The 56,560-nt window shown below is 66.6% G+C and carries 51 protein-coding genes (2 of these 51 cut by a window edge); 24 read left to right on the top strand and 27 right to left on the bottom strand.

All coding sequences use genetic code 11. From position 1 onward, the window contains the following. Positions 1 to 16, bottom strand: the 5' end (the start) of a protein-coding gene (locus A6M56_RS01000) for a collagen-like triple helix repeat-containing protein (RefSeq protein WP_102079419.1). 1,337 nt of this gene lie to the left of the window's left edge; the window shows 16 of its 1,353 coding nt (coding positions 1-16); it begins with the start codon at positions 14 to 16; the stop codon falls past the left edge of the window. A 443-nt stretch (positions 17 to 459) separates the two neighbouring features. Between A6M56_RS01000 and A6M56_RS01005 the strand changes: the two genes are divergently transcribed. The 17 genes from A6M56_RS01005 to A6M56_RS01085 all read left to right on the top strand — a co-directional run bounded on the left by A6M56_RS01005 (position 460) and on the right by A6M56_RS01085 (position 19,458). Further along, complete coding sequence (locus tag A6M56_RS01005) at positions 460 to 1,587, top strand: collagen-like triple helix repeat-containing protein (RefSeq protein ID WP_102079418.1); 1,128 nt, start codon at positions 460 to 462, stop codon at positions 1,585 to 1,587. A gap of 464 nt (positions 1,588 to 2,051) precedes the next feature. Further along, positions 2,052 to 2,237 (top strand): Flp family type IVb pilin, encoded by a 186-nt coding sequence (locus A6M56_RS01010; protein ID WP_063394364.1) that lies wholly within the window; start codon positions 2,052 to 2,054, stop codon positions 2,235 to 2,237. 97 nt (positions 2,238 to 2,334) lie between these two features. Beyond that, the gene (locus A6M56_RS01015) at positions 2,335 to 2,772 is read left to right on the top strand and encodes an A24 family peptidase (protein ID WP_240480084.1); all 438 of its coding nucleotides are present in this window, start codon (positions 2,335 to 2,337) and stop codon (positions 2,770 to 2,772) included. Between the two features lie 98 nt (positions 2,773 to 2,870). Further along, positions 2,871 to 3,365: a TadE/TadG family type IV pilus assembly protein gene (locus A6M56_RS01020; RefSeq protein ID WP_045220021.1), complete on the top strand. Its 495-nt coding sequence runs from the start codon at positions 2,871 to 2,873 to the stop codon at positions 3,363 to 3,365. 49 nt (positions 3,366 to 3,414) lie between these two features. Further along, entirely contained in the window at positions 3,415 to 4,338 is a 924-nt protein-coding gene (gene cpaB / locus A6M56_RS01025; protein WP_045220023.1) for a Flp pilus assembly protein CpaB, read from the top strand. Next, complete coding sequence (locus tag A6M56_RS01030) at positions 4,331 to 5,695, top strand: type II and III secretion system protein family protein (RefSeq protein ID WP_102079416.1); 1,365 nt, start codon at positions 4,331 to 4,333, stop codon at positions 5,693 to 5,695. The genes cpaB and A6M56_RS01030 overlap by 8 nt, the downstream gene beginning before the upstream one ends. Positions 5,696 to 5,710: 15 nt before the next feature. Continuing rightward, positions 5,711 to 7,039, top strand: a complete 1,329-nt coding sequence (locus A6M56_RS01035) for a CpaE/TadZ family protein (protein WP_045220028.1) — start codon at positions 5,711 to 5,713, stop codon at positions 7,037 to 7,039. Beyond that, positions 7,036 to 8,409 (top strand): TadA family conjugal transfer-associated ATPase, encoded by a 1,374-nt coding sequence (locus A6M56_RS01040; RefSeq protein WP_102079414.1) that lies wholly within the window; start codon positions 7,036 to 7,038, stop codon positions 8,407 to 8,409. Before A6M56_RS01035 ends, A6M56_RS01040 begins: the two co-directional genes overlap by 4 nt. Further along, entirely contained in the window at positions 8,402 to 9,325 is a 924-nt protein-coding gene (locus tag A6M56_RS01045; RefSeq protein WP_102079413.1) for a type II secretion system F family protein, read from the top strand. Before A6M56_RS01040 ends, A6M56_RS01045 begins: the two co-directional genes overlap by 8 nt. Before the next feature lie 8 nt (positions 9,326 to 9,333). Beyond that, positions 9,334 to 10,332, top strand: coding sequence for a type II secretion system F family protein (locus tag A6M56_RS01050; RefSeq protein WP_286757631.1), 999 nt, complete (start codon positions 9,334 to 9,336; stop codon positions 10,330 to 10,332). Positions 10,333 to 10,378: 46 nt separating this feature from the next. Continuing rightward, complete coding sequence (locus A6M56_RS01055) at positions 10,379 to 11,236, top strand: tetratricopeptide repeat protein (protein ID WP_102079412.1); 858 nt, start codon at positions 10,379 to 10,381, stop codon at positions 11,234 to 11,236. Continuing rightward, the gene (locus tag A6M56_RS01060; protein WP_045220038.1) at positions 11,233 to 11,565 is read left to right on the top strand and encodes a DUF3613 domain-containing protein; all 333 of its coding nucleotides are present in this window, start codon (positions 11,233 to 11,235) and stop codon (positions 11,563 to 11,565) included. The genes A6M56_RS01055 and A6M56_RS01060 overlap by 4 nt, the downstream gene beginning before the upstream one ends. Positions 11,566 to 11,576: 11 nt before the next feature. Then, a complete protein-coding gene (locus tag A6M56_RS01065) occupies positions 11,577 to 13,301 on the top strand; it encodes a TadG family pilus assembly protein (protein WP_240480036.1) in 1,725 nt (574 codons plus the stop codon). Positions 13,302 to 13,316: 15 nt separating this feature from the next. Continuing rightward, positions 13,317 to 14,714: a sigma 54-interacting transcriptional regulator gene (locus A6M56_RS01070; protein ID WP_102079411.1), complete on the top strand. Its 1,398-nt coding sequence runs from the start codon at positions 13,317 to 13,319 to the stop codon at positions 14,712 to 14,714. A gap of 107 nt (positions 14,715 to 14,821) precedes the next feature. Beyond that, positions 14,822 to 15,607 (top strand): DUF2968 domain-containing protein, encoded by a 786-nt coding sequence (locus A6M56_RS01075; protein WP_045220041.1) that lies wholly within the window; start codon positions 14,822 to 14,824, stop codon positions 15,605 to 15,607. A gap of 156 nt (positions 15,608 to 15,763) precedes the next feature. After that, positions 15,764 to 19,012: a bifunctional cytochrome P450/NADPH--P450 reductase gene (locus A6M56_RS01080; RefSeq protein ID WP_102079410.1), complete on the top strand. Its 3,249-nt coding sequence runs from the start codon at positions 15,764 to 15,766 to the stop codon at positions 19,010 to 19,012. A gap of 158 nt (positions 19,013 to 19,170) precedes the next feature. Further along, entirely contained in the window at positions 19,171 to 19,458 is a 288-nt protein-coding gene (locus A6M56_RS01085) for a hypothetical protein (protein WP_045220043.1), read from the top strand. Between the two features lie 39 nt (positions 19,459 to 19,497). Here A6M56_RS01085 and A6M56_RS01090 read toward each other — a convergent pair whose 3' ends face one another. From A6M56_RS01090 to A6M56_RS01100, 3 genes are all read right to left on the bottom strand, one after another. Further along, on the bottom strand, positions 19,498 to 20,652 hold the full coding sequence (locus A6M56_RS01090; protein WP_102079409.1) for a Gfo/Idh/MocA family protein: 1,155 nt from the start codon (positions 20,650 to 20,652) through the stop codon (positions 19,498 to 19,500). Positions 20,653 to 20,800: 148 nt separating this feature from the next. Next, a complete protein-coding gene (locus A6M56_RS01095) occupies positions 20,801 to 21,145 on the bottom strand; it encodes an antibiotic biosynthesis monooxygenase family protein (protein ID WP_102079408.1) in 345 nt (114 codons plus the stop codon). 33 nt (positions 21,146 to 21,178) lie between these two features. Next, positions 21,179 to 22,309: a cytochrome P450 gene (locus A6M56_RS01100; protein WP_102079407.1), complete on the bottom strand. Its 1,131-nt coding sequence runs from the start codon at positions 22,307 to 22,309 to the stop codon at positions 21,179 to 21,181. 107 nt (positions 22,310 to 22,416) lie between these two features. Here A6M56_RS01100 and A6M56_RS01105 point away from each other — a divergent pair, with 107 nt between their 5' ends. Then, positions 22,417 to 23,133, top strand: coding sequence for an ArsR/SmtB family transcription factor (locus A6M56_RS01105; protein WP_045220055.1), 717 nt, complete (start codon positions 22,417 to 22,419; stop codon positions 23,131 to 23,133). A 34-nt stretch (positions 23,134 to 23,167) separates the two neighbouring features. On the opposite strand, the gene speG is transcribed toward A6M56_RS01105, so the two are convergent. From speG to A6M56_RS01120, 3 genes are read right to left on the bottom strand one after another with little or no spacing between them, the layout of a single operon-like run. After that, positions 23,168 to 23,710 (bottom strand): spermidine N1-acetyltransferase, encoded by a 543-nt coding sequence (gene speG, locus A6M56_RS01110; RefSeq protein ID WP_045220057.1) that lies wholly within the window; start codon positions 23,708 to 23,710, stop codon positions 23,168 to 23,170. 55 nt (positions 23,711 to 23,765) lie between these two features. Continuing rightward, positions 23,766 to 24,908 carry a PepSY-associated TM helix domain-containing protein gene (locus A6M56_RS01115; protein WP_102079406.1) on the bottom strand — a complete coding sequence of 381 codons (1,143 nt, stop codon included), beginning with the start codon at positions 24,906 to 24,908 and terminating at the stop codon, positions 23,766 to 23,768. Positions 24,909 to 24,929: 21 nt separating this feature from the next. Next, positions 24,930 to 27,068, bottom strand: a complete 2,139-nt coding sequence (locus A6M56_RS01120) for a TonB-dependent receptor (RefSeq protein WP_102079405.1) — start codon at positions 27,066 to 27,068, stop codon at positions 24,930 to 24,932. 270 nt (positions 27,069 to 27,338) lie between these two features. On the opposite strand from A6M56_RS01120, the gene A6M56_RS01125 reads away from it, so the two are divergent. Both A6M56_RS01125 and A6M56_RS01130 read left to right on the top strand, forming a co-directional pair. After that, complete coding sequence (locus A6M56_RS01125; RefSeq protein WP_102079404.1) at positions 27,339 to 28,436, top strand: oxidoreductase; 1,098 nt, start codon at positions 27,339 to 27,341, stop codon at positions 28,434 to 28,436. Next, positions 28,433 to 30,529 (top strand): cation:proton antiporter, encoded by a 2,097-nt coding sequence (locus A6M56_RS01130; protein WP_102079403.1) that lies wholly within the window; start codon positions 28,433 to 28,435, stop codon positions 30,527 to 30,529. The genes A6M56_RS01125 and A6M56_RS01130 overlap by 4 nt, the downstream gene beginning before the upstream one ends. A 66-nt stretch (positions 30,530 to 30,595) precedes the next feature. Here the strand turns inward: A6M56_RS01130 and A6M56_RS01135 are convergent, their stop codons facing one another. The 4 genes from A6M56_RS01135 to A6M56_RS01150 form a co-directional block, all read right to left on the bottom strand. After that, positions 30,596 to 31,858 carry a DUF3734 domain-containing protein gene (locus tag A6M56_RS01135; protein ID WP_045220065.1) on the bottom strand — a complete coding sequence of 421 codons (1,263 nt, stop codon included), beginning with the start codon at positions 31,856 to 31,858 and terminating at the stop codon, positions 30,596 to 30,598. A gap of 32 nt (positions 31,859 to 31,890) precedes the next feature. Next, complete coding sequence (locus A6M56_RS01140) at positions 31,891 to 32,676, bottom strand: 3-hydroxybutyrate dehydrogenase (protein ID WP_045220069.1); 786 nt, start codon at positions 32,674 to 32,676, stop codon at positions 31,891 to 31,893. A gap of 47 nt (positions 32,677 to 32,723) precedes the next feature. Further along, positions 32,724 to 33,467 (bottom strand): acetoacetate decarboxylase, encoded by a 744-nt coding sequence (locus tag A6M56_RS01145; protein WP_102079402.1) that lies wholly within the window; start codon positions 33,465 to 33,467, stop codon positions 32,724 to 32,726. A gap of 194 nt (positions 33,468 to 33,661) precedes the next feature. Continuing rightward, positions 33,662 to 35,065 carry an aminotransferase-like domain-containing protein gene (locus A6M56_RS01150; RefSeq protein WP_102079472.1) on the bottom strand — a complete coding sequence of 468 codons (1,404 nt, stop codon included), beginning with the start codon at positions 35,063 to 35,065 and terminating at the stop codon, positions 33,662 to 33,664. 154 nt (positions 35,066 to 35,219) lie between these two features. Here A6M56_RS01150 and aptA point away from each other — a divergent pair, with 154 nt between their 5' ends. Both aptA and A6M56_RS01160 read left to right on the top strand, forming a co-directional pair. Further along, on the top strand, positions 35,220 to 36,557 hold the full coding sequence (gene aptA, locus A6M56_RS01155) for an omega-aminotransferase AptA (RefSeq protein WP_102079401.1): 1,338 nt from the start codon (positions 35,220 to 35,222) through the stop codon (positions 36,555 to 36,557). Position 36,558: 1 nt separating this feature from the next. Then, positions 36,559 to 38,082: a CoA-acylating methylmalonate-semialdehyde dehydrogenase gene (locus A6M56_RS01160; protein WP_286757633.1), complete on the top strand. Its 1,524-nt coding sequence runs from the start codon at positions 36,559 to 36,561 to the stop codon at positions 38,080 to 38,082. A 75-nt stretch (positions 38,083 to 38,157) separates the two neighbouring features. Here the strand turns inward: A6M56_RS01160 and A6M56_RS01165 are convergent, their stop codons facing one another. Both A6M56_RS01165 and A6M56_RS01170 read right to left on the bottom strand, forming a co-directional pair. Further along, positions 38,158 to 38,364, bottom strand: a complete 207-nt coding sequence (locus A6M56_RS01165) for a cold-shock protein (RefSeq protein WP_045220075.1) — start codon at positions 38,362 to 38,364, stop codon at positions 38,158 to 38,160. Between the two features lie 209 nt (positions 38,365 to 38,573). Next, a complete protein-coding gene (locus A6M56_RS01170) occupies positions 38,574 to 38,777 on the bottom strand; it encodes a cold-shock protein (protein WP_045220077.1) in 204 nt (67 codons plus the stop codon). A gap of 331 nt (positions 38,778 to 39,108) precedes the next feature. On the opposite strand from A6M56_RS01170, the gene A6M56_RS01175 reads away from it, so the two are divergent. Next, entirely contained in the window at positions 39,109 to 41,004 is a 1,896-nt protein-coding gene (locus A6M56_RS01175) for a potassium transporter Kup (protein ID WP_062739562.1), read from the top strand. An 8-nt stretch (positions 41,005 to 41,012) separates the two neighbouring features. Here A6M56_RS01175 and fdhD read toward each other — a convergent pair whose 3' ends face one another. The 9 genes from fdhD to A6M56_RS01220 all read right to left on the bottom strand — a co-directional run bounded on the left by fdhD (position 41,013) and on the right by A6M56_RS01220 (position 53,216). Continuing rightward, on the bottom strand, positions 41,013 to 41,828 hold the full coding sequence (gene fdhD, locus A6M56_RS01180; RefSeq protein ID WP_045220080.1) for a formate dehydrogenase accessory sulfurtransferase FdhD: 816 nt from the start codon (positions 41,826 to 41,828) through the stop codon (positions 41,013 to 41,015). Continuing rightward, positions 41,825 to 42,070, bottom strand: a complete 246-nt coding sequence (locus A6M56_RS01185; RefSeq protein ID WP_045220082.1) for a hypothetical protein — start codon at positions 42,068 to 42,070, stop codon at positions 41,825 to 41,827. Before A6M56_RS01185 ends, fdhD begins: the two co-directional genes overlap by 4 nt. Beyond that, on the bottom strand, positions 42,070 to 44,409 hold the full coding sequence (locus tag A6M56_RS01190; RefSeq protein WP_102079399.1) for an FdhF/YdeP family oxidoreductase: 2,340 nt from the start codon (positions 44,407 to 44,409) through the stop codon (positions 42,070 to 42,072). Before A6M56_RS01190 ends, A6M56_RS01185 begins: the two co-directional genes overlap by 1 nt. Positions 44,410 to 44,440: 31 nt before the next feature. Beyond that, positions 44,441 to 46,096 (bottom strand): OFA family MFS transporter, encoded by a 1,656-nt coding sequence (locus tag A6M56_RS01195; protein ID WP_045220085.1) that lies wholly within the window; start codon positions 46,094 to 46,096, stop codon positions 44,441 to 44,443. A gap of 367 nt (positions 46,097 to 46,463) precedes the next feature. Further along, on the bottom strand, positions 46,464 to 46,964 hold the full coding sequence (locus A6M56_RS01200) for an Hpt domain-containing protein (RefSeq protein WP_286757635.1): 501 nt from the start codon (positions 46,962 to 46,964) through the stop codon (positions 46,464 to 46,466). 65 nt (positions 46,965 to 47,029) lie between these two features. Next, positions 47,030 to 50,125 (bottom strand): efflux RND transporter permease subunit, encoded by a 3,096-nt coding sequence (locus tag A6M56_RS01205; protein ID WP_104610702.1) that lies wholly within the window; start codon positions 50,123 to 50,125, stop codon positions 47,030 to 47,032. A gap of 2 nt (positions 50,126 to 50,127) precedes the next feature. Beyond that, positions 50,128 to 51,291 (bottom strand): efflux RND transporter periplasmic adaptor subunit, encoded by a 1,164-nt coding sequence (locus A6M56_RS01210; protein WP_045220089.1) that lies wholly within the window; start codon positions 51,289 to 51,291, stop codon positions 50,128 to 50,130. A 4-nt stretch (positions 51,292 to 51,295) separates the two neighbouring features. Then, the gene (locus A6M56_RS01215; RefSeq protein ID WP_102079471.1) at positions 51,296 to 52,549 is read right to left on the bottom strand and encodes a TolC family protein; all 1,254 of its coding nucleotides are present in this window, start codon (positions 52,547 to 52,549) and stop codon (positions 51,296 to 51,298) included. A gap of 277 nt (positions 52,550 to 52,826) precedes the next feature. After that, positions 52,827 to 53,216, bottom strand: coding sequence for a MerR family transcriptional regulator (locus A6M56_RS01220; RefSeq protein ID WP_045220091.1), 390 nt, complete (start codon positions 53,214 to 53,216; stop codon positions 52,827 to 52,829). An 89-nt stretch (positions 53,217 to 53,305) separates the two neighbouring features. Here A6M56_RS01220 and A6M56_RS01225 point away from each other — a divergent pair, with 89 nt between their 5' ends. After that, positions 53,306 to 53,728 carry a hypothetical protein gene (locus tag A6M56_RS01225; RefSeq protein ID WP_102079396.1) on the top strand — a complete coding sequence of 141 codons (423 nt, stop codon included), beginning with the start codon at positions 53,306 to 53,308 and terminating at the stop codon, positions 53,726 to 53,728. Here the strand turns inward: A6M56_RS01225 and A6M56_RS01230 are convergent. The 5 genes in view from A6M56_RS01230 to A6M56_RS01250 are tightly spaced (at most 60 nt apart) and all read right to left on the bottom strand, a layout consistent with a single transcriptional unit that may run on beyond the window. Next, a complete protein-coding gene (locus A6M56_RS01230) occupies positions 53,725 to 54,141 on the bottom strand; it encodes a BON domain-containing protein (protein WP_102079395.1) in 417 nt (138 codons plus the stop codon). The genes A6M56_RS01225 and A6M56_RS01230 overlap by 4 nt on opposite strands. 60 nt (positions 54,142 to 54,201) lie before the next feature. Continuing rightward, entirely contained in the window at positions 54,202 to 54,672 is a 471-nt protein-coding gene (locus A6M56_RS01235) for a DoxX family protein (protein ID WP_102079394.1), read from the bottom strand. Beyond that, positions 54,669 to 55,427 carry an HvfC/BufC N-terminal domain-containing protein gene (locus A6M56_RS01240; protein WP_102079393.1) on the bottom strand — a complete coding sequence of 253 codons (759 nt, stop codon included), beginning with the start codon at positions 55,425 to 55,427 and terminating at the stop codon, positions 54,669 to 54,671. Before A6M56_RS01240 ends, A6M56_RS01235 begins: the two co-directional genes overlap by 4 nt. Next, on the bottom strand, positions 55,414 to 56,283 hold the full coding sequence (bufB, locus tag A6M56_RS01245) for an MNIO family bufferin maturase (RefSeq protein ID WP_286757638.1): 870 nt from the start codon (positions 56,281 to 56,283) through the stop codon (positions 55,414 to 55,416). The genes A6M56_RS01240 and bufB overlap by 14 nt, the downstream gene beginning before the upstream one ends. Before the next feature lie 22 nt (positions 56,284 to 56,305). Beyond that, positions 56,306 to 56,560 carry the 3' portion of a BufA1 family periplasmic bufferin-type metallophore gene (locus A6M56_RS01250; RefSeq protein ID WP_027679010.1) on the bottom strand. It continues 12 nt past the right edge of the window, so only the last 255 of its 267 coding nucleotides appear in the window; its start codon lies beyond the right edge, outside the window — the gene reads right to left on this strand; it ends in the stop codon at positions 56,306 to 56,308.

The following is a 56,560-nucleotide window of genomic DNA, read 5'->3' on the forward strand; positions in this document are numbered from 1 at the left end:
TGATGTTCTTGTTCATGATGGTTCTCCCGTTTTGAAAATCCGCTTTTTACGGCTGGAAAATGGTCCCAATGTGCTGATGGGTGGGCGGACTCTGCAAACGGTGTGCCATGCGGCGATTATTACGCAATCCGTAATCGCTTATGTGTATTTGGCAGCTTTGATCGGGAAATCGAGCGAAATGAGGTGCGCGCGATTCAAAAACGGCGGTTATGTCCGTGTCCAGCATGTTCCGTGTCACGTTACGTCGTAACGTCCGGAACACGATTTTCGGGCCCGTAACGGGGGCACTCCGTATTCGGGTAATCGCCAGGGTGTGGCCCGCAAAGCGCGCAACAGAGCCATTGCCGGAAAATCGAAGCTCTCCTCCACCGTATTGGCATGGTGTTTGCAGAAATCGGCCCGCAGTGCGCAGTACCGAGCTCAGACATCAGAAACATCATTCCAAGAAGGGGACGGACCATGACTCAGATTCGCTACTCCATCCGCGTTGCGCCGCTGGCCTGCGCTGTTGCCGCGCTCGTGCTGGCGGCTTGTTCTTCGGGAGGCTCGGGCTCGGGAAGCTCGCCCAACCCCAGCCCGAACGATATGACGGGCGTCACGCCCGTCGGCAAGGTCGCCAACGGCACGGGCAACACCGTGATCGCCACGGGCCAGGCCGTCAGCGGGCTGGGCACGACCTTGCAGAACGCCAATCTTCCGGGCCTTTCCGACCAAGCCAAGGCTGGCCTGGGCGGTACGGTTTCGCATACCGGCGGCGCCGTGACCGCGCTCGGCGAGGGCCTGCGTGATGGCGTGGGCAAGATGGGCCAGAACCCCAATCCGGTCGGCACCACGGTCGCCAGCACGGGCAACGTGGTGACCGAACTGGGCCAGGCAACCGTCAGCGCCGGGTCGCTGGTGCAAGGGCTGGGCCAGGGCTCGGGAGCCCCGCTGGCACCGATCACCCAGCCGGTGGGCGGCGGTGTGCAGCAGATCGGCCAAGCGCTCATCGGTGGCGGCACGCTGCTGGGCAGCGCGCTGTCGTCGGGGGCTGTGCAGCAGGTCACGCAGCAAGTCAGCTCGGCCATCGTGCCCGTCACCACGCAGATCACCAACGCCACGCAGGCCGGCGGCGATGCCACGGGCCTGGGCGGTCCGTTCAGCTCCTTGCTGGGCACGATCGGCGGCGGCGTGGCCGGAGCCGGCAACACCATCACCGGGACGGGCGTGCCGGTGGTCTCGAGTCTGGGCCCGGTTGTCACGTCGGTGGGGACCACCGTGGCGGCGATTGGCGGTGTGGCCACCGCGGGCAATTCCGGCGGCGGGAGCAACCCGCTGGGCGGGCTGCTGGGCGGTGTAGGCGGATCGGGCGGCACCAATCCGCTGGCGCCGGTCACGGGGCTGCTTGGCGGCGGATCGGGCGGTTCCAACCCGCTCGCGCCCGTCACCGGCCTGCTGGGTGGCGCCTCGGGTGGCAGCAACCCCTTGGCACCGGTTACCAATCTGCTGAGCGGCGCAACCAGCGCGGCCGGCGGTACATCGGGCAGCGGCAATCCGCTGGCCCCTGTTACGAACTTGCTGGGCGGCGTAGGCAGCCCGGCGCACTGAGCAGTACCTGTCTGTGCTCTTGAAGGTGCGCGGGCGTGTTCCCGTCGCTCGCGCATCCTTTTTTTTGCCCAAGACAGTATGGGGAGCGTTCCAATCCACCGCAGAATGCAGGGATAACCCACCCATATAATGGGGGTAATCTGCGGCGCATTAAGGGATTTCCATTAGGTATCAAGGAGTTGGCGCGCCTTCAATACAATTTAATAGAGCGTTAACTCTAAATTGTGACAAGTACCTCAACTGAGTTATTTCGTTTGGACCCTCGCAAGCCTATAAAAGCGTTACGGAACGTTACGTGACAGGCGTGACATCCACAGAACAGCGTCAATAAAAACAGGCGGTGAGGGCGGGACATAACACGCAGGCCAGCATCGATGGTTTTTACGCTGCCAATAGTGAGAACACCCTTGATACGGCTTGATAAGAAACATCAAGAGGGCGAGTGCACAGCAGGAGAGAGATCCATGAAAGACGCCATTCTGAAGTTCATCCGCGATGAGCAAGGCGCGACCGCAATCGAATACGGCTTGCTGGCGGGGCTGATCGCTGCGGCGATCGTCACTTCCCTTGGGCAGCTCGGCACGAGCCTTTCGGGGGTTTTCGATTGGATCAAGGGCAAGTTGCCCAGCACGGGGGCAGCGGGCGGTTGACCGCCACAGCATGCCGCAGCTTGCAAACACCGCAGGCTGGGCCGCCGTCGCAATCTTCTCGGCTTTTGCCATCTGGTTTGATCTGCGCGCCCGCCGGGTGCCGAACTGGCTCGTGCTTGCGGGCCTGGCGCTGGCGGCTGCGCTGATCGGGCTGGGGCCGGTGCGTGCGCTGGCCGTGGATTGGCGGGACGCGCTGCTGGGCGGAGCCATCGGTTTCGCGGTCTATCTGCCGCTGTATGCCATGCGCTGGATGGGCGCGGGGGACGTCAAGTTCTTCGCGGTGGCCGGGCTGATGTGCGGCTGGCATGGGCTGCTGCCGGTGTGGGTGGTCGGCAGCGTGCTTGCCGGGTTGCACGCGCTGCTGATCCTCATGGCGCGCCGGGTCGATGCGGCGAGCCCGGCTGCGTGGCTGCTCATGCGGGCGTGCCCGCCTCTGGCGCGCTGGGACGGCGCGCAGGCCGGCCGGCGCGGCATCCCGTATGCGGCGTACATGGCCGTCGGATTGTTATGCCTGCCGTGGTGGACGTATCGCTGAACACCGCGGGAAGGCGGCGCGGGAGGCGCCCCAAAAAGTACAGACAGGATTCACCAAGAGTCGCGCGAAAGCGGCCATCGCATAGAGGGGAATCGGCCATGCCGATCAAGCAACGGGAACAGGCGCGCGAGCGGGCGCGCCGGGGCGGCGGGCGTCGCCCGCATTGCCGAAGAGACCGCACTGGCGCAGTCTCCATCGAATTTGCCGTGGTGCTTCCGTTGTTGCTCACGCTGATGCTGGGCATCACGTACTACGGGCTCATCTTTGCCATGCAGCAGGTGCTGACGCTCGCCGCAGAAGAAGGAGCCCGCGCCGCGCTGCGCTATCAGCCTTCGAACCCCCAGCGCGTGGCCGCGGCCTATACCGCTGCCAATGCCGCGCTGCCGTCCTTCATCAGCGCGCAGGTCAAGACCAACCAGAGCGCCACGCCGCTGGTCACGTGTCCGACCATGGCGAGCATGCAATGCCTGAACGTGGTGCTCACGCTGCCGGTGACGACGGGCGCCAGCCCGCTGCTGCCCGCCATTCCGCTGCTGCCGGTGCCCGATGCGCTCACGGGTTCGGCCGTGGTGCAGCTCGTTCCGAATACGTAGGCGCCATGGCCCCCACCGCCCCCCTCGACCGTATCGACAGACCGCTCCGATGACCAGCAAACATCTCCAGATCTTCGCCGCCGCGCTCTTGGTGCTGGCCGCCGTCCTGGGTGCCGTGGCCTGGCGCAGTGCACACAAGCCGCCTGCGCCCGTCAGCGTGCGCGAGAACGGCAAGACGCTGTATCCGGTGGTCGTGACCACCAAGCCGCTCGAGGCCGGCAAGCCCATTGCCGCCAATGCCGTGGCCGTGGAGATGCTGCCCATCAATCCGGCGGACGGGTTCTCCGACGTGGGCAAGGTGATCGGCCGCGAACCGATCGTCGCGCTGGGCATGGGCGTGCCTTTGATCGGCTCGCAACTGTCGTCGGGGCTGGCGCTGCAGGTCACACCCGGGCAGCGCGCGGTGGCCATCACGGTGGATGAGGTGATCGGCGTGGGCAACCGCGTGGAGCCGGGCGACTACGTCGATGTCTTCCTCGTCATGCGCCGCGACGGCCAGGAGATCGACGGCAGCCGCGCCAAGCTGCTGTTGCCGCATCTGCGCGTGCTGGCCTTCGGCGCGGTGGCAGTCAACGAGCCCCCGCAGAAAGTGCAGGACGGCGGCGCGATGTCGCGCAAGGTGGAACCCGCCAAGACGGCCGTGCTGTCCGTGCCGGTGGAGGCCGTCAGCCAGCTCGCGATGGCGCATCAGTCCGGCCGGCTGCTGCTGGCGCTGCGCAATCCCGCCGATGATGCCGAGCCCACCGTCAAGCCGCAGGATGCAGCGGTGCTGGCGGCCGCCAACCGCAACCCGATGGACGTCGCACAGACCGGCGTATCGATCAGCAACCTGACCGGCGAGCCGCGCCGCCTGGCCGCTGCCCCCATGCCGGCGCTGCCGCTCGCGGCCGCGGTGCGCAGCGCCACCGTGCGCACCAGCACAGGCGGTGTCGAGATCATCCGCGCAGGAAAACGTGAGGAGCAACATGACTGAAGCCGTCGTGGTTCGCGGTTGGATGGGCGCGGTTGTGTTCGGCTGCGCGGTGCTGGCATCGACCGCATTTGCCGAAACGGCGCCCGCCGGGCAGACGTTGCATCTGCTGGCCGGCAGCCAGCGCGAGATCCGCCTCGGCAAGCCGCTCGAGCGCATTGCGATCGGCAATCCGGACATTGCCGACGCCCTGCTGCTCAAGGGGCGAGGGGCCGCAAGCAGCCTGCTCATCGTCGCCAAGAAGCCCGGCGCCGCCAGCGTGATGGTCTGGGCGCAGGGCGGGGCCGCCATCACGTACAACGTGCAGGTGGATGCCGCGGAGCCCGTGGCGGGCGACCCGAGCGTCAGCGTGCAGGGCAATACGGCTGTCGTGTCGGGCCAGCCGAAAGACGTGTATGGGCTCGCCCGGGCCCACCGCGCCGGTGCCGCGGCCACGGGCGCGGAAAAGGCCAAGGGCGGCAATGTGGTCGACACCACGTCTCTGGGCATTCCGGGGACGGTGCAGGTCGACGTGCGCGTGGTCGAGTTCAGCAAGACGGTGCTCAAGGAGGCGGGCTTCACCTTTGGCCGCAAGCGCGGCGGGTTCGATTTCCGCACGTTTGCGCCGTCTTCGCTGACCAAGTACACCGTCGACGCCAACGGCCTGTCGACCGAATCGACCATGCCGATCAGTTCGGCGTTCAACCTGCTCCTGTCGTGGGGAAGCAAGGGCATCTTTACGGACCTGAGCCTGCTCGAGTCCAACGGCATGGCGCGCGTGCTGGCCGAACCGAGCCTGGTGGCACTGTCGGGGCAGAGCGCGAACTTCCTGGCCGGCGGCGAGATCCCGATCCCGGTGCCGCAGGCGCTCGGCACCACCACCATCGAATACAAGCCGTTCGGCATCGGGCTCACGGTGTCGCCGACCATCCTGTCGGAAAATCGCATCGCCCTCAAAGTCGCCCCGGAGGCGAGCGACCTCGACTTCAGCCGCGGCATCACGCTCAATGGCGCCACCGTGCCGGCCATCGTCACGCGGCGCGCCGACACCGTGGTCGAGCTGGGCGACGGCGAGAGCTTCGTCATCGGCGGGCTGGTGAGCCGCTCGACGCTGTCGAACCTCGACAAGGTGCCGTTCCTGGGCGATCTGCCCGTCATCGGCACCTTCTTCAAGCGCCTGAACTACAACCAGGAGGAGCGCGAGCTGGTGATCGTCGTCACGCCGCACCTCGTCAAGCCGATGGCCCGCAATGCGCCCATCGACAAGATGCTGCCGGGCCAGTCCAACGGGCAGGACCGCGACGGCGCGGGCGCGCCGGTGTGGCGGCCGTTTGCGCTCGGCATTGCCGATCCGGCCACCATGCCGGGTTTCTCGCGGTAAAGGGCAGGGGCGGGCATGGATTACTTTCTCCTGCATGGCGGCACCTACGGCGCCCAGGGCGACGCGCAATCGGCAGCGGCCCACCGCTGGCTGGCGGGCGCCATCCGCGAGCTCGGCGTGCTGGTGGCGCAGACCAGCGGGCCCGACGGCTTTCTCGAGCAGATTGCCGCCGTCAATCCCGAAGTGGTGTTCGTGCGCTTCGCCTCTTCACCGGACTCCGCGGCCGCGCCCGAGCAGGACCAGAAGCTCGGCGAAGGCACCGACGCCATCAGCGAGGCCACGCAGCTGGTGGCGCAACTGACGCAGCTGTATCCGGGGCTGCCGCTGGTGGCCGTCGGCTCGGCCAGCGACGGGCGCGCGATGCTGGCCGCGTTGCGCGCAGGCGTGAAGGACTTCATCGACGTGGACGGCGCCCCGGCCGAGGCAGTGCGTGTGGTGCGCCGCCTGCTGGCCGAGCGCGCGTCCGCCGAGCCCACGAGGCGCGGGCGAGTGCTGGCCATCCTCGGGGCGCGCCCGGGCGTGGGGACGACCACACTGGCGACGAACCTCGCCACGCTCGTGCGGCGCACGTCGGCCAGCGACGTGATGCTGCTCGACCTCGGCCAGCCGCTGCGCGATGGCGCGCTGTACCTGAACGTGCATGCGCATTTCCATTTTGTTGAGGCGGTGCGCAACCTGCGCCGCTTTGACCAGGTGTTCGTGCAGACGGCGCTGTCGCGTCACCCGAGCGGGCTCGCCGTGCTGCCGCTGCCGGTCTCGCTGGCGGAGATGCGCGACATCTCGTTTTCGGAGGCGCTCGGGCTGCTGAACCGGCTGCGCACCTTCTTCGACCTGCAGGTCGTGGACCTGGGCGGCTTCAGCAACATTGATTTCATCGCGCAGCTCGTCAAGGCGGCCGATGACGTGATGCTGGTGGCCGAGCAGAGCGTGGGCGCGATCGTCTCGGCGGCGGAGCTGATGCAGGAGCTCAAGAAGCGCGAGATCGACCGCGACCACCTGCACCTGACCATCTCGAAATTCGACACACGCCTGTCGTTGGATGCGGCGCAGATTGCCGAGCGGCTGGAGATTCCCTCGGTGCTGACCGTGCCCAACCGGCGCGAGGCCCTGGTGATTGCGTCCAACCAGGGCGCGACGCTGGCCGAGAGCCACCCGGGCGATGCGTATGTGCGCGCCCTCGCGGGCATCGCGCAAACGCTGGGCTACGCCGAGCAGGGCGAACGCGCCACGGGCGTGCAGAACTGGGTGACCGGGCTCGGCGCGCGCCTGGGCAGCCGCTTCCGGCGCAAAGCGGCAGAGGCCACTGAACTGGATATCGGTACCACCGGACGGAACGCGACATGACACAACCCATCGAGTTCTCCAACCAGACGGACGCCGGCCACGGCGCGTTTACCGTCTCGCAGGCGTTCCAGGACATCAAGGAAGCCGCGCACGAGCATCTGCTCACGCGCATCGAAGAGCTCGGTGCCGAGTTCGGGCGCTGGTCGCGCACCGCCATCCAGCGCTTTGTCGATCTGGAGGTGGAGGGCTTCACCCGCGTGCGCCGCATTCCCGTCAACGAGACGGAAGTGCGCCAGATTGCAGAGGCGCTCACCAAGGAGCTGGCCGGCTTCGGCCCGATCGAGGATCTGCTTGCCGACCCGGCCGTGGAAGACATTCTCGTGAACGGGCATCTGGATGTGTACGTGTCGCGGCACGGCGTGCTCGAGCGCATTCCGGTGCGCTTTGCCGACAACAACCACCTGCTGCGCATCGTGCGCCGCATCCTCGCCCCGATCGGTCGGCGGCTCGACGAATCGAACCCGATGGTCGACGCGCGCCTGCCCGACGGCGGCCGCATCAACGTGGTCATTCCGCCGCTGGCGCTCGAAGGGCCCGTGGTGTCGATCCGCAAGTTCCGCAAGGATCCGCTCAAGCCCGATGACCTGCTCGGCCTGGGCACCATGAGCCCCGAGATCGGCGCGCTGCTGGAGGCCGCCGTGCAGGCACGCTGCAACATTCTCGTGAGCGGCGGGACGAGTTCGGGCAAGACATCGCTGCTCAATGCGATGGCGTATCACATTCCGACCTCGGAGCGCGTCATCACCATCGAAGACACGGCCGAGCTGTCGCTCAACCACCCGCACGTGGTGCGTCTGGAGAGCCGGCCCGGCGGTTTTGAGGGCACCGGCGCGGTGACGATCCGCGAATTGCTGCGCAACAGCCTGCGCATGCGCCCGGACCGCATCATCGTGGGCGAAGTGCGCGGCGGCGAAGTGCTCGAAATGCTGCAGGCCATGAGCACCGGGCACGATGGCTCGATGGGCACCATCCACGCCAGCAGCCCGCGCGAGTGCCTGTACCGGCTCGAGATGCTCGCGGGCTTCGCAGGCTTCCAGGGCAGCGAAATCAGCTTGCGCCGGCAGATCACCAACGCAATCGACTTCATCGTGCAGATCGGGCGGCTGTCCAACGGCAAGCGGCGCATCCTGTCGATTACCGAAGTGACGGGACTGGGCGACAACATCATCTCCACACAGGAGCTGTACCGCTACGAGCCCTATGTCGGCCCCGACGGTGAGGAGATCGACCGCTGGACCGCGCTCGGCCTGCAGCCGCATTCGCCCAAGCTGGCGCGCCTGCGCAACGGTGGCCTGGAAGGCGGCGCGATGGGCGGCATGGGTGGCGGGATGGGGGGCGGATTCGGCGGCGGAGGCCGGTTCCATGTCTGAGGCGCTCTGGTTCGGCTGCTTGGCGCTGGCCTTCGTGGGCGGCGCGCTGACGCTGTGGTCCGAGGCTGCGCGCCGCCGCGAACGCGAGGCGTCGCGCGCGTTCGTGCGCGTGCAGACCGAGCAGATCAACGCCCGCTATCAGTCGAATGCCGAAGCCGTGCCGGCCAGCGTGCCGGATTCGCTGCACCGCGCCTGGAACGATGCGCTGCGCCGCGCAGACATCGAGCCTACCCGGCGCTTCTACATGCTGCTGATTGGGCCGGCGCTGGTGTTCGCGCTCGTTGCTTGGGCGGCATCGGGCGTACTTTCGGCCGTGATGGCGCTCGCGCTGTACGCGCTCATCGCCGTGTTCTGGTTCTGGAACCGCACGCGGCGCATCAATGAGCGGCTGTTACAGCAGTTGCCGGGATTCCTCGACGGCGTGGTAAGGCTGATGAGCATCGGCAGCGCTGTGCCGGCCGCCTTCCAGGCCGCCAGCGCCAACACCGAGCCGCCGCTGCGCAACTGCCTCGTTTCCACCACGCAGATGCAGCGGGCCGGCAAGGATCTGGATGCCGCCGTGCTGGCGGTCGGTCAGCAGTACCGCGTGACCGAACTGGTGCTGCTCGCCTCCGTGCTGCGGCTGTCGCTGCGCTATGGCGGTCGCGCCGACATCGTGATGGAGCGCACCGCGGCCTTCATGCGCGACCGGCAGCAGGCCCAGCGCGAACTGCTCGCGCTGTCGGCCGAGACGCGCCTGTCGGCCTGGATCCTGGGTCTGCTGCCCGTGGTGGTGGGCGGCCTGATCGTCATGTTCAACGCGAACTACGTGATGTCGATGTGGCGCGATCCCGTGGGTCAGATGCTGATCATGGCGGCGTTCGGGCTCGAGGTCATCGGAGGACTGGCGTTGGCGAAGCTGGCCAAGTCGGTCTAGGAGCAGGCATGGATGACGTGTTTCTCACCATGAGCCTGACCGCCGCGGCGGCGGGGTTGCTGTTGCTGGGCGGCATCGCGGTTCGCGCCGTGCTGATGCGCCAGCGCAGCGTGCGCAAGCTTGATTCAGCGTTGTCCAATGTACGGGCGGCAGCAGCAGGCGCGGCACCCGCGCCGGCGGCCCCGGCTGTGCCGGCAGCGCCTGCCACCAAGGTACCGGCGCACGGCGTGCGCGAGGCGCGCCAACTGCAGCAGCAGATCGCCAGGGTCGGCCAGCGCTGGATCGACACGCCGCTGGGCCAGCGCATCCTCACTGAGGAAGACAGCAAGCTGCTGGAGGAATGCGGCTTTTACGGCGAACACGCGCGCACCGTGTTCGGCGGTCTGCGCATCGTGCTGCCGCCGCTACTGGCCATAGTGGGCTTCGTGCTGGCCGCAACGGGGGGCAAGGCGCTGCTCTGGGCGTTCATGGGTTTCGCCATCGGGTACCTCGCGCCCAAGTGGTACCTCAAGCATCGCTCGCAGGACCGCCGGCGGCGCGTCGACGAAGAGATGCCGGTGATGGTGGACATGCTGCGCCTGCTGCAGGGGGTGGGGCTGTCGATCGATCAGAGCCTGCAGGTCATCGCCAATGAATTTCCCGGGATGCTGCCCGTGCTGGCCGGCGAGTTTGGCCGGGCCAACCAGCAGTTCGCCTCGGGCCGCCCGCGCGAGCAGACGCTGCTGCGCATCGCCCGCCTGTTCGACAACGAAGACCTGAAGGGGCTGATCACGCTGCTCACGCAGGTGGACCGCTTTGGCGGCGCGGTGCAGGAGCCGCTGCGGCAGTTCGGCCTGCGCCTGCAGGAAAACCGCCGCGCGCGCATGAAAGAGCGCATCGGCAAGCTGACCGTCAAGATGACCGCGGTGATGGTCATGACGCTGCTGCCGGCGCTGCTCATCATCACCGCCGGCCCAGGGTTCATGGGCGTGATGCGCAGCCTGAAACACGTCGCAGGAGGAGGTTGAGGTGAGGACAACCCAGATCGCCGCACGCGCCCGGCGTGCATGGCCGATGGCGGCACTGCTGGTGCTGGCAGGCTGCGGCTCGATGGCTGCGTCGGACATGAGCCGCCGTACCGACACCGATATCGAGATGGCCCGCCAGCGCCAGGGCGAAGAGAAGGCCGAGATCAGCAGCCCGGTCACGTATCAGGCGCTGATCCGCAAGATGCAGGAGCAGGGCCTGTATTACGCATCGCTGGCGCACATCGATGCCTATGAGCAGCGCTACGGACGCGTGCCCGAGATGCAGCTGCTGCGCGCCGATGCCCTGCGCGAGACCGACCAGGCCGCCGCGGCTGAAGCGGCTTACCGTGCCGTCATCGCCGCGACGTCGGCCATGGGCGCCGGCACGCAGGGCGCCATGTTGAATGCGGGCGCGTGGCGGGGGCTTGGCATCACCGCCGGCCGCCGCGGCAACTTTGCCGACGCCGCGCGCTTCCTGCAGGTGGCCGCGCAGGCCAATCCCACCGACGCCAGCACCGTGAGCGACTACGGCTACGCGCTGATGCGCGCCGGCGAAGTCGAGCAGGCCCGGGTGCCCCTCATGCAGGCCCAGCAGATGGCCGGATCGAGCGCGAAGATTGCCGGCAACCTCGTGATCTGGCTGACGGTGAATGACCGCAAGCAGGAAGCCGCATCGCTGGCGGCGCACACACAGTTGAGCACGGCCGCACGCAAGGCCATCGACGACGATGCCATGCAGGTGATGCGTGCCTGGCGCGATCGGCGCATCGCCCGCGAGACTGCTCCGGCGGCACCGGTGGCCCCGCGTGCCGTGGCCACGCTGCAGCCGGCCGCTCGCCCATCCAACCATCCGCTTGCGCTGCAGCGCGGGCGCCTGCTCGACACCCTGGAGGTTGCGCAATGATCGATCGGATGCTTCTGGCCGCAGGCGTCGCGGCATGGCTTGCCGCGGGGCCGGTGGCTGCGCAGGGGTTCAGCGGCTCGGCACAGCCGGGGGCCGAGCCCGAGGCGCCCAAGGTCGGTCACCACGTGGCCGACGCGACGCGCGCATTGCTCAAGGCCCAGCGCGAGGGGACGTATGCCGGAGAACCGGCTCCGCTGCGCGGTGATGTGGCGGTGCTGGGGTATCAGCGTTATCTCGATTCATTCACCCAGCCCATGCCGGGGCTCACGCAGACGCAGTCCGGCACGCGCGCTTCCACGGTGAACTTCGTCCAGCAATCCGGCCGCTGACCGAGCGCATCGTGAACCGGCCCGCCATCCGCCCCTCGCGTATCGTCACGCTGCGCCGCCTGCATGGCGCCATCAGTGTGATGACGGCCGCCTTTGTGGCCACGATCGGGCTGGCGGTGCTCGTGTCGATCGATATCGGCAACCTGTTCTATTCGCAGCGGGCGCTGCAGCGGGCGGCCGATCTGGCGGCCATGGCGGCAGCGCAGCGCCTGGATGTTCCCAATGCCGCGCAACTCGCCGTGCAGCAGAACGGGCTGACGGTGGACGGCAACAACGTCAAGCTGACGGCGGCGCCCGGCGTCTGGGATGCCACCACCGGGACCGCGCCGACCTACTTCACGGCGCAGTCGGCTGTGGACGGCAACACCAATGCGGTGCAGGTGACGGTGTCGCAGAACGTGCCGTACTTCTTCACCATCGGGCAGCGCACGCTGCAGGCGACGGCCATTGCCAAGAACACGTCCATCGTGGCGTTCTCGCTTGGCTCGGGGCTGGCGTCGCTTGACAACGGTCTGCTCAACCGGCTGCTCGGCTATCTGCTGCACACCAACCTGAATCTGGACGCGGCTTCCTACCAGGGGCTTGCCACGACGAATATCCGGCTGGGCGACCTGGCGGTGGCGCTCGGCGCGGGGTCGATGCAGGAGCTGCTCGCACTGTCGCCGAGCCTCGGGACGTTGTTCAACGCCATGGTGTCGGTGGCCTCGCAGTCGGGGCTGGCCGGGCTGTCGGTGGGCGGTGCCGGGGCCAGCAACGCGCTGTCGTTCGGCAGCGACCTCAACGTGCCGATCAACATTGGCGACGGCGGCGCATCTTCGCCGGGCCTGCTGCAGGTGCTGGCGCTGGCCGGTAACGAAAAGGCTGCACTTGACGCCACGGTCAATGTGCTGGACCTGCTGACGACCGCTGCGCAGATTGCCAACAGCAAGTCGGCCGTGAATGTGAGCCCCGTTACGCTGAACCTCCTCGGGCTCGGCTCCGTCAAGCTGTCATTGAAGATCATCGAGCCGCCGGTCATCGCCGTCGGGCCGCCGGGCCAGTTCCTGTCGGGGCCGAATGCGGGGCAGTGGAAAACGCAGGCGCGCACGGCGCAGGTGCGGTTGGGGTTGGACGTGAATGCCAATCTGCTTCTCGCCGGCCTCGACTTGCCGATCGGCTTACAGGTTGCAGCAGCACAGGCGCACGCAAAATCGACCAGTTGCACGATCCCTCGCAAGAATTCGACCGCGACCATCTCGGTCCAGCCTCAGCCCGTGTCGTTATGCATTGCAGCGGGTGCAGCCAGCGCGGTGAATGGCGCCATGAATTGCGCAACGGCGCCGTTTGCGCCTTTGGTGGATCTAGGGCCCTTGGGAGCCGTGACCATCAAGGCCAATGTGTCGCCGACCGCCAATTCCAACTGGAGCGACGAAACGATTGCAGCAAGCCAGATCGGCTTGAATCCCCAAACGGATACGGGTGGCAAGTCTCCACCGCGCGTTGCGACGCCGGCGGTCTTCAGTTCCATCTTGAACAGCAATCTGAATCAACTTCAGCTGAACGCGACGCTTCCGCTCGTGGGCACCATTCCGCTCGGGGACGCCGGCAAGCTGATTCTTGCGCCCGTTGTGGCGGCCATCGGCCAGACACTCGACACCGGACTCTCACCTTTGCTCGGCGCCCTCGGCATCCAGCTCGGCTACGCCGACATCAAACTCCTCTCGCTCGGCTGCGACGCCGTCGAGCTCGTCTACTGACAGGGAAGCGACGACATGAAAACCGATCGCTGGGCGTACGAAGCGCTTGAGATCTTCGTCTGGGAAGGCCGCCACGACATTGCAGATCGCGTGGCACGATTCATGGCGCCGTTCGGCGCCGAGGTGATCCGTGCCGGCGGCATCGATTTCCAGCCGGCCGAGCCGCGCCTGAAGCCCAGCGTGGCGATCATCAGCGCGTCGGTGGTCGAAAGCGGCGGCTTTACCGTGCTCGACTGGCAGGCCGCGCAGGGCATGCCCGTGATCTGGGTGGCCGCCGATACGCAGCACGATCCGAGCCGTTTCCCGCCCGAATACACACACGTGCTGGGGCCGGACTTTGGCGCGACCGAGCTGCGCGCGCAGATCGGCAAGGTGCTGCCCGCGCTGTCGTCCTCGCAGGACGAGGCGCGCGACCAGAGCGATCTCGTGGCCGCATCGCCCGCCATGCAGGGGCTGCTGGAGCAGGTCGATACGTTTGCCGACTGCGACAGCAACGTCATGCTCTACGGCGAAACCGGTGCAGGCAAGGAGCGCATCGCGCGCCTGCTGCACGACAAGAACAGCGTGTACGGCAAGGGCCCGTTTGTGGCGGTCAACTGCGGCGCGATTCCCGACGGGCTGTTCGAATCGCAGTTCTTCGGCCATGCCAAGGGCGCGTTCACCGGGGCCATGTACGCACACCGGGGTTACTTCGAGCAGGCCAACGGCGGGACGCTGTTCCTGGATGAACTCGGCGACCTGCCGCTGTATCAGCAGGTGAAGCTGCTGCGCGTGCTGGAAGACAGCGAGTGCACGCGGCTGGGCTCCACCGTGCCGGTCAAGCTGGACTTCCGCCTGGTGGCCGCCACCAACAAGAACCTGCGCGAGATGGTGGCCACCGGCAAGTTCCGGGCCGACCTGTATTTCCGCCTCGCCGTGATCGAGTTGCGCATCCCGAGCCTGGAACAGCGCGGCGCGGAAGACAAGGTCGCGCTGCTGCTGTCTTTCCTGCGGCACCTGCTGGGCGACAAGGTGTACGACAGCATCCCCCCGGTGCCCGAGTGGGTGCGGGCGTCCGTCGGCCGCGCCTACTTTGCGGGCAACGTGCGCGAGCTGCGCAACCTCGCCGAGCGCATCGGCATCACCCTGCGCCAGTTCGGCCGCTGGGACGAAGCGCGCATCCTGCCGCTGTTTGCCGGCCTGCAGCGCGACGCCTTCGAGCGGGAGGCCGGCAATGGCTCCTACGGGGAGCGGAGCAACGGCGGCAATGGCGGCGAAGAAGAGCGCCGCCGCATCCTTGCCGCGCTGGATGCCAACAACTGGCGCCGCCAGGACACCGCCGCCACGCTCGGCATCAGCCGCAAGGTGCTGTGGGAAAAGATGCGCAAATACCAGATTGCCGACGGCGAAACCGAGCTGCGCGAGCTGGAGTGACGCCAAACAACACCCCCACGGCCCTGGGGCGGGCCCGCGTGCCACTCGGGCGGCGGATCGCGTATAGTTTTCGGCTGCAACACCTGCGCAGAATCCACAGTGTCGAGATGAGAACAACAAAACAGTCAGGGAAAGCGCCGCAACAGGCGTTCCAGAGGGGATTGGCCGTTGCCGCCGCGGTGGCGATCATGGGCGGCACAGCCGCCTGCACATCGGCCGTGGCACAGAGCCCGGCTGCACCGCCCACCGCCATTGCACCGATTGCCGGCACGCCCGTGCCTGCATTGACAGCCACGGTGGGCCAGCCGGCCGCGCCGGCGGCCGCCAGTGCACCGGCCGCGTCGAACGGCAAGGCCCCGGCTGAAGCGTCGGCCGCCGGCGGTGCCGTGCACGAGTTGCAGCAGCGCATGCAGGCCCGCGAGCTGTCGGAGCTGCGCACGACTTACAACGGTGCCTATGGCGCGAGCCTGCTGTTTGCCCAGAGCGACCTGACGTACTACGTGACGCTGTTTCAGCAGAAAGACCTCTGGCGCGTCGTCAAGACCACCAACGAGGCCTTTGCGGAGCGCCTGTACAACGACTTCGCCAAGCAGACGCGTGCCATGGCCGACCTGGAGCTGCAGCGGATCCGTCTCGAGGCCCAGAAGGAGCGCGCCGAACGCCAGATCGCCGCGCAGGAAGAACGGCTGCGCGGCCTGCGCACCGATCTCGACATCCAGCGCCAGCAGCAGGCCCAGGCACTGGAGCGCCAGAAGGTCGCCCGCACCGAGGCCGATGCGCTGGACGCCGAACGCCGCGCCGCGCGCGCCCGTGTCGAGGCGTTGCAGCGCCAGATTCGCGAGCTGGAGGCGCAGGTCAATGCGCCGTTCAATTCGCAGCAGCGGCGTCGCTGAGCGCGACTGCATGAAACGCGACATCGGGCGGCCCACGGGTCGCCCGATGCACTTTTAGGGGGCGATTTCCAAACACGGCGACAGTGTTTGCCGTCGCTCGCAAGCGGCGCGTACATTGGCTAGGGCTCCTAACCCCATTCCCGCCGTCGACCACGCATGCGCTCTGCCTCCGAGTTGCCCGCCAACGTGTCGGCCATGGTTGACCCCAAGGCCGAGCCCATCCCGCAGCCCAAGGGGCTGCCCTGGCTGGGCAATCTGCTGCAACTGCCCAAGGACCGCCTTGCCCAGACGCTGCTGGAAACCAGCCGGCACTTTCCGCAAGGGCTCTACCAGCTCGACTTTGCCGGCCGCCGCGTGCCCTTCGTCTACGCCGCCGACCTGGTGGCCGAGCTCAGTGACGAAACGCGCTTTCGCAAGCTGATCGGCCCGCCGCTGTCGTTCCTGCGTGCCGGGGCTGGCGACGGGCTCTTCACCGCACACCACGACGAGCCCAACTGGGGCAAGGCGCACCGCATCCTGCTGCCGGCATTCAGCCAGCGCGCGATGAAGGGCTACTTTGACGTGATGCTCGAGGTGGCCAACGCACTGGCTGATAAATGGGCGCGCCAGGGCCCCGGGGCGGACATCGCCGTGGCCGACGACATGACGCGGCTCACGCTCGACACCATCTCGCTGGCGGGCTTCGGATACCGCTTCGACTCGTTCAATACGCCGGAGCTGCATCCGTTCCTGGCGGCGATGGTGGGCGTGCTGTCCGAAGCCATGGGCAAGCTCACGCGCCTGCCGCTCAAAGACCGGTTCATGCGCGAGCATCATCGCCGCTTTGCGCAGGACGTGGCTGCCATGCACGCGCTGGTGGACGAGGTCATCCGCGCGCGTCGCCATGCGCCGGACGGTGCCGCCGCCGCGAGCGACCTGCTGGGTCTGATGCTCAACGCCCGCGACCCGGTGACCGACGAGCCGCTGGACGACACGAACATCCGCTTCCAGGTCATCACGTTCCTGATCGCGGGGCACGAAACGACCAGCGGCCTGCTCACCTTCGCGCTGTACATGCTGCTGCGCAATCCGGCCGTGCTGGCGCAGGCGTATGCCGAAGTCGACCGCGTGCTGCCTGGCGACACGGTGCCGCAGTATGCGCATCTGGCGCGGCTCGACGTGCTCGAGCGCGTGCTCAAGGAAACGCTGCGCCTGTGGCCCACCGCCCCGAGTTTTGCCGTGGCGCCGTATGAAGACACGCGCATCGGCGGCCGCTACGTCATCCGCAAGGACCAACGCGTGGTGACGCTGCTGCTGGGGCTGCATCGCGACCCTGCGGTATGGGCGCGTCCTGAAGTGTTCGACATCGACCGCTTCTTGCCTGAGAACGAGGCCCGCCTGCACCCGCACGCATACAAGCCGTTCGGCAACGGCGAGCGCGCCTGCATCGGCCGCCAGTTTGCGCTGACCGAAGCAAAGCTGGCGCTCGCGGTGATCCTGCAGCGCTTCGCGTTGTCCGACCCCTACGATTACGGCTTCCGGATCAAGGAGACGTTGACCCTCAAGCCAGACGGCTTCCGCCTGCGTGCGCGGCGGCGCAATGCGCACGAGCGGCTGTCGGTGGCGATGCCCGCGCGCGTCGATGCTGCCAAGCAGCCCGATGCCGAGGCCGCGCTGGCCGGCGGCGGTGAACCGATGCATGTGCTGTACGGCGGCAGCCTCGGTACATGCCAGGACATTGCCGAGCAGCTTGCCGCCACGGCGTCGCGCGCGGGCTTTGATGCCAAGGTCGCGCCGCTGGACACGATTGCCGATGCGCTGCCGCAGCACGGCACGCTCATCGTCGTGGCCGCGACGTATAACGGCCGGGCGCCGGACAGCGCCCGCACCCTCGAAGCCAGGCTCGACGCGAGCGGCGCGCGCGTGCCGCAGGCCAGCGCATTGCGCTACGCCGTGCTGGGCTGCGGCAACTCGCAATGGCCTGCGTTCCAGGCGTTTCCGAAGCGGGTGGAAGCCATGCTGGCGGCATCCGGCGCGCAAGCCATCGTGCCGCGCGGCGAGGCCGACGGCAACGCCGGTTTCGATGCCGCGGTCGATGCGTGGATACGCGGCCTATGGAGCGCACTCGGTGCCCGACAGGCGCACGCAGAGGGTGCGTCCGTCAGCGTCCGGTATGTCGCACCGGACGCCGTTCGCGCGGCCACGCTGCCGCCCACGGCACGACCCGTGACAGTGCTCGGCAACGATGAACTGGTCAGCGACCCGACGGGCTTGTGGGATTTCACGCAGGAAGCGCCTCGCGGGCCCACGCGGCACATCACCGTGCGTCTGCCGGACGGCCAGACCTATGCCACGGGCGATCACCTCGCCATCTACCCGCGCAATGCCGATGACCGCGTCGACGCCGCCATCGCGCGACTCGGCCTGGAGGCCGATGCACTGGTCACGCTCACCGCGCGCCATGCGCATGTCCGGCATCTGCCGCTGGAGCAGCCCGTGTCGGTGCGCCAGCTGCTGCGCGACTTCGTCGAGCTGCAGGACACCGCCACGGTGCGCGATATCGCAGCGCTGCACGCGGCCACGCGCTGTCCGGTCACGCGCGGGCAGCTTGCCGTGTGGCTCGAGGGCGATGAGGCGGCGCGGCGCTTCGATCAGGACGTGCAGGCCGCGCACGTGAGCGTGCTCGATTTGCTGATCCGCTTTCCGGCGATCGAGCTGTCGCTGGAGGCGTTCCTGGCCCGGCTTGGCGCAATGCGGCCACGGTTCTATTCGATCGCTTCGTCGGCGCGTGTGTCGCCGCAGGTGGTGTCATTGACGGTCGGCATGGTGTCGGGCCCGGCGTGGTCCGGTGCGGGCATGTATCGCGGCACGGCCTCCAACTATCTGATGCAGCTGCGGCCCGGTGCGGAGATCGCCGCCGCCGTGCGCACGCCCAACCCGCCGTTCGCCCCCGAGGCGGATGCGAGCACGCCGATGGTGCTGATCGGCGCCGGCACGGGCATCGCGCCGTTTCGCGGCTTTCTCGAAGAGCGCGCCGCCCGGCAGGCCGCAGGGCACGCTGTGGCGACGTCGCTGCTGTGCTTCGGCTGCCGCCATCCCGAGCACGACTTCCTGTACCGCGACACGCTGCGTGCTTGGCAGGACGCAGGCGTGGTGCGCGTCTTTCCCGCATATTCGTGCGTGCCCGGTCATCCGCATCGCTTCGTACAGCATGCACTGTGGGATGCGCGTGACGCCGTGTGGGCGGCATTCGATGCCGGGGCCACGCTGTACGTCTGCGGCGACGGGCGGGCCATGGCGCCGGCCGTGCGCGACACGCTCATCCGCATGCATCAGGCGCGCCATGGCAGCGATCTTGCAACGGCATCCGATTGGCTCGCGGCGCAGATGCAGGCCGGACGGTATCGGCAAGACGTCTTCAACTGATGCGCCTGATGGTGTCGCGCTGCCGCATCACCGCGCCGGGCGTGGGCGGGCGCGGCAAGGGCCCATGTTACGATTCGCCACTCGGAGCACAGCGCTTTTGGCTTGGCGACGCACAGTCTGACGCGTCCGGCGCAGCGGCTCCGCGAGGAGAAATGACAATGCGACGCCGAATCAAAGCGTCCTGGATGGCGATCTTGGTCTTTACCCTGCTGGGTATCGGCTACTTGTGGATGTACCGTTTCGAGCCGCTGCTCTCGGGCGAGGCCGGCAGCGATGTGTTCGTGTGGGACCGCTGGACCCACCGCGTCTGCGCGCTGACCGACAGCGGCGAGGCCACGGAACTGCGCTGCGACAACGCCATGGAAACCGACGGCTCCGGCAGCAACAACTCCGACGTTTCCACGCGCCTGCGCATGCGCGACGCCATGCAGCGCATCAAGCTGTAACCCCCACGCCCGCTGTTCGTTGCGGGCGTTTTCTTTTCCTTATCCTTTGCTCGGCTCGGCCGCATCCACGAGTTCCGGTGCCGGAACGGGCGGCAGCTTGCGCACCTGCGACGCCTCCATGCGGCGCTGGCGCTGGAAAGGCCCCAGGTTTTGCGGCTGGCCCGATTCCAGCGCACGCTCGATGGCGGCGAGCACGCGCACGTCTGCCAGGCCTTCCTCGCCGTTGGGTTCGGGCTCGCGGTTGTTCAGAATGCAATCGGAGAAGTACTGCAGCTCGCCGCCAAACTGGTCGGTCGATTCGAACACCTGTTCCTGCGTGCTGCCGTCGAGCGTCAGGTGGTGCCGCAAGCCCACGCCAAACGTGAAGCCTGGTGAGACCTCCAGATCGCCCTTGGTGCCGAGAATCCGGTACTGATCGATGTTCGCGCCGCTGTAGCAGACCACGAACTGCGCGATGCGGTGGTCGGCAAAGCGCAGCGTCACGCTGACGGTGTCGTCGAAGTTGAAGGGAAGGTCGGGGTCGCGCACACCGCAGGCCGAGACTTCAACCGGCTCCTCGCCAAAAAGGTTGCGTACCGCGTTGATGGGGTAGACGCCCATGTCCGACACCGGCCCGGCCCAGTAGCCGTGGCTCGCGCGATGGTTGGACGGCGCGACGGACTGGCTGAACATGGCCGAGAATGCGCGGATGCGCCCCAGCTTGCCCGAGCGCACCAGCTCGATGGCGGCCAGCGTGGCGGGCTCGAAGTGCAGGCGATACGCGATCATCAGCTTGGCATTGCCGCTGCGGGCCGCGTCGATCATCGCTTCGCAATCGGCCTCGCTCGTGGCCATGGGCTTCTCGAGCAGGACGTGGATGCCGCGCTGCAAGGCGGGCAGCGCGTATTGCCGGTGCATGTCGTTGGGCAGGGCGAGGTAGATGGCGTCCACCTCGCCGGCGCTGAGCAGTTGCTCGTAGTCGGCATAGCCGTGCACGTGCTTGATGCCGTAGCGCTTGGCCAGCGCGGTGGCCTTGGCCGAGTCGCCCGTGACCAGCGCGGTGACGACGGAGTTGCCGCTTTGCGCCACGCCAGGCAGGAAAGCCGCCTGCGAAATCCAGCCGGCGCCGACCACGGCATACCGCACCGGGCTCTGCACGGTCCGTGGTGGAGCGACTTGCGGTTCACGCTCAGCCTCGTGAAAAGGGGTAGACATGACAATTCCTTTGCAATCGTTGCGCATGCAGGCGAGCGGCCCCTGCGATACGGCAGCAGGGCGCGCAGCGGCATGCTGTCTCTGAACGACATAGCAAAGTCGATGCCCGGCAAGGGCAAATGGCGTCACATCGCCCGCGGGAGCCTGCTCAGGTGTGCGCCGCGCGGCTGTCTGCGGGCGCCTCGTCGCGTTCGGTCATGCCATAGTCGCGCACCACGTGGGCGATGCGCAGGCGGTAGTCGGCAAAGGCGCGCTCGCGGCCGGCGTGCTGGGCCTGACGGTGTTGCTCGAGGTTGCGCCACGCACGGATGGCCTCTTCATCGCGAAAGAACGACAGCGACAGCATCTTGTCGGGGTTCGCAATGCTCTGGAAGCGCTCCACCGAGATGAAGCCGTCCACCTGCTCCAGCAGCGGCTTCAGATGCGCGGCAAGGTTCAGGTAAGCATCACGCTGGCCCGGCGCAGGTACGACTTCAAAGATGACGGCGATCATGGCGAGTCCTTTGTTGGAGGAGTGATCCGCATCTCAGGCGCTGAACACCGGGATGCGGGCGTTGGGCGAGGCGCGATAGGTCACCTCGCCGGGATTGCCAAGCCACCGATCGATGCCCGGCAGGCCGAGCAGGTGCCGCACCGTTTCGCGCGCGATGATGGTGGCCAGCGTTTCGGCGGGGCAGCGGTGTACGCCGGCGCCGAACGTCCACAGGCGCGGTGCGGGGCGGTCGATATCGAAACGCAGCGGCGCCGGGTTCACGGCGGCGTCCACGTTGGCGGCGGCCAGCAGCACGAGAATCCGTTGGCCGGCCTGCACGTGCTGGCCCAGCAACTGGACGTCGCGCTGGACAAAGCGGCGCGTGTTCTGCACCGGTGCGTCATGACGCAGCACTTCCCGCACGAACGGTTCAACGGCACCGGGCTGGGCGCGCAGCCGTGTGCGCAAGGCCGCATGGCGCGACAGCGCGACGATGCAGTTGCCGAGCAGCCCCGCGCAGGCGTCATAGGTCTGCGCAAGCAGGGCAGCGAGGTTGTCGACCTCGGCATCATCATTGCCGGCAACGAGCGGCGAGCCTTCGAAGCGGCCATGCAGGCGCCGGACGGCCGCGTCGGCCTGGGCGACAGAAGCGGCATCTGGGGCAGGGCCCAGTGCTGCGAGATAGGCAGCGATGTCGGCGTGGCATGCCGGCGCATCGGCAGCATCGCCGAGCAGAGTCTGCGCCATCGTGGCGAGCGGCACGCGAAAGTGCGCGTCCCCAGCCAGGGCGGCATCGAGCTGCGCCGTATCAGGCAGCGCGGCATAGGCCTGGCGGCGCGCGCGCGCTGCCAGTGCCGAGGTGTCCAGCTTGCCGAGCACGGCCATCACGATGGCCTTGCGCATGCCGTGCTCGGGGCCGTCGATCTGGCGCACGAGCCGGCCGAAGAATGCGCCTGCGGGCGAGGCAGCCACCGCGTTTGGCACGGGTTCATCGGCGGGCCGTACGCGGCAGGCATCGCTGCCGAGCACGGTGTCCACCGCCTTGGCGCTGGCGGCGACCCACCAGCCCAGCGCGGCATCGAAGAAGAACGCACGCGTGGCGGCAAGCTGCGCGTAATAGGGCGCGGGATCGGCATGCGTGACGGCTTGCAGCGCGTCGATGGGTGGGGCGATGGCAATGTCCATGGCGAGGCAGCGTGCAGTCGGACAGCAGGGGCGGGAGTAAGATGGCTCCCATTGTCTGAACCGGCCGCGTGCCTGTCACGCGCCAACAGTTTGGTCTGCATCGAACCATGACCGCATCGTCCACCGCCGCATTGGCGGCCACGCAACCCGATATCGGCCGGCTAGCGGCCACCATCGGTGACCCGACCCGCATCCGCATGCTGCTGTTGTTGATGGAGGGCCGCTCGCTGACCGCCAAGGAACTCGCCTACGGAGCCGGCGTGGAACCCGCGACGGCCAGTGCGCACCTGAGGCGGCTGGAGGCGGACGCGCTCATCACGTCCCTCGCGAGCGGGCGCTACAAGTACTTCGGGCTGCGCTCGCCTGCCGTGGCAGAGCTGATCGAATCGCTGCTGGTCGTGGCGCCGGAAAAGCCGGCCGACCCACGCCGCTCGACCGTCCCCGAGAACCTGCGTGCCGCACGGCTGTGCTACGACCATCTGGCGGGAGAACTGGGTACGGACGTGTCTGCGCGGCTGCTCGCGCGCGGCTGGATCGTGCAGCAAGACGACACCCATGCCGAATACGACGTCACGCCGGCTGGAGCGCACGCATTTGCCGCCATCGGCATCGACGTGGCTGCACTGCGCGCGGGGCGCCGTCGCCTTGCTTACGGTTGCATGGACTGGAGCGAGCGCCGGCCGCATCTGGCCGGTGCACTCGGAGCCGCTGTGGCCGAGCGCTGCATTGCGCTGGGTTGGCTCGCGCGCCAGAAGCATTCGCGCGCGCTTGCAGTGACCGAGGCTGGGCAGCGCGAGCTGCCAGCCTGGCTGACGACGGCCTAGCCCCTCGGCCAGGCCGCCGTGGTGTGGGCGGGCGTCAGTTGCGCGCAGCCTGCGAGGCCACGTAGTCGCGCTGGAATGCGCACATGCGCAGCGCGTTGTGATACACGCCGTTGCTGAAGAACTCTTCGACGAGTTCGCCCTCGCGGTGAAAGCCGCATTTCTCGTAGATGTGGATCGCCTTTTCGTTCTTCACGTCCACCACGAGATACAGCTTGTGCAGGTTCAGCACCATGAAGGCGTAGTCGATGGCCAGGCGCGTTGCCGTGGAGGCATAACCGCGGCCCTGCCAGCCCGGCGCGATGATGATCTGGAATTCGCCGCGGCGGTGGATGTAGTTCAGTTCCATCAGCTCGACCAGCCCGACCGCCTCGCCGGCATCGTTTTCGCAGATGAAGCGGCGCTCGCGCTGGTCGTGCACGTGGCGGTCGTACAGTTGCGAGAGTTCGGTGAATGTTTCGTACGGCTCTTCGAACCAGTAACGCATGATCTTTGCGTCGTTGTTGAGCTCGTGTACGAAGCGCAGGTCATTGCGCTCCAGCGGGCGCAGGCAAAGGTTGCGGGATTTCTCGATCACCATGGTCTTGTCCTTGTTGTGTTGAGGCGCTTGGCATCGCGTCTACGCCCCTACGTTGTCAGCAAGGACGTGTCGCTGCAGATGCCTGTCTGCGCTGCGGTTGGGCGCGTCGGCGCCGATCCAGATAGAGCCACCACCCCGTTGCCGCAAACACCGGCAGCATCAATGCTCCGATGCACACTAGCACGATGCCGATCGGCCCGAAGTAGCGTCCATTATGGAGCGGCAACATGCCCGCCAGCAGGCGTTGCATCGGCGGCTTGTCGGCGAAGGATTCGTTGCGGATGACGGCGCCGGTGCCGGCGTCTAGCGTCAAGCGGTTGAAGGCCCGGTCATGCGGAGCATCGGCGGGCAGCCAGTTGATATCGACCTTGCCGCTGCGGGCATCGTCGATACGCAGGGTGGCGGTTCCATAGTTCGATGCGTTGGCAAGGAAAGCGTTCCACGTGCGCTCAATTGCCGCAGTTTCGAGCGGCTGTCGCGGGCCTTCCATCGGTTTCGCCTTGACCGTGACGGGCATGCCGGCCAGGTGCTGCAACGCGTCGCGGTACCAGTCATACGTCCAATACAGCCCACTGAACGCGGCCAGCAGATACAGCGGCAACACCAGCGTGCCGACGACGGTGTGCACATCCCACCAGCGGATGCGCCCCGCGCGGCTCCACCGGATCATGAGCCAGCTTCGCCAGTTCGCGACGCGTTTCGGCCACCGCAGATAGAGGCCGGACAACGCCATCACGACCAGCGCGATGGTGCTCGCCCCGACAATCTGCTTGCCCACTTCGTCCGCCAGCAGCGTGCGGTGCAGCAGCTTGACGGTGGCAAAGAAGCGCTGGCCGCGCGCCTCGGGAAGCAACGTGCCGGTGCCGGCATCGATGTAGCGCAGTTCCCCGCGGCTGCTGCCGCCGCGCTTGCCGGGCGGCCAGGCATACCAGACGCGCCACGGCTCGGTGGGGTCGGATGCGGCGGTGATGAACGTGACGGGGCGCTGCGGCATGGCTGCGCGCGCCTGTGCGGCCACCTGCGGCAGCGTCGGGGCGGAGCCGCTGCGCGCGGGCAGGGTGAGCACGCCGGGATTGAGGGCGCGCAGGAGTTCGTCTTCGTACGCCATCAGCGCGCCGGTGGCGCCGACGATGGCCAGCACCACGCTGGCTGACAACCCGATCAGCCAGTGCAGGCGGAAGAGCACCCGTCGCAGCATCGCCATTCGCCTGTTGGACGCTTACATCTTGTACCGCACGCCGAGCAGCGCCATGCGAGGCGCGCCCGGCATGTTGTAGTGCTCGGCGCCGCCGTGGGCCGACACGTAGTACGCGCGATTGAACAGGTTTTGCAGGTTCAGCGTGACGTCGACGTGCCTGCTGCGGTAGCCTGCGCCGAGATCGACCGTCATGTAGCCGGGCAGCGTCGTCAGGTTGTACTGCGACGCATAACGCGCGCCTTCGGCACGCACGCCGCCTGCCACGTAGAAGCCGTTCGGCAGATCATGCTTGAGCCACAGCGAACCGCTATGCCGCGGTGTGAGCGAGGGTTGATTGCCCGTGACGGCCGTTCCGGCGCTCCGGTCGTATGGGTTGTCCAGGCGGCCGTTCAGATAGGCATAGCTGGCGATCAGGGACCAGGTTTTGACGATTTCACCCGTGAACGACAACTCCAGCCCGCGCGTACGCTGTGTACCGATAGGCACGCCGAGGCCAGAGTTATCCGGGGCTGCTGCCGTCAGGTTGGTCTGCTTCATATCGAACAGCGACGCCGTCACACTCGCGCCGGCCGACAGGTCGTACTTGGCGCCGATCTCGTAGTTGGTGGTCCGCTGCGGAGCCAGCGCACCGCTGTTCGGGAAGAACGTGAAGCTGTCAGCCAGCGGCTGGAACGAGCGACTGTACGACGCGTACAGCGAGAGTGGCTCGACCGGGTGGTACACCACGCCCAGGCGCGGGCTGACCGGCTTGTCGGTCCGTGCCAGATCCTGGTTCTTCGGCGTGAGGTCGTCGCGGCTTTGCTTGAGGATCTCGTAGCGAAGGCCGGCGAGCACCGTCCATTGCGGCGAGAACTTGATCAGATCCTGCACATACGCGGCATACGTTTCGTTGTGCGAGAGGCCGTAGTTGGTGGGCGTGGCGTTGGCGGGCACCGTGGGCAGCACCGGCAGCACGGGGTTGAACAGGTTGACCGTGAAATTGCCCGGGGCCGCGGCCACGCGGTCGCTCTTGTCCTGGTAGCCGAGCTCGATGCCGTACAGCAGCGTGTGCTGGATGCCCCAGGTCTCCGCCTTCTGCGTCAGTTCGTTCTGCCAGACCGTGCCGCGATCGCTGCGGTTGCGCTGGTTGACGCTGAGCGTCACGGTCGGGATCGGGCCGTCGTTGACGCTGCGCACGGTCGTGTAGTTGTTGCGGCCGAGCGAGTACTCGTAATTGCGCACCACGCTGTGGAACGACCACTTGTCGTTGAAGCGGTGGTCCAGCGTGCCGGTCACGCTCTTGACCGTCGATTCGACATTGCCGGCACCTGCATCGGCCGAGCCGTATCGCGTCTCGATGGGCACGTTGGCGGGGCGGCCGTGATAGGCGGGCACGCCCTGGTCTGCGATGCGCTTGTCGTGCAGGTAGTCGAACTGCACCGTCAGCTTGGTATCCGGCGACAGGTTGAACAGGAACGACGGCGAGATCGCCTGGCGACGCAGGAAGTAGTCGTTGCGGAAACCGCCCGAGTCTTCCACCGCGCCGGTGATGCGTGCGCGGATGGCGTCGTCATTGATGGAGGTGTTCAGGTCCAGCTCGGCGCGTTTCTGACGCTCGGTGCCCACCAGTACGCCCACTTCGGCCAGCGGCGTAGCGAGCGGCTTCTTCGTGACACGGTTGATGATGCCGCCTGACGAGCCGCGCCCGTACAGCACCGCAGCCGGGCCCTTCAGCACTTCAATGCGGTCGATGTTGGAGAGGTCGCGGAAGTAGAGGGAGTCGTCGCGCAGGCCGTCGACGTACTGGTCGTTGATCGACGAGAACCCGCGGATGGTCACCTGGTCGCGCTGGGCATCCCCAAGCGAGGCCGACACCCCCGGCACGTTGCGCAGCGCCTCGTTGAGCGACGTCACGCCCTGGTCCTGGATCACCGCGTGCGGCACCACGTTCACGGTTTGCGGAATCTCGCGCAGCGGCACGGGGATCTTCGTGGCCGTATTGGCGATCGGCGTGTCGTAGCTGGCCGTGCTGCGCGTGCCCTTGACGGTCGAGGTGGGCAGCGTGCCGGCGTCGGCTGCCGCAACCACGGCGTCTGCAGCGGTTGCCACGTGGGCCAGCGGCAGCGTTCCAAGGACGGCCAGAGACAGGCGAAGACCCTCTCGACGAAATTTCGGCGGCATTACAGTTCCCGTAAAGTGAAAGTCGCGCCGACAGGCGCACTGGCGACGCGATCCCACCCCCCGGAATGCTGTGGCGCGTCTTCAAAATGTGAAGCCGCAAATAATAATGAGAGTAATTCTTATTTACAAGAGACTTAGAAGTCGTTTTTGACGATGGGCAACGTTTGCTGAGGCCAAGCGGGGCAATTCCGTACCCAAAGGTGCGCAGGTTGCCGGCACCAAATTGCGTTCGGGACGTCTCATTCGCTCGCGTTCCGCCTTTTTCCTGACATGTCCCATCCTCCACACGAAGCACCGCTGCGCGTGGCCCTCGTGGGCTACGGCTATGCCGGCAAGCTGTTTCACGCCGCCTACATCGACGCCACCCCGGGGCTCCAGCTGCACGTGGTCGGCTCCAATCGTCCGGACGCGGTGCTGGCCGATCGGCCGGACGCCGTGGTGTGCGCGCCCGAGGCTGCCGTAACGCATCCCGAGGTGGATCTCGTGGTGATCGCCACACCCAATGACCGGCACGCCCCTTTGGCCGAAGCCGCGCTCCGGGCGGGCAAGCACGTGGTCGTCGACAAGCCGTTCACCGTGACGCTGAGTGAGGCGCGGCATCTCGCCCGCGTTGCCACTGACACGGGCCGGTTGCTGTCCGTCTTTCAGAACCGCCGCTGGGACAGCGACTTCCTTGCCGTGCAGGCTGCCATCGCAGGCGGGGCCATCGGACAGCCCATGCACATCGAGGCGCATTTCGACCGCTACCGCCCGCAGGTGCGTGCGCGGTGGCGCGAGCAGGCCGGGCAGGGCACGGGCATCTGGTTCGACCTGGGGCCACACCTCGTCGATCAGGCATTGCTGCTGCTGGGCCTGCCCGACGCCGTGAGCGCATCGTTCGCGCAGCAGCGCGCTGGCGCCGAGACGCCGGATTGGGCGCATGTCGTCCTGCATGCCGCAGAACGCCGCGCCATCCTGCACGCCAGCATGCTCGTAGCGGGCGGATCGCCGCGCTGGACGGTGCACGGCACGCGCGGCTCCTTCATCAAGCGCCGCATGGATCAACAAGAGGCGCAACTCCTTGCCGGCGTGGCGCCCGGCGCGCCCGGCTGGGGCGTGGATGACGACGCTGGTGTGCTGATCGAGGGCGCCACGTCCGCACAGAGCGATATGCCGACGCCCAGTGGCGATCAGCGTGCCTTCTATGCCGCGGTGCGCGATGCCATGGCGGGGGCGCGGCCGAACCCCGTGCCGCCCGTACAGGCGGTGGCGGTCATGGCGGTGCTGGAGGCCGCCGTGGCCGCGGCGCAGACCGGTGCGACCGCGGTGCCGGACCTGACCGATACGGAGCGCGCCGACTGGGGCGCCGCGCGGGAGGCGGCTTCGTGAACGGCGTGGTGATCCTGTTGCTGGTGGCGGGCGGGCTGCTCGCCGTGGTGGCGCTCGTGCAGATGCTCGCCTCGCGCCTGACCTTGCCGGAGTCGACGCTGCTGGCGCTGGCCGGCATCGGCATCGGCGGGGCGTATGTGGGCTTGCAGAACACCGCGCCCACTTTCGCGACCACGTTCTTTACACCGCTCATCAACCCCAGCTGGCCGGCCGAGGCCTATCTTTGGCTCTTTCTGCCGCCATTGCTGTTTCAGGCGGCGCTGTCGGTGGACGTACGCCGCATGGCGCCCGACGCCGCGCCGATCCTCATGCTGGCGGTCGTGGCCGTGGTGCTCGCCACGGGCGTGATCGGTCTGGCGGCCGCGGCCGTGACGCCGTTTGGCATTGTCACGTGCCTGCTGCTCGGGGCCATGATCGCGACGACCGACCCGTCCGCGGTGATCGCCGTCTTCCGCGATGTTGGCGCACCGGCACGGTTGATTCGCCTGGTGGAAGGCGAGGCGCTGCTCAACGACGCGGCGGCCATTGCCATCATGGGCGTGCTGCTTGCCATGCTGACCGGGCACGGCGGCGAGGCCAGTATCGGGGCCGGCTTGCGCGAACTGGCCCGGGCATTCGGCGGCGGCGTGATGTTCGGATTGATTGCCGGGCGCATCGCCGCGTTCCTGCTGCCGGCCCTGCGCGGGATCGCCCAGGCCGAAGCCGCATGGACGCTGGCGCTGCCTTACCCGCTGTACCTGGTGGCCGAAGACGTGCTTGGTGTGTCGGGCGTGGTGTCGGTGGTGTGCGCGGGGTTGGTGATCGGGGCGCTGGGGCGCACGCGCCTGACGCCGCGCAACTGGTCGCACCTGCAATTGATCTGGGAGCAGATTGCCGCGCTGGCGGGCGCCGTGGTCTTCCTGCTGGCCGCGGTGCGCGTGCCGGAGCTGCTGCACGGCGTGGAGTGGAGAGACGCGCTCTGGCTCGCGGTGATCGTCGCCGCTGCGCTGGCGGCGCGCCTGGCCGTGCTGTTTGGGCTGCTGCCCGCACTCGCGTGGCTCAGGCTTTCCGCACCGGTCAGCCATGCCTACAAGCTGGCGATTGCGTGGGGCGGCCTGCGCGGTGCCGTGACGCTGGTGCTGGCGCTGGGCGTGGCCGAGAACACGGCCGTGCACGCTGCCGACCGCCATTTCGTCAGCATCCTCGCGACCGGGTTCGTGCTGGTGAGCGTGCTCTTCAACGGCGCGACGCTGCGCTGGGTGATGCGCCAGCTCGGGCTCGACCAGCTTTCGCCGCAGGAGCAGGTGCTGCAGGGCCAGGCGCTGAACGTTTCGACCGAAGAGGTGGAATCGACCATGCGCCGCATCGGCGGGCACTTCCACTTCACGGCCGGCGCCACGGAGCAGGCGGTGCAGGCATACCGCCGCGAGGTGGCTGCTGGCGCCGCAGAGCTGAATCTGGAAGAGGCGCTGTCCGAACGGGAGCGCCTCACCATCGGGCTCGTGGCCCTGGCCACGCGCGAGCGCGAACTGATTCCCGAATACGGCAACGGCCTCATCTCGATCCGCAACCTCGACGCGATGATGCGCAATACCGCCGACATGATCGACGCCGCGCGTGCGGAAGGGCGGCTCGGTTACAAGCGCGCCTCGCGGCGCATCCTCGCCAAGCACTTCGGCTATCGCCTGGCATGGTGGGTGCACCGCGTGCTGCATATCGACCGGCCGCTGGCGAACGCGCTGGCCGATCGCTTCGAGCTGCTGGTGTGCCGCCAGACGGTGCTCGAACGCCTGCGCGCCTACAACCGCACGTCATTGCAGCCGGTGCTGGGCGAGCGCATGGCGGACCTGCTCGACGGCGTGCTGATCGCGCGCATCGAAGCCGCTGAAGAAGGCCTGGCCGAACTGCGCGGCAATTTCGGCGACTACAGCGCCGCGCTGGAGAAGCGCCTGCTCCTGCTGTTTGCGCTCCACATCGGTCAGAGCAAGATCGACACGATGCTGGCCGAAACAGTGATCTCGAAGGAGGTCTACAAGCAGATCAGCGGCGTCATCCATCGTGCGTGGACGGCGGCGCTGCCTCGTCCGTCGCTGGCCTTGCGCACGCAGTCGTAGGTGCATGGCACCCCGCGCGGCCGGCTCGTGCCGCCTGCGCAGACGCCGCAGGCGACATTGATCTGCTTACAAGCGCTTGGGGGGCCGTTCCACGTGCAGATGCCGGTGAACGTCATGGGTCGCGAAGCCCGAATCGCCGGTCGGCATCGCCAGCCACTCGGGGTGCGAAAGCGACTCGCGGATATCCGCCAGGCCCGAGGCCCAGTGCTCGCGCATGGTCGCCGGGCCGAACTGGATGTCCTTGCCGGGGCCTTCGTCTTCCTTGGCGGCGTAGATCAGGTGGATGACGTTGTAGCGCTTCGTGCAGGCCAGCTCCTGCGCGTGCTTGTACCACTGCGTGCGGCCGAATTCCTTCTCGGGCAGGTGGTCCAGCATCTGGCGCACCAGCCGCCGCGTGGATTGCGAGCGCTCCATCCAGTCCGTAATCAGGCGTGTCCGGCTCGAGTACTGCAGATCCTTCTGCCGGCTGGCCACGCCGATCATGGTGTCGGGCACCGGGCCCACGGCGCTCCACAGGTCCACCTGGAACACCAGCGTATCCTTGCGCGGCTTTGCGCCCAGCACGTAGGAGAGCGGCGTGTTGGAAACCACACCGCCGTCCCAGTAATACTCACCGTCGATGAGCACGGGCGGAAAGCCCGGCGGCAGCGCGCCTGATGCCATGAAGTGCTCGGCGCGCAAACGGCGTTCGGTGTTGTCGAACGCTTCCAGGTTGCCCGTGCGCACATTGACGGCACCGACCGACACACGGATGCCGCCATCGTTGATGCGGTCGAAATCACACAGGCGCTCGAGCGTGGCCTTGAGCGGCGCGGTGTCGTAGTAGCTGGCGTCGAGCGGGTCGACTTCGCTGGCGGGCAGCGGCGGCGGAACGCGCGGCGTGAAAAAGCCGCGCTGCCCTTCGAGCAGCGTGTCGGCAGCCTGCATGGCGGTCAGCCATTTGCGCAGGTGCGTGTTGCCGTCGAACCAGGCGTTCTCGAGAATGTCGGGCAGCGGCGGTGAAAAGCCCGGCTGCGTGATCGTCTGCCAGAACTCGCGCAGCTTCGCGTGCCGATCCTTCGGCGCGTTGCCGGCAATGATCGCCGTATTCAGCGCCCCAATGGAGATGCCCGCAATCCAGTTCGGCACGATGCCGGCTTCGTCCAGTCCTTCGAACACGCCGGCCTGGTACGAGCCCAGCGCGCCGCCGCCTTGCAGCACCAGCGCGATGTTCTCGTATTCGGGAAGCACGATGCGCTGCGCTGTGGTGAGCGGCGCATCTGCGGGGCGTGACGACTCTGCCGGCGTGGGCCGCTTGGTTGCGGCCACGCGTAGTTTGGGTGCGGGCATATCTCCTCCAACCTCCTTGCGGGTACTTGGATTTATTGCATGAACCAGCCGTGGCTCACCACGAAGGATTGCCCGGTCAGCGCGGCACTCGGGAACGTCGCCAGGAAGCGCACCGTCTCGGCCACGTCCTCCACGGTGGTGAACACGCCGTCCACGGTATCACCGAGCATGACCTTTTTCACGACATCCTCTTCGCTGATGCCGAGTTCCTTTGCTTGCTCGGGGATCTGCTTTTCGACCAGCGGGGTGCGCACAAAACCAGGGCACACCACATGCGAGCGCACGTTATGCGCCGCACCTTCCTTGGCCAGCACCTTGTTCAGGCCAAGCAGCGCATGCTTGGCCGCCACGTAGGCCGACTTGAGCGGCGAGCCTTCATGCGAGTGCACCGAACCCATGTAGATCACCACGCCGCCACGGTCGTCCTTGTACATGTGGCGCAGCGCTGCACGCGTGGTCAGGAACGCGCCATCGACGTGGATGGCCTGCATCTTCTTCCAGTCGGCAAACGAATAACTCACGAACGGGTTGACGATCTGGATGCCGGCGTTCGAGACGAGGATGTCGACCGAGCCGAGTTCTTCGGCCACGCGGTCAATGCCGCTGTCCACGGCTTGTTCGTCGGTCACGTCCATGCGCAGGCCGATGGCCTTGCCGCCGGCATCGGTGATTTCCTTGGCGACGGCCTTGGCGCCGTCTTCGTTCAGGTCAACGATGGCGATGGCCGCGCCCGAACCGGCGAGCGTGAGGGCGATCTGCTTGCCGATGCCGCTGGCGGCACCCGTGACGACGGCGACTTTGCCTTTCAAATCAGACATGTGTGTACTCCAGGGGGTGGCGGGAAAGGAATGGCGTTGGGCAGGCGTTACTTCGCGAGGTAATCGAACACGACTTCGCCCATGCCGAGGGTCAGGTCCGCAATGATGTGCCGCGCTTCGACAATCTCCAGCACGGGCAGTTCGGCCACCGGCGCCAGCGCATGGTGCGCCAGTTCGAGCGATGCGGGGCCGGTCCACGCACCTTTCATGTCGATGTCGATCATGTAGTTGCGCGACAGCTCGCAGATGCGCGCGGTTTTGCCGTCCACGTGCGGAATGATCTTGAGCAGGAAGTTCGGGCGCTCCAGGCGGCGTTTCTGTTCGGCCAGATCGAGCTCGCGGTGCTTGTAGCCCATGGTGCCGGTCGCCACGCGCACGGGGCCGTAGTCGAGCGTGCCGATCAGCGTGTCCTTCTCGGTCACCAATCTGGGCGAGGCGAGCTTCTTCGGGAAGCCCCACATTTCGCGGCCGCCGGCCAGGGGCGGATGGTCGTCCAGGTACATCGCCAGCGTATACGTGCCAGGAGTGCCTTCGTAGGTGACGGGGATAACCTGGCCGCTTTCGGTGTAATCGCCAAAGCCGGTGGAATCGGCCATGCGGATGAACTCGTAGGCGACGAGCGGTTCGGGCACCTCCAGGGGCTCGGGCACCATGGCGCGCAGCTTGGCGGGGTCGGTGCGGTACGTGATGATGAAGAATTCGCGGTGGATGAAGCGGTACGGGCCGGGCGGGTAGGCGGGGCTCGTCAGCGGCATCGCAAAGGCGGTTTCGCGGATGGTCTTGATGTCCATGGCACTCCTTGTGCAGGTTGGGCTGCAGGTCGCGTTGGGAATCGATACGGCGCAAGAGAACGGTAGGCGACAGCGCATCGTGTCGCGCCTTTGTGACGCTGCAACCTTCCGTTCACGCGAATTTCACGTTTGAGTGCCCGTAACGTGATTGATTGCATGCAATACGTCATTGCGCCGCATGCAGCATGCGCTTGTCAGGCGTGCGAGAGGAATTCCCAGAGCGCCGGTTCGGCGGAATACGCCACGTTGAAGCGCAGCCACGGGCTCGGCTCGTCATGCGGCCGGAAGTACTGGCCGGGCGCGAGCCAGATGTTGTGGTCGATGGCCTGGTTGGCTAGCGCGGCGGCATCTGCATGGCCGGGCAAACGCGCCCACAGGAAGAGGCCGCGCCCCGGCGTATCGAACGGCTCGGCACCATGTTGGCGCATGAGGGTTTCGACACGTGTGTGGGCCTCGCCCAGTCGCGCAACCAGTCGCGCCACGTGCTCAGCATAGACGGGCCGGGTGACGAACGCATGCACGATGCGCTCGGTAATTTCGGACGAGGTCAGCGCCACCGCCATCTTCGTGCGCGCCAGCTCGCGCGTGATGGCGGCATCCGCCACGACGTAGCCGGCGCGCAGCGAGGGCGAGATCGTCTTGGAGAAGCCGCTCACGTACAACGTGCGGCGCAACCCGTCGAGCGCGGCGAGCATGGGCGCGGCGGGATCGGCGAGCTCGCGGTGCAGGTCGTCCTCGACGATCCACAGGCCGTGCTGCTCTGCCAGTTGCAGCACACGGTACGCGTTCTGCGCCGTCATGGAAGAACCGGTGGGATTCTGCAGGACGGAGCTGGTGAAGAGCGCGCGCGGGCGCTCGGCCTCGTCGGCGCGCAGGATGGCTTCCAGTGCCGCCGTGTCGAGCCCGTCCGGCGTGCGCGGCACACCGACCACGCGCAGGCCGGCGAGCTTCAGTACCTGCAGGACGTTGCAGTAGCCCGGGTCGTCCACGGCCACCACATCGCCGGCCTTGAACAGCGTGCGCACGATCAGGTCCAGGCCCTGTGTGGCACCGCTGGTCAGCAGCACCTGTGAGCGCTCCACCGGCAGCCCGCGCAGCGTGAGCGATTGCGCAACGTGCTCGCCAAGCGGCGCGTATCCCAACGGATGCCCATAGCCGGCCACGCGAAGCGCCGAGACGCGGCTCACCGCGCGCATCGCTTCCTGCACGCCGCGCTCGTCCAGCCAGTCGTTCGGCAGCCAGCCGCAGCCCGGCTTGACGGCGATCGAGCGATCGGCAAACACATCCGACAGCAGCCACGCAGCGTTGAGCTTGGGCGGCTCCCAGCGCGGCGCAACCGGCGCGGGCTGGGCCGGCGTGCGGGCGGCCACCAGGTAGCCGGAGCGCGGGCGCGCCACGATGGCGCCCAGGGCGGCCAGCCTGGTATATGCCTCCGCGACGGTGAAGGTGCTGACCTCGTGCGCCTGGGCGAGCTTGCGCACCGAGGGCAGCCGGGTGCCCGGCAGCAGGCTGCGGTTGTCCACGGCCGCGCGAATGCCTTGGACGATCTGGTCGACCAACGTACGCTGGGGATGATGAGGATCGAGTTCGAGCTGCATGCTGCGATGCGACATGAGAAGGAGGGCGGACCTATACAGTTTCTTATAGATCCGTCATCTGTGCATGTCGGCGTGGCGCCCGACTCTGTACAGTTTGCGTCAACCGCTGGTTCGCCAGCTTGCGCCTTGTCGCTTCATTTTTCCGGAGACGCCGATGAAACCCGCACCGCACCCGCTGGAAACCGCCGACCTGTCCTACTTCTGGATGCCGTTTACGGCCAACCGCCAGTACAAGGCCGCACCGCGCCTGCTGACTTCTGCCCAGGGCATGTACTACCGCGACGCCGACGGCCGCGAGGTGCTCGATGGCACGGCGGGTCTGTGGTGCGTCAACGCTGGCCATGCGCGCAAGGAAATCGTCGACGCCATCGCCGCGCAGGCCAGCACGCTCGACTACGCGCCGACCTTCCAGATGGGCCACCCCCTGGCCTTCCGCGCGGCCGAGAAAGTGGCCGAGATCATGCCCGAGGGGCTCAACCGCATCTTCTTCGTCAACTCCGGTTCGGAAGCGGTGGATACGGCGCTCAAGATTGCGCTGGCCTACCACCGCGCGCGCGGTGAAGGCCAGCGCACGCGCCTGATCGGCCGTGAGCGCGGTTACCACGGCGTGGGCTTCGGCGGCATTTCGGTCGGCGGGATCTCGCCGAACCGCAAGGCGTTCTCGGCCAACCTGATCCCGGGCGTGGACCATCTGCCGCACACGCACGCGCCTGAGCACAACGCGTTCTCCAAGGGCCAGCCGGCGTGGGGCGAGCACTTGGCCGACGAGCTGGAGCGCATCGTCGCTCTGCATGATGCGTCGACCATCGCCGCCGTGATCGTCGAGCCGCTGGCGGGGTCCACCGGGGTGCTGGTGCCGCCCAAGGGCTATCTGCAGCGTCTGCGGGCGCTGTGCGACAAGCACGGCATCCTGCTGATCTTCGACGAGGTCATCACCGGCTTCGGGCGCCTGGGTGCGGCCACCGCGGCAGAGTTCTTTGGTGTGACGCCGGACTTGCTGACGATGGCCAAGGGCATCAACAACGCAGCGGTGCCGATGGGCGCCGTGGCCGTGCGCCAGTCGGTACATGACGCCGTGATTGACGCCGGTGCGCCGGGTGCGATCGAGTTGTTCCACGGCTACACGTATTCGGCGCACCCGCTGGCAGCGGCCGCAGCCGTCGCCGCGCTGGATCTGTATCGCAGCGAGGGCCTGTTCGAGCGTGCCCGCGCGTTGTCGCCGGCCTTCGAGGCGGCGGCGCATTCGGTCAAGGGCGCGCCCCATGTGAAAGACATCCGCAACCTGGGGCTGGTGGCCGGCATCGAGCTCGAATCGCGTCCTGGCGCCGTGGGTGCGCGCGCCTACGAAGTCTTCCTGAAATGCCTGGAGCGTGGCGTGCTCGTGCGCTACACCGGCGACATCCTGGCGTTCTCGCCGCCGCTCATCATCGAAGAGGCGCAGATCGCGCGCATCTTCGACACCGTTCGTACCGTTCTGCAAGAGGTAGCCTGAAATGAACCGACCGATTGATCCTGCCGTGACGGAATCCGTCGTCAGCCATTACATCGGCGGACAACGCCATACCGGAAGCGGCAACCGTAGCGCCGATGTGTTCAACCCGGCCACCGGCGCCGTGAGCGCGCAGGTGCTGCTGGGCGGCAAGGCCGAGGTGGATGCCGCCGTGGCCGCCGCGCACGCCGCCGCGGCTGCCTGGGCCGAGACATCGCCGCTCAAGCGCGCACGCATCCTGTTCAAGTTCAAGGAGCTGCTGGATCAGAACCAGGACGCGCTGGCCGCCGCCATCACGCGCGAGCACGGCAAGGTGTTCTCCGACGCCAAGGGCGAAGTCACGCGCGGCATCGAAGTCGTGGAATTCGCCTGCGGCATCCCGAACCTGCTCAAGACGGAGTTCACCGACAACATCGGCGGCGGCATCGACAACTGGAACCTGCGCCAGCCGCTGGGCGTGGTGGCCGGCATCACGCCGTTCAACTTCCCGTTCATGGTGCCGATGTGGATGGCGCCCGTGGCGCTGGCGTGCGGCAACACGTTCATCCTGAAGCCCAGCGAGCGTGACCCCAGCCCGAGCCTGATGATTGCCGACCTGCTCAAGCAGGCTGGGCTGCCCGACGGCGTGTTCAACGTCGTGCAGGGTGGCAAGGACGCCGTCGACGCGCTGCTTGCGCACCCGGATGTGCAGGCACTGTCGTTCGTCGGCAGCACGCCCATCGCTGAGTACATCTATACGGAAGGCACCAGGCACGGCAAGCGCGTGCAGGCGCTGGGCGGCGCGAAGAACCACCTGGTCGTCATGCCGGATGCGGATCTCGACCAGGCCGTCGATGCGCTGATCGGCGCGGGCTATGGCTCTGCCGGCGAGCGCTGCATGGCCATCTCCGTGGCGGTGGCCGTGGGCGACGTGGCCGACAGGCTCGTGCCGCGCCTGGCCGAGCGCGCGAAGGCGCTCAAGATCGGCAACGGCATGGAAGCCGACAGCGAAATGGGGCCGCTCGTCACTGCCGCGCTCAAGGCCAAGGTGGAAGGCTACATCGCCAAGGGCGTGGAAGAGGGCGCGACGCTGGTGGTGGACGGACGCGGCCACACGGTGCCCGGGCATGAACAGGGCTTCTTCACCGGCGGCACGCTGTTCGATCACGTCACGCCGGAGATGACGATCTACAAGGAAGAGATCTTCGGTCCGGTGCTGTCGGTGGTGCGCGTGCGCGATTTTGCCGAGGCCGTCGACCTCATCAACGCGCACGAATACGGCAACGGCGTGTCGTGCTTCACCAGCGACGGCGGCGTGGCGCGCGCGTTTGCACGGCAGATCCAGGTCGGCATGGTCGGCATCAACGTGCCGATTCCGGTGCCGATGGCGTGGCACAGCTTTGGCGGCTGGAAGCGATCCCTGTTTGGCGATCACCACGCCTATGGCGAAGAGGGCGTGCGTTTCTACACGCGCTACAAGAGCGTCATGCAGCGCTGGCCGGACTCGATCGGCAAGGGCGCGGAGTTCGTCATGCCGACGGCAAAGTAACGGAGGCGTCCGTTTTGAAGAAAGGGAGGCACTGCCTCCCTTTTTCTTTGCGCGATGCTGCGTGAAACCGGCACGTCATATCGGCCGGATATTGACCGCGATGGGCTCGCCATCCGGCCCGATCTCGATATCGAAACTCACACGCTGGCCCTCCTGCAATGTTGGCGAGCGTGAGAACCGGATTTCCGAATCCCGAATGAAACTCGGGGCAGCGTGCATTTCTGCAGCTGCCCCGGCGGGCGGATCATATTGAACGGCGTGATCTTCAATTCGGCTGGCCATTGCATTCTCCCGAGAGGGGTTTCGTCAAACCCGGGTGCCGCTGTTTAACGGCGGCAGCCCTTCGACCGCTGGATGGCAAACACGTACTGAACAACCCTTGCAACCTGATTCCTTGGGGCTTTCCGACCGGTACACACTCTGCCCGAAGAGTGCGCCCGTCCTGCAATCGTGATGACGATCTTGGCTCTGCCTGCGCCCCGGCCTTCGGATTAAGCCGCCTGGATATTCGAGGCTTGCTTGCCCTTCGGGCCTTGGGTGACTTCAAACGACACCTTTTGACCTTCCTTCAGGGTTTTGAAACCCTGCATGTTGATCGCGGAGAAATGAGCGAAAAGGTCCTCGCCGCCATCATCCGGGGTAATGAAGCCAAAACCCTTTGCGTCGTTGAACCACTTGACGGTACCAGTAGCCATGATCTTGAGTCGTGAAGTTGAGAAATCGATCGACTGCCGGCCAAAACCACACAGCAGGCAGACCCGGCCAAACCAGCCAAACGATCGTTTGCTGAATATATGCTTGGCGCGTCTCCCCGTCAAAGTGTGTTTTTTTGGAACGTTACGTTTTGCAAGGTAAGCATGGACGGTGCCAGCCTCGCCATCGGTGCAAACACTCGCGCAAAACCGAGCGTTTTCACCTAAGCTTCAGTGGCGTCTGCGGCACTCCACCGAGCCGGCGCGGGTTCAAGTGCCGCAGATGGCGCACGGAAATTGCGTGTGCTTCCGCCGTTCCAGTTGCAAGCCGCCCATGACGACAGCCGCCGCCAGTACAACCACAAAAAAACCCGCGTTGATGGCCACCATGATGGGTGCGATCGGCGTGGTGTTCGGGGACATCGGTACCAGCCCCCTGTATGCACTCAAGGAGTGCTTCAACCCCGAGCACGGGGTTCCGTTTTCTGACCAGACCGTCTACGGCATCCTCTCGATGCTGTTCTGGGCGATGACCCTGGTGGTCTCGATCAAATACGTCCTCTTCGTCATGCGCGCCGACAACAACGGCGAAGGCGGCATCCTCGCGCTGACGGCGCTGGCGATGCGCGCCAGCAGCGGCAGTGCGCGATTCACGCGCACCCTCATGCTGCTCGGCCTGCTGGGGGCCGCCATGTTCTACGGCGACGCCGTCATCACGCCGGCCATTTCGGTGCTCTCGGCCATCGAGGGCATGGAAATCATGGCGCCCGCACTACAGGCGTGGGTGCTGCCGCTGGCGCTCGTCGTGCTGATCGGCCTGTTCCTGCTGCAGAAGCACGGCACGCATGTGGTCGGGCGGCTGTTCGGTCCGATCATGCTGCTGTGGTTCGTGCTGCTCGGGCTGCTCGGGTTGATCTCCGTCGTGCAGTCTCCGCAGATCCTGGTGGCGCTCAATCCGCTCTATGCCATCGAATTCGGATTCCGGCACACCATGCAGGCGTTCGTCGTGTTCGGGTCGGTGTTCCTGGCGCTGACCGGCGCGGAGGCGCTTTATGCCGACATGGGCCACTTCGGCGCGCGCCCCATCCGGTATGCGTGGTTCTACATCGCGATGCCGTGCCTGCTGCTGAATTACTTCGGGCAGGGCGCCATGCTGCTGCGCGAGCCGAGCGCCGTGCAGAACCCGTTCTTCCTGTTGATGCCGGGCTGGGCCGTGGGGCCCATGGTGGTGTTGGCCACGGCGGCCACCGTCATTGCTTCGCAAGCGGTCATTTCCGGGGCATTTTCGATGACGGCGCAGGCCGTGCATCTTGGCTACGCACCGCGCATGAAGATCCTCTACACGTCTGACGTGGAAATCGGCCAGATCTATGTGCCGGTGGTCAATTACGTGGTGCTGGTTCTGGTGGTGGCGGTCGTGCTGGCCTTCGGCAAGTCCGATAACCTGGCCGCCGCATACGGCATTGCCGTCACGACGACCATGGTGCTGACCACGGGCCTGGTGACGGTCGTCATGCGCAATGCCTGGAAGTGGAGCCTTCCGGTGGTGGCCGGCCTCGGCGCGGTGTTCCTCGCGGTGGACCTGTCGTTCTTCAGCGCGAACCTGCTCAAGATTGCAGCCGGCGGGTGGTTCCCGCTGCTGCTGGGCGGCCTGATCTTCTTCCTGATGGTGACGTGGCATACCGGCACGCAGTTGCTGAAGGCACGCAACGTGGAAGGCGGCATTCCGCTCGAGCCGTTCATGGAAGGCCTGCTGCGCCATCCGCCGCACCGGGTGGATGGCACGGCCGTCTATCTGACGCCGAGCATGGACTTCGTGCCGCTGGCGCTGCTGCACAACCTCAAGCACAACCACGTGCTGCACGAGCGCGTGCTGTTCATCCACTTCCGCACGCTCGCCGTGCCCTACGTGCAGCCGGCCAAGCGCCTCTCGATCAAGACGATCGGCGACAACATCTACGCGGCGGTGGCGGACTTCGGCTTCAAGGAAACCCCGGCAGTGGACGAGATCGTCAAGAACGTCGGCGAGCGCCTGGGCGTGGTCTTTGAAGATATGGAGACGTCGTTCTTCATCACGCGCGCCACGGTGGTGCCATCGCCGTTGCCCGGCATGGCGATGTGGCGCGAGGCGCTGTTTGCGTGGATGCAGCACAACAGCGCCAAGCCGTCGGATTTCTTCCGCATTCCTGCCAACCGGCTGGTGGAGCTGGGGAGCAAGGTGGAGATCTAGCGGCGCCTTCAGGCAAACCGCGTCACGCTATCGCCGCGGCAGAACGCCAGCAACGCCAACTGCCCGGCCTGGGCGTGGCGGATCGCCAGCGAAGACGGCGCGGAGATCGTCGCCAGCAGTGGCACCTGCAGCTGCACGCACTTGCGTGCCAGCTCGTAGCTTGCACGACTGGTCATGACGATGAATCCGTCTGCCGGGCGGATGCCGAGTCGCGCCAGCCGGCCGATCAGCTTGTCGAGCGCGTTGTGGCGCCCCACGTCTTCCAGCACATGCAGCGGTGTGTTGCCGTCCGCAGACACCCAGCCGGCGGCATGCAAGCCACCGGTGAGGGCGTTGGCCGGCTGATGTGCCGTCATCGCATGCATGGCGTCCAGCACCTGCGCGTCGGCAAGAGACGCCAGCCATGCGGGTGGCGTCAGCGGCGCCGGTGCGTCTTCAAAGGTTTGCAGGCTTTCAATGCCGCACAGGCCGCAGCCCGTGGGGCCCGCCAGGGCTCGGCGGCGCGCCTTCAGCCGCACGAAGCAGTGCGAGGCGATTTCCGCGTGCACCTCCAGCCCGTGCGGGTGCGTTTCCACATCGGCGCCACGCCAGTCGGCACGGCTGTCGATGATGCCTTCCGAGAGCGCAAAGCCGAGTGCAAAGTCCTCCAGGTCTGTCGGCGACGCCATCATCACGGCGTGCGTGATGCCGTTGAAGACGAGCGCGACCGGGGCTTCATCGGCGACGGGGGTGGTGGCGGCTTCGTGCGTGCCGGCGCGCGTGCGGCGCGTTGCGGTAGTGGAAACGACGGGCAAGCCCGCGGGGTGACGGAGGAGGGCGGTCATTCGGTCAAATCAGGCAGCGCGCGGCCCGCGTCAAGCAACACGATGAGCCAGCGCGTGTCGTCCATGGCGACGCGCAGCAGGCCCGCATCGGCCAGCGGATGCAGCGCGCGCAGCACCGTGCTGGCGCGCTCGCCCACGCGCTTGGTCAACCACGGAAGCGACACCGGCTTGCCGGCATCGGTTTCGCGCAATGCGGCCAACAGTGCCAGCTGCAGCGCAGACCACGCGGCCGTCGTTGGCATCAGGCCTGGGCCGTGAAGGCTGCCTGCGTGCCCGTGCTGCGTTCAGCCTGGCTTGGCACGAGCATCACCGGAATCGATTTCGACGTCGGCGTGCGCGCGTGGTCGGCCACGGACGACAGCGGCACCAGCGGATTGGTCTCCGGATAATACGCCGCCAGGCACCCGCGCGGAATGTCATACGCCACGAGGCGGAAGCCATCGGCGCGGCGCGTGGTGCCGTCTTCGGACAGCGTCACCATGTCGACCCACTCGCCGTCTTTCATGCGGATCGTGCGCAGGTCTTCCTTGTTGATGAAGACGACGCGGCGCTGGCCGAACACGCCGCGGTAGCGGTCGTCCATGCCGTAGATGGTGGTGTTGTACTGATCGTGCGAGCGCACCGTGGCCAGCGTAAAGACGGTCGCATCCGCATGGCGCTCGCGCGCGCGGTGCACCGGCGTATCGGTCGGGATCGCGTGCGCATGGAATTCCGCCTTGCCCGACGGCGTGTTCCAGACACGCTCCGATGCCGTGTTGCGCAGGCGGAAGCCGCCGGGCACGCGAATCTTCTCGTTGAATCCGGCAAAATCGTCGAACACCGCTTCGATGCGGTCGCGAATGCGGTCGTAGTCTTCCACCAGCCAGCGCCATGGGATGGGGCTGTCGGGCAGCGTGGCCTCGGCCAGCCGCGCCACGATGGCCGGTTCCGACAGCAGGTGCGGCGACGCCGGCGGATTGATGCCCGCCGACATGTGCACCATGCTCATCGAATCTTCCACCGTCACGCCTTGCGTGCCGCCGGCCTGTTGGTCGACTTCGGTGCGGCCCAGGCACGGCAGGATCAGTGCGGCCTTGCCGTGCACGATGTGGCTGCGGTTGAGCTTGGTGGTCACGTGCACGGTGAGGTCGCACTGGCGCAGGCCGGCCCACGTGGCAGCGGTGTCCGGCGTGGCCGCCGCGAAGTTGCCGCCCATGGCGAAGAACACGCGCGCCTTTCCACTGCGCATCGCCTCGATCGCGCCGACGGTGTCGTAACCGTGCTCGCGCGGCACCTGAATGCCGAACACTCTCTCGAGCCGATCGAGAAACGCAGGCGCGGGCTTCTCATAAATGCCCATCGTCCGATCGCCCTGCACGTTGCTGTGGCCGCGCACGGGGCACGCGCCGGCGCCTGGGCGGCCAATGTTGCCGCGCAGGAGCAGCAGGTTGACGATCATCTGGATCGTCGCGACCGAATGCTTGTGTTGCGTGATCCCCATGCCCCAGCACGCGATGACGCTGCCGGCCTTGATGTACGTGTCGCCGGCCTGGCGGATTTCGTGTTCTGGCAAGCCCGATTCGGCTTCGATCGTTGCCCACGATTCGGCACGCACGTCAGCGGCAAAGGCGTCATAGCCACCGGTGTGCTGGGCGATGAAGGCGTGGTCGATGATGGCCGGCTCACCGCGGCTGCGGGCCACGTCATCGCGCTCGATCACGTGTTTGATGATGCCCTTGACCGTTGCCAGGTCGCCGCCGATGCGCACCTGGTGGTATTCGGTGCTGATGCGCGTGGAGCCGAGCGTCAGCATCTCGATCTTGCTTTGCGGATCGGCAAAGCGCTCCAGCCCGCGCTCGCGCAGCGGGTTGAACGACACGATCTTCGCGCCGCGCTTCGATGCCTCACGCAATTCGCCCAGCATGCGCGGGTGATTCGTCCCCGGGTTCTGCCCGAAGATGAAGATCGCGTCGGCCTTGGTGAAATCGTCGAGCGTGACGGTGCCCTTGCCGACGCCGATGCTGCTCCGCATGCCCGTGCCGGAGGGCTCGTGGCACATGTTGGAGCAGTCGGGGAAATTGTTCGTGCCATACGCGCGCACGAACAACTGGTAGAGGAAGGCCGCCTCATTGCTGGTGCGGCCGGAGGTGTAGAAGATCGCCTGGTTCGGATCGGGCAGCGCGCGCAGGTGCTGCGCGATGAGCGCGAAGGCGGCGTCCCATTCGATCGGCACGTACTTGTCGCTGGCCGCGTCGTAGACCATCGGGTGCGTGAGGCGCCCTTGATCTTCCAGCGCGTAGTCCGACCACTCGGCGAGTTCGCGCACGGTGTGCTGTGCGAAGAACTCCGGCGTGGTGCGGCGGGACGTCGCTTCTGCAGCCACGGCTTTGACGCCGTTTTCGCAGAACTCGAAGGTGGATGCGTGGTCACGGTCAGGCCATGCACAGCCCGGGCAGTCGAAGCCGTCAGGCTGGTTGGCCGACAGCATCGTCTTGGCGCCCTTGGCCGCGATGCCCTGCGACAGCAATTGATGTGCAACGCTTTTAAGCGCGCCCCAGCCACCGGCCGGGTGACGGTAAAACTCGATCTTCTGGTGCTTCATGGGTGGCGGGGCGGCGACTTTAAATCACGTATTAGGAGAACAGAACGGCAGCTTTTTGGAGTGTAATCCAAACCCCCCAGCCCAACGGCAGCCCCACGGCGGCCCAGGCCAGCACCACGGCCACGGCCGAACCCGGATGCGCCTTCCATTCCAGCGACGTTTCCGGCGCAGCCACCGACGGCGTCGGGCTCTTGCTTGCCGCAGCGTGACGCTGCTCGTCGAGTTGCGCTTCGGTCATGAAGTGCTTCGCGTTGACGGGGCGCACCAGCAGGTTGCAGATGAAGCCGAGGATCAGCAGGCCGGCCAGGATCATCATCGTGATGTCGTACACGGCTGCGCGTTCCACGCCATGGGCGATCTGGTATTCGCGCAGGTAGTTCACCAGCACGGGGCCCAGGATGCCGGCCGTCGACCACGCCGTGAGCAGGCGGCCGTGGATGGCGCCCACCATCTGCGTGCCGAACATGTCGGCCAGATAGGCCGGCACGGTCGCAAAACCGCCGCCGTACATCGACAGGATCACGCAGAAGGCCAGTGCGAACAGCGCGATATTGCCGGTGTGCGAGGTCCACGGAATCGATGCGTACAGCACGAAGCCGAGCACGAAGAAGACCGCGTACGTCATCTTGCGGCCCAGGCGATCCGACAGCGATGCCCAGAAGAAACGGCCGCCAATGTTGAACAGACTCAGCAGACCCGTGAAGCCCGCGGCGATGGCTGCGATCTGGCCTTTTTGCGCGGCCGTCAGGTCCATGAACGACGTCGTCACGCCCAGCAGCTTTCCACCGAAGACTTCCTGCAGCAGCGGCGAGGCCATGCCCAGCACGCCAATACCGGCCGATACGTTCAGGCACAGCACGGCCCAGATCAGCCAGAACTGCGGCGTCTTCAGGGCTTCATTTGCGTGGACGTGGCGTTGCGTGACCATCGTGTCCTTCGCCTTGGCGGGCGAGGGCGTCCAGCCGGCCGGCTTCCAGCCCGTGGGCGGCACCCGGTAACCGAGCGCGCCGGCCATCATGAAGACGAAGTAGATGCCGGCCAGCACGATAAACGTTTGCGACACGCCCACAGATTCGGGCGTCGCAAACAGCTTCATCAGGCGATCAGCCAGGGGGGCGCCAATCATTGCGCCGCCACCGAAGCCCATGATGGCCATGCCGGTCGCCATGCCGCGCTTGTCCGGGAACCACTTGATGAGCGTCGACACGGGCGAGATGTAGCCCAGCCCCAGGCCGATGCCGCCGATCACACCCGAGCCCACCCACAGCAGCCACAGCTGGTGCATCTGGATGCCGAGCGCGGAAATCAACAGCCCGCCGCACCAGCACACGGCCGAGACGACGCCGGCCTTGCGCGGGCCAACGCGCTCGAGCCAGCCGCCCCACATGGCAGCGGATGCGCCCAGGAACACGAAGAACAGCGTAAACATCCAGCCAAGGCTGGAGACGCGCCAGTCGCAGGTGGTGGTGAATAGCTCGGCGATCAGCGAGACGTCGGCGCCACAGGTGAGCGGCTTGGTGATGCCCAGCGCGCGGCCAAGCGGCAGCCAGAAGACGGAGAAACCGTAGGCCATGCCGATGCACAAATGGATGGCCAGCGCGGCAGGCGGAACCAGCCAGCGGTTGAAGCCAACCGCGGCGACGGTGCGCTCACGTGAAAAAAATGGATGCAGGACTGCTTCGGACATCGAATCCCCCCGGATAAGTTGAGTGCCCGTGTTGTGACGTAATGCGGTAGACGGCCGCACAGGTCGTAGCCGGTACGTACCCGCCGGCTGCAGAGGCACTGCGCCGACGTTGCCCGCGACAATAGAGGTGCGGCGTGCTTTACATCAATAGCTGATGTTGCCCGTTGTATTGCGGATCACGCAACGTACAGCCGAATTGTGTCTTTTATGCGGCCGGGAACATAAATGATGCCGCGCGTCGCCGCCGTTGCGGCAGGCCCGCTCCGGAATAACGTTGACGAGGCGGGGAGGCGCAGCGCTGCGCAAAGGGCAGGCCAGTACTTCGGAGAGTGCCGTGGGGGGGCGGATGCAACGACGCGGGTACCGGTCACGCACCCGCGACCGGCGCATCGGGCCACACACAGTCGCGGGCCGCTTGGCGGAACTGGTCTACCAGGCCGCGCAACGCGGCGAGGCCGGTGCGCATGGCCGCTGTGCGTTCGTGATGCGGCCCGACGCCTTGCGCCGTGCGCTCGATGGCGCGTGCCGCATCGCCGATGGACAGATGCCCCAGCATGCGCGCGGAGCCGACGATGCGGTGCGCCGCCTCGATGATGTGGGCGTCTTCACCGCCGCGGATGGCCTTCTCGAGATTGCAGAGGTCCTGTTCGACCGTGTCCGAGAACAAATCGATGATGAAGCGCCATTGCTGCAAGTCGTTGCCGAACAGTTCGGTGAGGGCGCCGATCACTTGCGCGGGGAGTCTGGCGGCGATGTCGGCAGGCGTGGAGGCTGTGGGTTGCATGGTGGCGTAGAGGCGATCAGGGCATACGCACTGTGCCCGCCGAGCCTGCATGCAGCCATCGGAATAATCCGATTCAGCCGGCACCGGAAACAAATCGGGCGCACCGTCGGCAGCCGGCGCGCCCGCTTGTGTTGATTACCGCCGTCGCATCAGGGCAGCATGGCCGCCGTCGGTGTCACGTCGGGCTCGCGCGGGGGCGTACCGCGATGGCGGTGCGCCCACGTGAACACCACCGGCAGAACCAGCAGTGTCAGGATCGTCGTCGTCACCATGCCACCGACGATCACCAGCGCCAGCGGACGCTGCGCCTCCGAACCGATGCTGTGCGACAGCGCCGCGGGCAGCAGGCCCAGGCCGGCCAGCATGGCCGTCATGATCACGGGCCGCAAGCGCAGCGCAGCGCCTTCCACCGTGGCTTCGCGCAGGTTTTCGGATTGCGCCAGGCGGTTGACGTACGAGATCAGGATCACGCCGTCCTGGATCGCAATGCCGAACAGCGACAGAAAGCCGATGCCGGCCGAAATCGACAGCGTCTCGTGGGCGATGTGCAGCGCCAGCAGCCCGCCGATGGCGGCAAACGGCACGTTCAGCACTACCATCAGCGCGTCCTTGAAGTTGCCGAAGGTGCTGTACAGCAGCAGGAAGATGACGAGGATGGTCAGCGGCACGATCACCATCAGCTTGCCCTGCGCGACCTTCATCTCGTTGAACTGGCCGTCCCACTTGACGGTGTAGCCCTCGGGCAGGGCGACGTTGCTGCCGACCACGCGTTGCGCCTCATCGACCGCGCTGCCCAGGTCACGCCCGCGCACGCCAAACTTGATGGCGATGTAGCGCTTGCCGAGTTCGCGGTAAATGAAGAACGGGCCGTCGGTCATTTCCACCTTCGCGACCATCGACAGCGGGATGCGCTGGCCGTCCGGCGTGTCGATCAGCAGTTCGCGGATGGCGTCGTACGATGCGCGGGCCTGCTGGTTCAGGCGCACCGCGAGCCCGAACGATTTCTCGCCTTCCAGGATCTGCGTGACCGGCGCGCCGCCGATGGCGTACTGCACGAGGCTCTGTACATCGCTCACGTTGATGTTGAAGCGCGCCGCCGCCTGGCGGTCGATGGACACGTTCAGCGTCGGCTGGCCAAGCTCGCGGAAGATGCCCACGTCCACGAGGCCCGGCACTTTCTTGAGCTGCGCCTGGATCTCGTTGGCCTTGGCTTCGAGCACGTTGAGGTCGTTGCCGAACAGCTTGACGGAGTTCTCGCCCTTCACGCCGGAGAGCGCCTCGTCCACGTTGTCCTGGATGTACTGCGAGAAGTTGTATTCGATGCCCGGGATCTTCTCCAGATGCTTTGACAGGCGCTCGACGAGCTTGCCCTTGGTCATGCCATCGGGCCACTTGTCGGGCGCGGCAAAGTACAGGCCGTACTCCTGGTTGAATACGCCCGTGGAATCGGTGCCGTCATCCGGGCGGCCGATCTGCACGGAGACCTGCCTGATTTCCGGCTGCTTGACGAAGTACGCGCGCAGATCATTCGCAACCGAAGCCGAGTAATCCAGGTCCACCGTATTGGGCAGCGTGATGCGCAGCCACAGGTTGTTCTCTTCCAGCGTGGGCAGGAACTCCGTGCCGAGGAAGGTGGCGCTGTACAGCGTGAGCAGAAGCGCCGCGATGGCCGTGGCGAACACCGCCATCGGCCGTGCGATCAGCTTGCGCAGCAGCGGCTTGTACCAGCGCAGGATCGCCGTGATGAACGCGGGCGAATGCGGATGCAGCGTCTTTCCGAAGACGAACGACGTGGTAGCCGGCACGAACGTCAGGCTCAGCACGATGGAGGCCATCAGCGCAAAACCCATCGTGAACGCCATCGGCTTGAAGATGATGCCCTCCACCCCGCCGATGAAGAACAGCGGCGAGTACGCCACGATGATGATGCCCGTTGAGAAGATCATCGCGCGCTGGACTTCGCTGGTGGCCTTGACGATGGCGTCGTCCAGTTTCTGGGCGCCTTCCTCGAGGTGACGCATGATGTTCTCCATCACGATCACGGCCGCGTCGACGATCACGCCAAAGTCGATCGCCCCGAGCGAGATCAGGTTGGCCGGCACATGGAAGTGTTCCATGCTGATGAACGACACGCACAGCGCCAGCGGAATCACCGCGGCCACCACGGCCGCCGCACGCAGGTTGCCGAGGAAGACGAACAGCACCGCCAGCACCAGCGCAATGCCCACCACCAGCGTGTGTTCCACCGTACCCATGGTGATGTCGAGCAGCACCTGGCGGTCGTAGAACGGCTTGACCTGGATGCCCTTCGGCAGGATGCCGTTGTTGAGCTCGGCCACCTTTTCGCGCACCTTGGCCAGCACCTCGCTGGCATTGGCGTCGCGCTTGAGCAGCACGATGCCTTCCACCACGTCGGGCTGGTCGTTGTATTGCACCTGGCCCAGGCGCTGCACGTTACCGACCTCCACCTCTGCGATATCGCGCACGCGCACCGGCACGCCGTTGTTGGCGGCCACCACCACGTTGCGGATGTCGTCCACCGTCTGCAGCAGGCCGACGCCGCGCACGACGAACTGCTGCTCGCCGTCGCGCAGCAGGTTTCCGCCGGTGTTGTTGTTGGCATTGCCGATGGCGGTGATGAGCTGCGACAGCGTGATGGCGTACGACTGCAGCTTCGCCGGCGATGGCACGATGTGATACTCCTTCACCTTGCCGCCGAAGGAGCTCACATCTGCGACGCCCTGTACGTGCTTGAGCTCCTTGGTGATGTCGTAGTCCTGGTAGCTCTTGAGCGTAGTGAGGTCCACGCCGTCGCCCACGAGGCGAAAGCGCATGATCTCGCCGGTCGCGTCCGAGTCGGGGCTCAGCGACGGCTGTACGCCGGTCGGCAGGTTGGCGCTGGCCAGGTACTGCGAAAAGTTCTGTCGCGCCTTGAAGCTGTCGGTGCCTTCCTTGAACTTGAGCGTCACCACCGACAGTCCGAACAGCGACACCGAGCGGAACGACTGCACATCGGGCACACCGGCCAGCGCATTCTCGATCGGGATGGTGATCTGCTGTTCAACTTCCGTCGTGCTGCGGCCCGGCCATTGCGTGATGGCCTGCACCGACAGCGGCGCCACGCCCGGATACGCCTGCAGCGGCAACTCGCGAAATGACAGCACGCCCGCCACCAGCAGCGCGATCGCCAGGAAGACGATCAGCAGCCGGCGCTTGAGGATGCCCGCGATGGGGTTGAAGCCCATGCCTACGCCCCCGCCTTGACGATCATCTCGTTGAGCAGCGCGGCGCCGCGCACGACCACCTGCGATGAGGCATCCAGCCCCGCCGTGACCGCAAAGTTGCCGTCGGTACCGGTGTCCTTGCCCTGTACCTGGACGCGCTTGAAGTGCCTGGCGTCGCTCTGCACGATCACGTAGTAGCTGCCGTGGTCTTTCACCAACGCCGATTTGGGCACCACCGTGGCCAGGCCGCTGCCGGTCTGGATGCGCGCCGTGGCGTACATCTCGGGACGCAGCAGGCCGTCGGGGTTAGGCACGTCGCAGCGCACCGTGAGCGTGTGCGTGGCCGGATCGATGTTGGGCGCGATAAAGCTCACGCGGCCCGTGAACTCGCGCTGCGGATAGGCGGCGGTGTGCAGCGAGATCGGCTGCCCGATGCGCACGCTGGCAATGTCGTTCTCGTACACATTGCCGGTGAACCAGAGCACACGCGTATCAACGATGCTCATGAACGAATCGCCGACGTTCAGGAAGGCGCCCGGGTCCATGTTGCGCTTGACGATGGTGCCCGAGATGGGCGCGCGCAGCGTCAGGTGCTCGGCCGGTGCGCCGCGCCGGGCGATCTGCGCGACTTCCGCGTCGTTCAGGCCCAGCACGTGCAGGCGGTTCGCGGCGGACTGCGCCGTCATGTCGGCGTCGTCCTGCAATTCCTTCATGTTCGAGCTTTTGAGCTGGCGCGCGGTATTCAGTGCGAGCAGGTATTCCTTCTGCGCAGAGACGAAGTCCGGCGCGTACAGCTCGGCAATCGGCTGGCCCTCGCGCACCTGCGCCCCTTCGAACTGCAGGATCTGGTCAAGCCGGCCGGCCACGCGAGCCGAGGCCAGCTTCGTGCGCTCGGCGTTGTAGGCCAGCTTGCCCGGCGTCGACAGCTCCACCGGCACCGCCAGCTGGCTGACCTGCGCCACCTTCACCTGCTGCGGGTCAAAACCGCCTTCGGGGATCTCGACCGAGTCGGGTTTCGGGCGTGCGGGCGCGTTGCTCGCCAGCGTGGAGCCGGCGCCCAGGGTCGGCCTCGTCGTGTCAGCGGGGGCAGCGGCCGGCCACTTGCGCCCGACCACCACGCCCACGGCAACGGCAGCCGCAAGGGCGATCACTGAAACGACAGTGGCGAGGGGAGAGAACGTCTTCATGGTCTTATTGAGCTTGAACGGGCGATCGGCCCGTGGCCGCGAGCAGCGCGTGATAGGCCTGCAGGGCCGTGGCCTGGGCCTGGGCGACCGCCAGCTCGGCGTTGCGCAGCGCGCCCTGGGCGGTGAGCAGATCGTTGAAGTCGGCGTTGTTGCTGGCGTAGTTCGTCATCGTCACGCGATACGCCGCCAGCGCCTGGGGCAATTGCCGCTGCTTGTTGAAGTCGAGCTGTGCAAGCGTCTGGCGCAGCGTGTTGTAGGCCGTATCGACCGCGAGCAGCGTCTGCTGGCGCACCGACACATCGTTAGCCTCGGTGGCAATCTGGCTCTCCACCGCCTGGTTCACGCCGTACTTCTCTTTGGTGAAAAACCAGAACGGGATGATCACGTCCAGCTCGATCTGGTAGCTGTTCGGGCGCACGCCGTAGGGCGGGTTGTCGGTGGTGACGGTGGCGATGACCTGGAAGTCGGGCAGGTAGGCCTTGCGCGCCAGCGTCACGCTCTTGCGCGCGGCGTCCATCAACGCGGCCGATGCCTTGATCGACGGATGCTCGCGCAGCGCCTGGTTCTCCAGCTCGGGCAGCGGCTCTTCGGGCAGGTGCACGGATTCGTCGTCGGCGCGCAGCACGAGCGGAAAGCTCGGCTCCTTGCCGATCAGCGTGTTGAGCGTCTGCAGCGTGCTGTCGTACTGGCGCTGCGCCGCGAACAGGTCATTCTGGGCGCTGCTCTGCATCACCTGCGCGTTGAGGTAATCGGCGTACGCCGCGGCGTTGTTGGCGTAGCGCACCCGCGCGATCTGCTTGACCTGCTCCAGGCGGGTGATGGTCAGCTTCTGCACATCGATCTGCTTCTGCAGCGCGATCGCCTGGTAATACGTGGTCGAGAGCTGCGCATACAGCTGCAGGTACAGTGCATCGGATTGCGCGTTCAGCGATTCCGCCTGGCGGTCGGCGATCTCGGCGGCCAGCGCCTTCTTGCCCGGAAATGGAATCTGCTGCGTGAGGTTGTACTGGCTGCCGCCCGCGCGGTTGACGGCCAGCGGGAAGCCCTTCGGGATGCTGTTCCAGATGTAGCCGAGCTGCGGGTTGTTCGGCGCCGCCAGTTGCGGCGGGATCGACTTGGCCGACAGGTAGTTGTGGCGCGCCTGGATGAGCTGCGGATTGTTGCTCTTGAGTTCCTGCAGCAGCTCAACGAGGTTGAAGCCCGGGCCCGTTACGCCGGGCACGGATGGCTTGATCGGCGGCATGGCCGCCACCGGCAGGCTGGCTGCCGCGGGTGCCGGCGCAGCGCCCCATGCAGCGGCAAGTGGCAGGCACGCCGCCGCGCACAGCACGGCCTTTACCAGCGGATGGAACGCAACCCGATGTTTCACTGCAACTGACTCCCCTTGTAACGGGAGCGTTTTTACTGGCGCGATCTTTCAAGCGCCTTTCACGACTCAGCCTGTCGTCACGACGCATGAGACCGCCCGCAAACCGCCCCCCGCAGCGGCAGTCTGCGACAGTCATATGACAAAACAAGGCGGCCGCGGGGCGGGCTCAGGTGGTTGCGAGAGGGCAGCGCATGCCGACGCGCGCGGCAAGTGCGTCGCGCATGGCTTGCAGGCTCGCGATGCGGGCGTCGATGGCCGCCAGCTTGTCCCGAAGCAGGGCCGCGACGGCCGCATCGGTGTCGGGCTGCTGCCACACCTGCGTCATCCCGTCGCCAATTTCAGCCAGCGTGAAGCCAAGTTGCTGGGCCGTCCGCACATAGCGGACGAGCTCCACGGTCTGCGCCGGGTAGGCGCGATAACCGTTGCTGCGCCGCCGTGCACGGATCAAACCGCGCGCCTCGTAAAAACGCAGGCCATCGCGCGATACGCCCGTCGCGGCAGACAGGTCGCCAATGGAAAGCTCGTCTCGGTGTGGGGGCAGGGGCGGGTGTGACATGGCGCTTTGACAAGGATCGGGACTTGACCCTTGAGCGTACACCAGCCTTTAACGTGGCGGCTCATCCACTTTACAACCGGAGTTTCGCCATGGTTTCCGAATCGACGTTCGTGCGCCTCGTGCGGGCCAGCGGCTGGTACGACCTGATCGTCACTGCGCCGTTTGCCACGCCGTGGAGCTTCATGCTGCTGCACAACGCGCTCAATGCGGTGGCGGGGGTGCTGGGCATTGCCGGTCTGCCGCCGTTTGAGCCGGCGCACATGCTGATGGCCAACCTCATGGGGTCGGTGGTGTGCGTGTGGTCTGTGCTGCGGATACGCCACCCCAGCGTTGCGCTGGGCCGGTATGACGCCGTTGCGCGCACCCTGTTTGCAGCCTGGCAGGGATACGCATTGGGCTCGGGCGCCACGCTGCTGGTGGTGCCGTTCATGGTGGCCGAGGCTGGTTTCGGCCTGCTGCAGGCCATGCCGGTGCGGCGCGTGCCCGTCCACACCGGGGCGCAGACGGCCTAGCGGGCAGCCGGAGCGCTGGCCGGTGCCTCGGGCGGCAAACCCGCCGGAATCAGCGGCCCGCCGCCCAGCACCTGCGAGCGCGAGAGCACGCGCAACTGGTTATCAAATTTGGCCGGGTCGACGAAGCGCTTGACGTCGTCGCCCGCACGGCGGGCCATCTCGGGCGTATCGACCCAACCCGTGAGCGTGACCTTGCCTTCCGGCGTGGTGTGGATGCGGATCTGGCGCGGGTTGAGGGCTGTGTCGTAGTCCAGCGCCGCCTTGACCTGGTACGCCAGCAGCGAGTCGTCGGTCATGCGGGCGCCGGTGCTGTTCGGGCTATCGCCCCAGGCGCAGGCTGCGAGCAGGACTGCGGCGCCAATGGCAGCCAACACACCGGCCGAGGCCGCGAAGGGCAACTGAGGGAAGCGCATCGATGCTCCTGAAGAGATGGCGGAGAACCACATGATAAGCCCGCCGCCACCGCAATCCGCTTAACGCAAGCGGCGTTGCCAAAGGGTCTGTGCCGCAAGCCCACCCGGTCCGATGGTCGCCACGAGCGCAATCAGCACGCCCCACACGAAATGAAATTCGATGGCCGAGCCCGACAGATTGGCCCAGTACGACACCGCCGCCACCACGTTGACGAAGAACAGCCCGGCAGCCGCCAGCCTTGGCACGATGCCGGCCAGCATCAGAGAAGGGAAAACCAGTTCGCCGAACGTGCCGAGCGCTGCTGCCAGTGCGGGCGGCAACAGCGGCACTTTGTATTCCTCGGTGAAGAGCAGCACGGTCGTGTCCCAGTCGTGCAGCTTGGTCAGGCCCGAGCGGAAGAACACGTAGAAGAGATACGCCCGGGCGATCAACAGGATGACCGAACACAGCGTGCTTTGCGGACCGGCAAGCCGGTCGAACGACGCGCGCAGGCGCGTAAGCGGGGCAAACGTCGTGGTGAGGGTGTTCATGGCGTGTCTCCAGTAGACGAGGGTGTTGGGCAGGCAGACAGTGCGAGCAGCCCCGAGCGATAGAGGCCGGACAGGCATGCAGTCAGATCAAAATCCGGGCGCTCGGCCAGGGTGGTTTCGAGCGCGGCCTGAAGCGAGGTCTCCGCTTCGCAAGCGGCGAGGAACGTGGCGGTCGGGGGATCGACATCGAGCACGGCAACGCGATGCCCGCGCACGGCAATCGCGGCGGCTTCGCCGACGCCCAGGTCGATTGCATTGAGCGCGATGGTTTCGCCCGGCTGGTGCGCGCGCCAGATCGACACCACGGGCCACCGCGACGCCACCCATTGCGCACCCTCCACCAGCCCCGCGCGGATGGTGTCCGCAGGCTGCGCGAGCAGCGTGGCGTCCGCCGCTTCAACGTGCGCGTCCGGGGCGTAATGCGCCCAATGCACGCACCATTCCAGGCGTGCGACATCGGCCAGATAGGGCACGCTGTGCGCCAAGGGCGATTGCGCAATGACGGCCGGCAGCGCATTTCCGTAGCGATGCAGGTTCGGTGATGTGGAGGCCTGCACGGCAAGCGTGTCGCGCACGAGTGCATCAAAGCAGTCCTCGCCGACGAGCGCGCGGCAGACGGGGTAGGCCCCCGCCAGCGCGTTGCGCAGAATGGCCAGACGCGCGTTGCGGTAGATGGCGATGCCGCGTGTTTCTTCGTCGGTTGCGGCGGCCGTCAGTGCGCCGATGAGGTGCGCTTCCCAGTCAGGCAGTCGCATGGCGTGGCTCCTGCATGACGGCGTTGGCGTGGCGATCGAGCGTCGCCTGGGCGCGCGCCACTTCGCCGAGCAACACCTCCACGGGCGGCAGTTCAGCGTCCCATTCGATCAGCGTCGGGCGCGGGCCGTGCTTGGCAATCCACGCGTCGTACAACGCCCAGACGGGTGCATGCACGGGCGCGCTGTGCGTGTCGATCAGCATGCCGTCTTCCACGCTGAAGCCGGCCAGGTGAATCTCGCCGACCAGCGTTGGGTCGATATCGGCGAGCACCGATTTGACGGTCACGCCGTGGTTGACGCTGTTGACGTACAGATTGTTCAGGTCCAGCAAGATGCCGCAGCCCGTGCGCCGCGCGAGGGCGGTTAGGAAAGCACCTTCGGAGACGGCGTCGTCGGCATCGACCAGCGTGCGGCAGTCGATGTACGCGGCAATGTTCTCGATCAGCAGCGGCCGCTTGAGGATGTCCTGTGCGCGCATGACGTTGGCGCAGACGATCTCGAGCGATTCGCGGGAATAGGGCAGGGGCAGCAGATCGTTGACGACCTGTGCGCCGCTGCGGTTGAAGCACAGGTGCTCGGAAACCGCGGCAGGCGCAACGGCGTCCGCCAGGGCAGCGATGGCGCGAACGTGTTCGACGTCCAGCCCATCTGCGTTGCCGAGCCCCATGCCCACGCCGTGCAGGCTCACCGGCTGGCGCTCTCGCACGGCCAGCAGCGCTGCGCGTGCGGGGCCACCATACAGATAGTTCTCGCTGTGCACTTCCGCCCACGGGAAGCGGGCTTCTCCGTGCAGCAGGGCGGGAAAGTGCGGTGCGCGCAGGCCTGCGCCGGCGCAGGTTGGCAGAGCGGTCTGCATGGCGGTCACCCGGCGTCGCGCGTTACTTGGACGCAGGCTGCATCGTGCCGCCCATCTGCGCGCAGGTGCCGGCCGGCACGTACTTCCACGACATCGGGTCTTTGTCGATCTTCGACTGGCCTGCGCAGGCGTGGGCGCTGCCGGGGCTGGCGCAATCGTTCTGGCCGGCCTTGGCGACGCCGTAGCACTTTTCCTTGCCGGCAGCGTCGGCGGCCTGCACCGGCGTCGACAGTGCGCCCAGCGCGAGCAGGCTACCCAGGGCGGCGGCGATCATGGC

The sequence above is a fragment of the Ralstonia sp. RL genome, assembly GCF_001683835.1.
GTDB lineage: Bacteria > Pseudomonadota > Gammaproteobacteria > Burkholderiales > Burkholderiaceae > Ralstonia > Ralstonia mannitolilytica.

Excerpts from the sequence above, each read along its gene's own strand:
- A6M56_RS01005 (WP_102079418.1), top strand. The coding sequence starts at position 460 with ATGACTCAGATTCGCTACTCCATCCGCGTTGCGCCGCTGGCCTGCGCT.
- A6M56_RS01010 (WP_063394364.1), top strand. The coding sequence starts at position 2,052 with ATGAAAGACGCCATTCTGAAGTTCATCCGCGATGAGCAAGGCGCGACC.
- A6M56_RS01020 (WP_045220021.1), top strand. The coding sequence starts at position 2,871 with ATGCCGATCAAGCAACGGGAACAGGCGCGCGAGCGGGCGCGCCGGGGC.
- cpaB (WP_045220023.1), top strand. The coding sequence starts at position 3,415 with ATGACCAGCAAACATCTCCAGATCTTCGCCGCCGCGCTCTTGGTGCTG.
- A6M56_RS01030 (WP_102079416.1), top strand. The coding sequence starts at position 4,331 with ATGACTGAAGCCGTCGTGGTTCGCGGTTGGATGGGCGCGGTTGTGTTC.
- A6M56_RS01035 (WP_045220028.1), top strand. The coding sequence starts at position 5,711 with ATGGATTACTTTCTCCTGCATGGCGGCACCTACGGCGCCCAGGGCGAC.
- A6M56_RS01040 (WP_102079414.1), top strand. The coding sequence starts at position 7,036 with ATGACACAACCCATCGAGTTCTCCAACCAGACGGACGCCGGCCACGGC.
- A6M56_RS01045 (WP_102079413.1), top strand. The coding sequence starts at position 8,402 with ATGTCTGAGGCGCTCTGGTTCGGCTGCTTGGCGCTGGCCTTCGTGGGC.
- A6M56_RS01050 (WP_286757631.1), top strand. The coding sequence starts at position 9,334 with ATGGATGACGTGTTTCTCACCATGAGCCTGACCGCCGCGGCGGCGGGG.
- A6M56_RS01055 (WP_102079412.1), top strand. The coding sequence starts at position 10,379 with ATGGCGGCACTGCTGGTGCTGGCAGGCTGCGGCTCGATGGCTGCGTCG.
- A6M56_RS01060 (WP_045220038.1), top strand. The coding sequence starts at position 11,233 with ATGATCGATCGGATGCTTCTGGCCGCAGGCGTCGCGGCATGGCTTGCC.
- A6M56_RS01070 (WP_102079411.1), top strand. The coding sequence starts at position 13,317 with ATGAAAACCGATCGCTGGGCGTACGAAGCGCTTGAGATCTTCGTCTGG.
- A6M56_RS01075 (WP_045220041.1), top strand. The coding sequence starts at position 14,822 with ATGAGAACAACAAAACAGTCAGGGAAAGCGCCGCAACAGGCGTTCCAG.
- A6M56_RS01080 (WP_102079410.1), top strand. The coding sequence starts at position 15,764 with ATGCGCTCTGCCTCCGAGTTGCCCGCCAACGTGTCGGCCATGGTTGAC.
- A6M56_RS01085 (WP_045220043.1), top strand. The coding sequence starts at position 19,171 with ATGCGACGCCGAATCAAAGCGTCCTGGATGGCGATCTTGGTCTTTACC.
- A6M56_RS01090 (WP_102079409.1), bottom strand. The coding sequence starts at position 20,652 with ATGTCTACCCCTTTTCACGAGGCTGAGCGTGAACCGCAAGTCGCTCCA.
- A6M56_RS01095 (WP_102079408.1), bottom strand. The coding sequence starts at position 21,145 with ATGATCGCCGTCATCTTTGAAGTCGTACCTGCGCCGGGCCAGCGTGAT.
- A6M56_RS01100 (WP_102079407.1), bottom strand. The coding sequence starts at position 22,309 with ATGGACATTGCCATCGCCCCACCCATCGACGCGCTGCAAGCCGTCACG.
- A6M56_RS01105 (WP_045220055.1), top strand. The coding sequence starts at position 22,417 with ATGACCGCATCGTCCACCGCCGCATTGGCGGCCACGCAACCCGATATC.
- speG (WP_045220057.1), bottom strand. The coding sequence starts at position 23,710 with ATGGTGATCGAGAAATCCCGCAACCTTTGCCTGCGCCCGCTGGAGCGC.
- A6M56_RS01115 (WP_102079406.1), bottom strand. The coding sequence starts at position 24,908 with ATGCTGCGACGGGTGCTCTTCCGCCTGCACTGGCTGATCGGGTTGTCA.
- A6M56_RS01120 (WP_102079405.1), bottom strand. The coding sequence starts at position 27,068 with ATGCCGCCGAAATTTCGTCGAGAGGGTCTTCGCCTGTCTCTGGCCGTC.
- A6M56_RS01125 (WP_102079404.1), top strand. The coding sequence starts at position 27,339 with ATGTCCCATCCTCCACACGAAGCACCGCTGCGCGTGGCCCTCGTGGGC.
- A6M56_RS01135 (WP_045220065.1), bottom strand. The coding sequence starts at position 31,858 with ATGCCCGCACCCAAACTACGCGTGGCCGCAACCAAGCGGCCCACGCCG.
- A6M56_RS01140 (WP_045220069.1), bottom strand. The coding sequence starts at position 32,676 with ATGTCTGATTTGAAAGGCAAAGTCGCCGTCGTCACGGGTGCCGCCAGC.
- A6M56_RS01145 (WP_102079402.1), bottom strand. The coding sequence starts at position 33,467 with ATGGACATCAAGACCATCCGCGAAACCGCCTTTGCGATGCCGCTGACG.
- A6M56_RS01150 (WP_102079472.1), bottom strand. The coding sequence starts at position 35,065 with ATGCAGCTCGAACTCGATCCTCATCATCCCCAGCGTACGTTGGTCGAC.
- aptA (WP_102079401.1), top strand. The coding sequence starts at position 35,220 with ATGAAACCCGCACCGCACCCGCTGGAAACCGCCGACCTGTCCTACTTC.
- A6M56_RS01160 (WP_286757633.1), top strand. The coding sequence starts at position 36,559 with ATGAACCGACCGATTGATCCTGCCGTGACGGAATCCGTCGTCAGCCAT.
- A6M56_RS01165 (WP_045220075.1), bottom strand. The coding sequence starts at position 38,364 with ATGGCCAGCCGAATTGAAGATCACGCCGTTCAATATGATCCGCCCGCC.
- A6M56_RS01170 (WP_045220077.1), bottom strand. The coding sequence starts at position 38,777 with ATGGCTACTGGTACCGTCAAGTGGTTCAACGACGCAAAGGGTTTTGGC.
- A6M56_RS01175 (WP_062739562.1), top strand. The coding sequence starts at position 39,109 with ATGACGACAGCCGCCGCCAGTACAACCACAAAAAAACCCGCGTTGATG.
- fdhD (WP_045220080.1), bottom strand. The coding sequence starts at position 41,828 with ATGACCGCCCTCCTCCGTCACCCCGCGGGCTTGCCCGTCGTTTCCACT.
- A6M56_RS01185 (WP_045220082.1), bottom strand. The coding sequence starts at position 42,070 with ATGCCAACGACGGCCGCGTGGTCTGCGCTGCAGCTGGCACTGTTGGCC.
- A6M56_RS01190 (WP_102079399.1), bottom strand. The coding sequence starts at position 44,409 with ATGAAGCACCAGAAGATCGAGTTTTACCGTCACCCGGCCGGTGGCTGG.
- A6M56_RS01195 (WP_045220085.1), bottom strand. The coding sequence starts at position 46,096 with ATGTCCGAAGCAGTCCTGCATCCATTTTTTTCACGTGAGCGCACCGTC.
- A6M56_RS01205 (WP_104610702.1), bottom strand. The coding sequence starts at position 50,125 with ATGGGCTTCAACCCCATCGCGGGCATCCTCAAGCGCCGGCTGCTGATC.
- A6M56_RS01210 (WP_045220089.1), bottom strand. The coding sequence starts at position 51,291 with ATGAAGACGTTCTCTCCCCTCGCCACTGTCGTTTCAGTGATCGCCCTT.
- A6M56_RS01220 (WP_045220091.1), bottom strand. The coding sequence starts at position 53,216 with ATGTCACACCCGCCCCTGCCCCCACACCGAGACGAGCTTTCCATTGGC.
- A6M56_RS01225 (WP_102079396.1), top strand. The coding sequence starts at position 53,306 with ATGGTTTCCGAATCGACGTTCGTGCGCCTCGTGCGGGCCAGCGGCTGG.
- A6M56_RS01230 (WP_102079395.1), bottom strand. The coding sequence starts at position 54,141 with ATGCGCTTCCCTCAGTTGCCCTTCGCGGCCTCGGCCGGTGTGTTGGCT.
- A6M56_RS01235 (WP_102079394.1), bottom strand. The coding sequence starts at position 54,672 with ATGAACACCCTCACCACGACGTTTGCCCCGCTTACGCGCCTGCGCGCG.
- A6M56_RS01240 (WP_102079393.1), bottom strand. The coding sequence starts at position 55,427 with ATGCGACTGCCTGACTGGGAAGCGCACCTCATCGGCGCACTGACGGCC.
- bufB (WP_286757638.1), bottom strand. The coding sequence starts at position 56,283 with ATGCAGACCGCTCTGCCAACCTGCGCCGGCGCAGGCCTGCGCGCACCG.